Source organism: Sinosporangium siamense, assembly GCF_016863435.1.
GTDB lineage: Bacteria > Actinomycetota > Actinomycetes > Streptosporangiales > Streptosporangiaceae > Sinosporangium > Sinosporangium siamense.
This window is the reverse complement of sequence record NZ_BOOW01000001.1, coordinates 1-57671: the sequence shown is the minus strand read 5'-3', so window position 1 is coordinate 57671 and position 57671 is coordinate 1. Positions and strand designations below refer to the sequence as shown.

At 69.2% G+C, this 57671-nt stretch carries 50 protein-coding genes (1 of these 50 running past the window's edge); 18 read left to right on the top strand and 32 right to left on the bottom strand.

Going from position 1 to position 57671, the window contains the following annotated elements; all coding sequences use genetic code 11:
• Positions 1–820, bottom strand: partial view of an alkaline phosphatase D family protein gene (locus Ssi02_RS00250; RefSeq protein WP_204019650.1) — the 5' portion only. The gene continues 614 nt to the left of window position 1, outside the view; the window shows 820 of its 1434 coding nt (coding positions 1–820); it begins with the start codon at positions 818–820; its stop codon lies off the left edge, out of view.
• A gap of 161 nt (positions 821–981) precedes the next feature.
• Between Ssi02_RS00250 and Ssi02_RS00245 the strand changes: the two genes are divergently transcribed.
• A complete protein-coding gene (locus Ssi02_RS00245) occupies positions 982–1668 on the top strand; it encodes a TetR/AcrR family transcriptional regulator (protein WP_239128467.1) in 687 nt (228 codons plus the stop codon).
• 59 nt (positions 1669–1727) lie between these two features.
• On the opposite strand, the gene Ssi02_RS00240 is transcribed toward Ssi02_RS00245, so the two are convergent.
• The 6 genes from Ssi02_RS00240 to Ssi02_RS00215 form a co-directional block, all read right to left on the bottom strand.
• Positions 1728–2690: a glycoside hydrolase family 16 protein gene (locus Ssi02_RS00240; RefSeq protein WP_204019647.1), complete on the bottom strand. Its 963-nt coding sequence runs from the start codon at positions 2688–2690 to the stop codon at positions 1728–1730.
• 109 nt (positions 2691–2799) lie between these two features.
• On the bottom strand, positions 2800–3690 hold the full coding sequence (locus Ssi02_RS00235) for a carbohydrate ABC transporter permease (protein ID WP_204019644.1): 891 nt from the start codon (positions 3688–3690) through the stop codon (positions 2800–2802).
• On the bottom strand, positions 3690–4586 hold the full coding sequence (locus Ssi02_RS00230; protein ID WP_204019641.1) for a carbohydrate ABC transporter permease: 897 nt from the start codon (positions 4584–4586) through the stop codon (positions 3690–3692). The genes Ssi02_RS00235 and Ssi02_RS00230 overlap by 1 nt, the downstream gene beginning before the upstream one ends.
• Positions 4587–4649: 63 nt before the next feature.
• On the bottom strand, positions 4650–6089 hold the full coding sequence (gene ngcE / locus Ssi02_RS00225; protein ID WP_204019638.1) for an N-acetylglucosamine/diacetylchitobiose ABC transporter substrate-binding protein: 1440 nt from the start codon (positions 6087–6089) through the stop codon (positions 4650–4652).
• A 41-nt stretch (positions 6090–6130) separates the two neighbouring features.
• On the bottom strand, positions 6131–6892 hold the full coding sequence (locus Ssi02_RS00220; protein WP_204019635.1) for a sugar isomerase domain-containing protein: 762 nt from the start codon (positions 6890–6892) through the stop codon (positions 6131–6133).
• A 72-nt stretch (positions 6893–6964) separates the two neighbouring features.
• Positions 6965–7855, bottom strand: coding sequence for a MurR/RpiR family transcriptional regulator (locus Ssi02_RS00215; RefSeq protein WP_239128466.1), 891 nt, complete (start codon positions 7853–7855; stop codon positions 6965–6967).
• Between the two features lie 286 nt (positions 7856–8141).
• Here Ssi02_RS00215 and Ssi02_RS00210 point away from each other — a divergent pair, with 286 nt between their 5' ends.
• A complete protein-coding gene (locus tag Ssi02_RS00210; RefSeq protein ID WP_204019632.1) occupies positions 8142–9158 on the top strand; it encodes an N-acetylglucosamine kinase in 1017 nt (338 codons plus the stop codon).
• Between the two features lie 7 nt (positions 9159–9165).
• On the opposite strand, the gene Ssi02_RS00205 is transcribed toward Ssi02_RS00210, so the two are convergent.
• The 3 genes from Ssi02_RS00205 to Ssi02_RS00195 are packed head-to-tail and all read right to left on the bottom strand — an operon-like array spanning position 9166 to position 12563.
• Positions 9166–9765, bottom strand: a complete 600-nt coding sequence (locus Ssi02_RS00205) for a DUF6879 family protein (RefSeq protein ID WP_204019629.1) — start codon at positions 9763–9765, stop codon at positions 9166–9168.
• Positions 9758–10027, bottom strand: a complete 270-nt coding sequence (locus tag Ssi02_RS00200) for a hypothetical protein (RefSeq protein WP_307825569.1) — start codon at positions 10025–10027, stop codon at positions 9758–9760. Before Ssi02_RS00200 ends, Ssi02_RS00205 begins: the two co-directional genes overlap by 8 nt.
• Positions 10028–10058: 31 nt before the next feature.
• Positions 10059–12563 carry an ATP-binding protein gene (locus Ssi02_RS00195; protein WP_239128465.1) on the bottom strand — a complete coding sequence of 835 codons (2505 nt, stop codon included), beginning with the start codon at positions 12561–12563 and terminating at the stop codon, positions 10059–10061.
• Positions 12564–13260: 697 nt separating this feature from the next.
• On the opposite strand from Ssi02_RS00195, the gene Ssi02_RS00190 reads away from it, so the two are divergent.
• Positions 13261–14412, top strand: a complete 1152-nt coding sequence (locus Ssi02_RS00190; RefSeq protein WP_204019623.1) for a serine hydrolase domain-containing protein — start codon at positions 13261–13263, stop codon at positions 14410–14412.
• A 392-nt stretch (positions 14413–14804) separates the two neighbouring features.
• On the opposite strand, the gene Ssi02_RS00185 is transcribed toward Ssi02_RS00190, so the two are convergent.
• Complete coding sequence (locus tag Ssi02_RS00185; protein WP_204019620.1) at positions 14805–14951, bottom strand: hypothetical protein; 147 nt, start codon at positions 14949–14951, stop codon at positions 14805–14807.
• A gap of 251 nt (positions 14952–15202) precedes the next feature.
• Here Ssi02_RS00185 and Ssi02_RS00180 point away from each other — a divergent pair, with 251 nt between their 5' ends.
• Entirely contained in the window at positions 15203–16822 is a 1620-nt protein-coding gene (locus Ssi02_RS00180; RefSeq protein ID WP_204019617.1) for a serine/threonine-protein kinase, read from the top strand.
• Between the two features lie 46 nt (positions 16823–16868).
• On the opposite strand, the gene Ssi02_RS00175 is transcribed toward Ssi02_RS00180, so the two are convergent.
• Positions 16869–17555 carry a PaaI family thioesterase gene (locus Ssi02_RS00175; protein ID WP_204019614.1) on the bottom strand — a complete coding sequence of 229 codons (687 nt, stop codon included), beginning with the start codon at positions 17553–17555 and terminating at the stop codon, positions 16869–16871.
• A gap of 395 nt (positions 17556–17950) precedes the next feature.
• On the opposite strand from Ssi02_RS00175, the gene Ssi02_RS00170 reads away from it, so the two are divergent.
• Positions 17951–19777, top strand: coding sequence for a CHAP domain-containing protein (locus tag Ssi02_RS00170; RefSeq protein ID WP_204019611.1), 1827 nt, complete (start codon positions 17951–17953; stop codon positions 19775–19777).
• Positions 19778–19943: 166 nt separating this feature from the next.
• Here Ssi02_RS00170 and Ssi02_RS00165 read toward each other — a convergent pair whose 3' ends face one another.
• Together Ssi02_RS00165 and Ssi02_RS00160 are read right to left on the bottom strand one after the other, a co-directional pair.
• Entirely contained in the window at positions 19944–20729 is a 786-nt protein-coding gene (locus Ssi02_RS00165; RefSeq protein WP_239128464.1) for a TetR/AcrR family transcriptional regulator, read from the bottom strand.
• A 278-nt stretch (positions 20730–21007) separates the two neighbouring features.
• Complete coding sequence (locus tag Ssi02_RS00160) at positions 21008–21268, bottom strand: HGxxPAAW family protein (protein ID WP_204019598.1); 261 nt, start codon at positions 21266–21268, stop codon at positions 21008–21010.
• A gap of 197 nt (positions 21269–21465) precedes the next feature.
• Here Ssi02_RS00160 and Ssi02_RS00155 point away from each other — a divergent pair, with 197 nt between their 5' ends.
• Positions 21466–21648, top strand: a complete 183-nt coding sequence (locus tag Ssi02_RS00155) for a hypothetical protein (protein ID WP_204019595.1) — start codon at positions 21466–21468, stop codon at positions 21646–21648.
• Positions 21649–21678: 30 nt separating this feature from the next.
• On the opposite strand, the gene Ssi02_RS00150 is transcribed toward Ssi02_RS00155, so the two are convergent.
• The 3 genes from Ssi02_RS00150 to Ssi02_RS00140 all read right to left on the bottom strand — a co-directional run bounded on the left by Ssi02_RS00150 (position 21679) and on the right by Ssi02_RS00140 (position 24890).
• Complete coding sequence (locus tag Ssi02_RS00150; RefSeq protein ID WP_204019593.1) at positions 21679–22668, bottom strand: acyl-CoA dehydrogenase family protein; 990 nt, start codon at positions 22666–22668, stop codon at positions 21679–21681.
• A 345-nt stretch (positions 22669–23013) separates the two neighbouring features.
• Positions 23014–23751 carry a C40 family peptidase gene (locus tag Ssi02_RS39565; protein WP_307825568.1) on the bottom strand — a complete coding sequence of 246 codons (738 nt, stop codon included), beginning with the start codon at positions 23749–23751 and terminating at the stop codon, positions 23014–23016.
• Between the two features lie 539 nt (positions 23752–24290).
• A complete protein-coding gene (locus tag Ssi02_RS00140; protein WP_239128463.1) occupies positions 24291–24890 on the bottom strand; it encodes a TetR/AcrR family transcriptional regulator in 600 nt (199 codons plus the stop codon).
• A 114-nt stretch (positions 24891–25004) separates the two neighbouring features.
• Here Ssi02_RS00140 and Ssi02_RS00135 point away from each other — a divergent pair, with 114 nt between their 5' ends.
• The 3 genes from Ssi02_RS00135 to Ssi02_RS00125 all read left to right on the top strand — a co-directional run bounded on the left by Ssi02_RS00135 (position 25005) and on the right by Ssi02_RS00125 (position 28661).
• Positions 25005–27266 (top strand): MMPL family transporter, encoded by a 2262-nt coding sequence (locus Ssi02_RS00135; protein WP_204019589.1) that lies wholly within the window; start codon positions 25005–25007, stop codon positions 27264–27266.
• 196 nt (positions 27267–27462) lie between these two features.
• Complete coding sequence (locus tag Ssi02_RS00130) at positions 27463–28284, top strand: HipA family kinase (protein WP_239128462.1); 822 nt, start codon at positions 27463–27465, stop codon at positions 28282–28284.
• Positions 28281–28661, top strand: a complete 381-nt coding sequence (locus tag Ssi02_RS00125) for a DUF3037 domain-containing protein (protein ID WP_204019587.1) — start codon at positions 28281–28283, stop codon at positions 28659–28661. The genes Ssi02_RS00130 and Ssi02_RS00125 overlap by 4 nt, the downstream gene beginning before the upstream one ends.
• A 285-nt stretch (positions 28662–28946) precedes the next feature.
• On the opposite strand, the gene Ssi02_RS00120 is transcribed toward Ssi02_RS00125, so the two are convergent.
• The 4 genes from Ssi02_RS00120 to dxr all read right to left on the bottom strand — a co-directional run bounded on the left by Ssi02_RS00120 (position 28947) and on the right by dxr (position 34244).
• Positions 28947–29789 carry a GNAT family N-acetyltransferase gene (locus Ssi02_RS00120; protein WP_204019685.1) on the bottom strand — a complete coding sequence of 281 codons (843 nt, stop codon included), beginning with the start codon at positions 29787–29789 and terminating at the stop codon, positions 28947–28949.
• Positions 29790–29883: 94 nt separating this feature from the next.
• Positions 29884–31578 (bottom strand): alpha/beta hydrolase, encoded by a 1695-nt coding sequence (locus tag Ssi02_RS00115; protein WP_204019585.1) that lies wholly within the window; start codon positions 31576–31578, stop codon positions 29884–29886.
• Positions 31579–31702: 124 nt separating this feature from the next.
• Positions 31703–32878, bottom strand: a complete 1176-nt coding sequence (gene ispG / locus Ssi02_RS00110) for a flavodoxin-dependent (E)-4-hydroxy-3-methylbut-2-enyl-diphosphate synthase (RefSeq protein ID WP_204019583.1) — start codon at positions 32876–32878, stop codon at positions 31703–31705.
• 196 nt (positions 32879–33074) lie between these two features.
• Complete coding sequence (gene dxr / locus Ssi02_RS00105) at positions 33075–34244, bottom strand: 1-deoxy-D-xylulose-5-phosphate reductoisomerase (protein ID WP_204019580.1); 1170 nt, start codon at positions 34242–34244, stop codon at positions 33075–33077.
• A 359-nt stretch (positions 34245–34603) separates the two neighbouring features.
• Here dxr and Ssi02_RS00100 point away from each other — a divergent pair, with 359 nt between their 5' ends.
• On the top strand, positions 34604–35803 hold the full coding sequence (locus Ssi02_RS00100; RefSeq protein ID WP_204019577.1) for a trypsin-like serine peptidase: 1200 nt from the start codon (positions 34604–34606) through the stop codon (positions 35801–35803).
• Between the two features lie 43 nt (positions 35804–35846).
• Here the strand turns inward: Ssi02_RS00100 and Ssi02_RS00095 are convergent, their stop codons facing one another.
• Positions 35847–37274: an aldehyde dehydrogenase family protein gene (locus tag Ssi02_RS00095; RefSeq protein WP_204019575.1), complete on the bottom strand. Its 1428-nt coding sequence runs from the start codon at positions 37272–37274 to the stop codon at positions 35847–35849.
• A 235-nt stretch (positions 37275–37509) separates the two neighbouring features.
• Between Ssi02_RS00095 and Ssi02_RS00090 the strand changes: the two genes are divergently transcribed.
• Positions 37510–38142, top strand: coding sequence for a TetR/AcrR family transcriptional regulator (locus Ssi02_RS00090; protein WP_204019572.1), 633 nt, complete (start codon positions 37510–37512; stop codon positions 38140–38142).
• On the opposite strand, the gene Ssi02_RS00085 is transcribed toward Ssi02_RS00090, so the two are convergent.
• Complete coding sequence (locus tag Ssi02_RS00085) at positions 38123–39574, bottom strand: PucR family transcriptional regulator (protein WP_204019569.1); 1452 nt, start codon at positions 39572–39574, stop codon at positions 38123–38125. The two genes, Ssi02_RS00090 and Ssi02_RS00085, sit on opposite strands and share 20 nt — an antisense overlap.
• Positions 39575–39673: 99 nt before the next feature.
• Here Ssi02_RS00085 and gabT point away from each other — a divergent pair, with 99 nt between their 5' ends.
• Positions 39674–41023 carry a 4-aminobutyrate--2-oxoglutarate transaminase gene (gabT, locus tag Ssi02_RS00080; protein ID WP_204019567.1) on the top strand — a complete coding sequence of 450 codons (1350 nt, stop codon included), beginning with the start codon at positions 39674–39676 and terminating at the stop codon, positions 41021–41023.
• Positions 41024–41229: 206 nt separating this feature from the next.
• On the top strand, positions 41230–41454 hold the full coding sequence (locus Ssi02_RS00075) for a hypothetical protein (protein ID WP_204019564.1): 225 nt from the start codon (positions 41230–41232) through the stop codon (positions 41452–41454).
• Positions 41455–41512: 58 nt separating this feature from the next.
• Here Ssi02_RS00075 and Ssi02_RS00070 read toward each other — a convergent pair whose 3' ends face one another.
• From Ssi02_RS00070 to Ssi02_RS00045, 6 genes are all read right to left on the bottom strand, one after another.
• The gene (locus tag Ssi02_RS00070) at positions 41513–42739 is read right to left on the bottom strand and encodes a saccharopine dehydrogenase family protein (RefSeq protein ID WP_204019561.1); all 1227 of its coding nucleotides are present in this window, start codon (positions 42737–42739) and stop codon (positions 41513–41515) included.
• Between the two features lie 152 nt (positions 42740–42891).
• Positions 42892–44070: an extracellular solute-binding protein gene (locus Ssi02_RS00065; protein WP_204019558.1), complete on the bottom strand. Its 1179-nt coding sequence runs from the start codon at positions 44068–44070 to the stop codon at positions 42892–42894.
• 95 nt (positions 44071–44165) lie between these two features.
• A complete protein-coding gene (locus Ssi02_RS00060; RefSeq protein WP_204019555.1) occupies positions 44166–44444 on the bottom strand; it encodes a hypothetical protein in 279 nt (92 codons plus the stop codon).
• A gap of 205 nt (positions 44445–44649) precedes the next feature.
• A complete protein-coding gene (locus Ssi02_RS00055; RefSeq protein WP_204019552.1) occupies positions 44650–46158 on the bottom strand; it encodes a CoA-acylating methylmalonate-semialdehyde dehydrogenase in 1509 nt (502 codons plus the stop codon).
• Positions 46155–47453: an aspartate aminotransferase family protein gene (locus Ssi02_RS00050; protein ID WP_204019550.1), complete on the bottom strand. Its 1299-nt coding sequence runs from the start codon at positions 47451–47453 to the stop codon at positions 46155–46157. The genes Ssi02_RS00055 and Ssi02_RS00050 overlap by 4 nt, the downstream gene beginning before the upstream one ends.
• A gap of 67 nt (positions 47454–47520) precedes the next feature.
• Complete coding sequence (locus Ssi02_RS00045; RefSeq protein WP_239128471.1) at positions 47521–48960, bottom strand: MFS transporter; 1440 nt, start codon at positions 48958–48960, stop codon at positions 47521–47523.
• Positions 48961–49128: 168 nt separating this feature from the next.
• Here Ssi02_RS00045 and Ssi02_RS00040 point away from each other — a divergent pair, with 168 nt between their 5' ends.
• From Ssi02_RS00040 to Ssi02_RS00030, 3 genes are all read left to right on the top strand, one after another.
• The gene (locus Ssi02_RS00040; RefSeq protein ID WP_204019545.1) at positions 49129–49908 is read left to right on the top strand and encodes a TetR/AcrR family transcriptional regulator; all 780 of its coding nucleotides are present in this window, start codon (positions 49129–49131) and stop codon (positions 49906–49908) included.
• A gap of 93 nt (positions 49909–50001) precedes the next feature.
• Positions 50002–51612 carry a PucR family transcriptional regulator gene (locus tag Ssi02_RS00035; protein WP_204019542.1) on the top strand — a complete coding sequence of 537 codons (1611 nt, stop codon included), beginning with the start codon at positions 50002–50004 and terminating at the stop codon, positions 51610–51612.
• A 351-nt stretch (positions 51613–51963) separates the two neighbouring features.
• Positions 51964–53430: a phosphodiester glycosidase family protein gene (locus Ssi02_RS00030; RefSeq protein ID WP_204019539.1), complete on the top strand. Its 1467-nt coding sequence runs from the start codon at positions 51964–51966 to the stop codon at positions 53428–53430.
• Between the two features lie 278 nt (positions 53431–53708).
• Here Ssi02_RS00030 and ppgK read toward each other — a convergent pair whose 3' ends face one another.
• Genes ppgK through Ssi02_RS00015 form a run of 3 tightly spaced genes read right to left on the bottom strand, consistent with a single transcriptional unit; the run spans position 53709 to position 55521 of the window.
• Positions 53709–54443: a polyphosphate--glucose phosphotransferase gene (ppgK, locus tag Ssi02_RS00025; protein WP_204019536.1), complete on the bottom strand. Its 735-nt coding sequence runs from the start codon at positions 54441–54443 to the stop codon at positions 53709–53711.
• A 44-nt stretch (positions 54444–54487) separates the two neighbouring features.
• Positions 54488–54949, bottom strand: a complete 462-nt coding sequence (locus Ssi02_RS39195; protein WP_275410551.1) for an NUDIX hydrolase — start codon at positions 54947–54949, stop codon at positions 54488–54490.
• A gap of 2 nt (positions 54950–54951) precedes the next feature.
• Entirely contained in the window at positions 54952–55521 is a 570-nt protein-coding gene (locus Ssi02_RS00015; protein WP_204019534.1) for a helix-turn-helix domain-containing protein, read from the bottom strand.
• Positions 55522–55571: 50 nt separating this feature from the next.
• Between Ssi02_RS00015 and Ssi02_RS00010 the strand changes: the two genes are divergently transcribed.
• Both Ssi02_RS00010 and Ssi02_RS00005 read left to right on the top strand, forming a co-directional pair.
• Positions 55572–56069, top strand: a complete 498-nt coding sequence (locus tag Ssi02_RS00010; RefSeq protein WP_204019531.1) for a GNAT family N-acetyltransferase — start codon at positions 55572–55574, stop codon at positions 56067–56069.
• Positions 56070–56403: 334 nt separating this feature from the next.
• Positions 56404–57375: a threonine ammonia-lyase gene (locus tag Ssi02_RS00005; protein ID WP_204019528.1), complete on the top strand. Its 972-nt coding sequence runs from the start codon at positions 56404–56406 to the stop codon at positions 57373–57375.
• Positions 57376–57671 lie beyond the last annotated feature (296 nt).

Below are 57671 nucleotides of genomic sequence, written 5' to 3'. Positions count from 1 at the left end.
GGTAGATCTGCAGCGCCTCCTCCGCGGGCGCGGCCCGCAGCGGCATGTGCTCGAAGTAGGCCTGATAGGCGTCGGTACGGCGGCGCATGAAGGCGGCCGGGTCCGAACCGTCGCCGGGGAGCCCGCCGCGGTAGTTGTCGCGCACCTCGTGGTCGTCCCAGGTGGGCACCCACGGGGCGGCGGCGTGCGCGGCCTGCAGGTCGGGGTCCATGCGGTAGAGCGCATACCGGTTGCGGTAGGCGTGCAGCGTCTTGCACTCGGCGGCGCCGCCGGTCAGGGGCCGCATATAGCGGCCGGGTCTGGGGTTCGCGGGCTTGCCGTACTCGTAGATGTAGTCGCCCACGTGGAACACCACGTCGGGGCGCTCGGCGGCGAGGTGCCGCAGCGCGGGGTAGAAGCCGTGTTCGTAGCGCTGGCAGGACACCAGGCCGAAGGTGAGCGGGTCGGTCGACATCGGCCCCGGCGCGGTGCGGGTGCGGCCCACCGGGCTGGTCACGGGGCTGTTCGCGGCGGCGAAGGGGCCGGTGACGAGGAAGCGGTAGTAGTAGTCGGTGGCGTTGTGCAGGCCGTCCACCCGCACACGCACGCTGTGGGCGTCGTCCGCGGTGGCCCATTTGGTGCCGTGACGCACGATTCTCGTGAACGCCTCGTCGGCGGCGACCTGCCACTGCACCTCGACGGGCCGCTCCGGCATGCCGCCGGGACGGTCGGGGTCGGAATGGAGCGGTTCAGGGGCCAGCCGAGTCCAGAGGATCACACCGCTGGGCAGCGGTTCGCCCGACGCGACGCCTAAGGTAAAGGGATAGCCGAGTTTCGCCATACAAAGGATCCTTGCGCACACTAACACGCACCGTGACCGATTTACTGGTCTGAGCGGAGATCGTGACGCCGGAATGTGGCAATGTCGTGTGGTTTTAGCCGGGATTCGATGGGCCACCGAAGGCATGAGCAAGCGTTTAGACAAAGGTCCATAATGAGGATGTGACCACGCGAAAGAACTCCGGCGGCGCCGCGCATGCGACCACCGGTCGACAGGCGGCCAAGATGCGCGCCACCTCCGTCGGCTCGGCGTCCGAGCGCCGCGACCACCTCGTCAAGCTCGCCGCCGAGATCTTCGCACGTAAAGGCTTCCAGGCGACGACGGTGCGGGAGATCGCCAATGAGGCGGGCATCCTCTCCGGAAGTCTCTATCACCATTTCGACTCCAAAGAGACGATCGTCGATGAGGTGCTCTCGACCTTCCTCGACGACCTCATCGGCCGCTACCGCGCGGTGATCGAGAAGGGCGGCGAACCCCGCCCGGTCCTCTCGGAGATGGTCCGCATCGGATTCGGCACGCTCGAACCCCACCGGGCCGCCATCACCGTGATGCAGAACGACTGGAGCTACCTGCGGCAGATCAAGAGATTCGACTATCTCGTCAAAGCCGAGGACGAGGTCGCGCGCATGTGGATCGAGCAGATCAAACGCGGCCAGGCCAAGGGGCAGCTCCGCGCGGACATCGACCCCAAGCTCACCTACCGCATGATCCGCGACACCATCTGGGTGGCCGTGCGGTGGTTCCGCCCCGGCGGCCGGCTCAACACCTCGGCGCTGGCCGACCACTACATCACGGTGCTCTTCGACGGCATGGCCGTCCGGGAAAGCGTCGGCCCCGCGCCGGCGTGACCGCCGGGTGGGCGCGAGGTGCACCTCGCGCCCACGCCGGTCCATCCGCGCAGGCGAGGTCAGGGGTTCGGCACCGTGTCGGTGAAGGTGGTGCGCGACGCGCGGTAGGAGTTCACCCGCGCGCTCACGTCGGCGGGAGCCACCACCTCGTTCTTGCTGTGGTAGACCCAGTCGACCTGCTGGAGCCAGGTCCGCTTGCGACCGGGCTCGCCGGGTTTGATGAACCACTGGTTGAAGTTGATGGACATCGGGGTCTCGGGATAGAACTTCCCGGAGTGCTCGGCGACCTGGGCCCCGTCGATGTAATACCTGATGACGCCGCCCGACACGTGGATCACCAGGGTGCGCCAGCCGGCGTGGCTCGCACTGACGGTCGTGGACACGTTGTCGGCGTCCCAGGGCTCAAGCTGATAGGTCTCCCAGCTCGTCAGGTGCATGATGGGACCGGGCGTCGTCCAGCCCCCGTTGGGGAGATACTCGAAGTCGAGCTCGCCGTAGTCCGGGTCGTTGTCCTGGGCGAGCGGGGTGATGGTGAAGAAGGTCTGCACGACCTCGTCCCCGTCGGCCCCCGAGACGGGCGCGTCGGAGAAGCGCACCCGGGCGGCGTAGGTCCCCTCGAAGAACTTCCGCTGGTGCACCATCTCGGCGTGCTCGGTGCCGGCGTTGGTGCCGTCCGTCCGTGACTTGAGCTGCATCACCTTGGAGCCACTCGAGTGGGGGAAGGTGACGTTCCTCTTGGGCCAGGACGCACCTTGCACCCCGGGACCGCCGGGGGTGGTGCGCACCGTCCACTTGCGGGCGGCGATGCGCGGGTCGGAGGAGCTGAAGTAGGAGAAGTCATCGAAGAACACGCCGCCGTTCGCCGTGTGCCCGGCGGGTGCGGCAGGCGCCTCCCCCTCGGGCGACGGTGAGGGGGAGGCCGCCGCGACGGGAGCGGCCACGGCCACGAGGGCGGTGGCGAGCAGGGCGGGGGTGAGCCGGCGGGCCCACCGGCGGGCGGTGGCGCGGGTTTCTGCGGCCATAGTGGATCTCCTTCTCGGATGAGGTGCGGGAAATGCCCCCGAGATTCTGACCAAGTGGGCCGGAGCCCCGTGGATCGGGGCTGCGGCGACGCCGTACGCCGAGGTCAGGTCAGCGCACGGCGCCCGCGGTGAGGCCGGCGGTGATCTGCCGTTGGAAGATCACATACGCGGCGAGGACGGGCAGCATCGAGATGGTGAGCCCGGCGAACAGTCCGCTCCAGTCGTTGGCGTAGCCCTGCCGTACGGCGAGCACGGCCAGCCCCTGTGCCAGGACGTAGGAGTTCTCGTCCGGGTTGAGGGTGAGCGGGAGCAGATACTGGTTCCACAGGCCGAGGAAGTTGAAGATGCCGATGCTGATCAATCCGGGTTTGGCCATGGGCAGCATGACCCGGAAGAAGACGCCGCTGTGTGAGCATCCATCCATGAACGCCGCTTCGGCGACGGCCTGCGGCAGTCCCCGGAAGAACGACGTCAGGAAGAACACCGTGAACGGCAGCGCATAGGAGGTGTAGACGACGATCAGCCCGGCGTGGGTGCCCAGCAGGCCGAGCTGGCGCACGACGAAGAACAGCGGCACGAGGGCGAGGAAGACCGGGAAGGCCATGCCCGCCACGAACAGGTAGTAGACAAGACGGCTGCCGCGGAACTCGTAGCGGGCGAGCACATAGGCGACCATCGACCCCAGCAGCATGGTGAGGATCAACGCCCCACCCACCACGACCACCGAGTTCAAGAAATATCGGCCTATGGAGGCTTCTGTCCAGGCGCGGGCCCAGTTCTCCCAGCGCAGCGCGGTGGGCAGCGACCAGGGGCTGGTCAGGATCTCCGCGTCGCTCTTGAAGGAACTGACGACCGCCCACAGCAGCGGCAGCGTAACCACCGCGCCCCACGCCACGAGGAGCACGTGCACGAGACCGCCCATCCGCGGCACCCGCCGACGGTGAGGAGGCGGCGGCGCGGGCGGTGCCGTACGGATCAGACGCTCTTTGACGATCGTCATCAGACCACCTCGATCCGCTCACGGCGGGAGGTCCGCATCACGAGCACGGCCAGGGTCAGGGTGAGGAAGAACAGCACCACGCCGAGCGCGGACGCGTAGCCGAACTGGCCGTAGGTGAAGGCGTTGCGGTAGAGGCCGAGGCCGAGCACCTCGGTCGCGTTGTCCGGCCCGCCCGGCCCCACGGTCATGATCTGCACAAGCGCGAAGCCGTCGAGCGCGCCGATGCCGAGGTAGATGTAGGCCACCTGGATGTTCTCCCGGACCAGCGGCAACACGATGGTGCGGAACACCGTGAACCGCCCGGCCCCGTCCACATGCGCCGCCTCCAGGATCTCCCGCGGGATCGACTGCATCGCGGCACAGAAGAGCACCACGTAGAACCCGGTGGAGCTCCACACCACGACCGCCATCACCGCCCACAGCGCGAGCGCCGGGTCGGCCAGCCACGACCTGCCGGCGATGCCAAAGGCCTCCAGCACGCCGTTCAGCAGGCCGTTGTTGGGGGTGTAGACGAACTGCCACAACACCCCGATCACGGCCACCGACAGCAGTTGCGGGAAGAAGTAGACCACCCGGTAGGCCCCGGCCCCGCGCACCCCCCGGCCCGAACGGCCGAGGGTGAGCAGGGCGGCCAGCAGCAGCGCCAGGAGGATGGTCACCACCGGGATGACCAGCAGCATCAGCCCGTTGTTGCGCAACCCCGCCCACATCTGCGGGTCGTCCAGCAGCCTGGCGAAGTTGTCGAGGCCCACGAACTCCGCCCGCGCCGACACCCCGCGCCAGTCGGTGAGCGCCAGATAGAACGCCTGGGCGTACGGCGAGAGCACCAGCACGGCGTACATCACCAGGGGAAGGGCCAGGAACCCGGCGACGAACCGCCGCCTTCCATGCCTCATCTCAGCCTCATCTCGCACTCCGAACGGCGAGGCCGGCCGTGCTCCCGGTGCGCGCTGCTGTGCTCATCGACGGTACTTCTTGACGGAGTCGTCCCCCGCCACCTTGTCGGCGGCCTTCTGCACGCGGTCCACCCACTGCTTGGCATCGATGCGGCCCGTCACCAGCTCGCCCGTGGAGTCGTCCACGACCTTGGCCAGCGGGGCGTACCACCCGCGGAAACGCCAGTTGTAGGTGTCGGTTCCCGCGGCCTCGACCATCGTGTTGATGGACGTCAGCCCGCTCGACACGGTCAGCCCGTCGACGGCGCCCTTCACCGCCGGCAGCGCGGCGTTGAGCTCGGCGAACTTCGCCGCCGACTCGCGCGCCAGCAACCACCGGAGATATTCCAGGCCCCCCGCGGGATTGCCGGCCCGCGTGGGCACGAAGAAGGATTCGCTGGCGGAGGCCAGGATGGTGGCGGCGGACATCTTGTCGCCGCCGGTCAGCCTCGGTGTGGCGGCCACGACCATGTCGAAGCCCTCCGGGGTCACACTCGCCTGCTCGCTCTCCAGCCACGACCCGCAGGGGATGAACGCCGCCTTGCCCTGGCACCATGCGGTCTGCGCCTCGGTGTGGGACAGCGCCTCCGAGCCCTTCATGATGTAGCCGCGACCGGCGAGCTCCGCATAGGCCTCCAGCGCCTCGCGGACGGCGTCATGCCGCCAGGCGCCCGGCTCCAGGTGGTCGATCGCCGTCACCATCTCCATGCCACCGGCCTTGGCGGCCATGGTGAGCAGCGGGTCGTTGAGATATTCCGGATATTTGCCCTGGTAGGTCCAGGGGGCGATGCCGGTCTTCTTGATCTCCTCGCAGAGGGTCAACATCTCGGCCCAGGTCGCCGGATAGGTCCACCCGTGCTTGGCGAACAACGACGAGCTGTACCAGACGCCCCACACTGCGTAGACGAAGTTGAGGACGTACGGTTTCCCGTCGAAAACACCGCTGTCCACGACACCCGGCAGCAGGGTGTCCCTGACCCTGACCGCGGGGTCGTGCGCCGACGGCGCGTCCAGCAGCGGGGTCAGATCCGTGAGCTGCCCGTCGGCGATGAGCGCCGCCAGGTCGAGCCGGCCGGCCCCTGTGTTGTCGATGACGTCGGGCGGGTCGCCCGCGACCAGCCGCGGCTGCATGGCCTGGCCGACGTTCTGCAGGCCCGCGTGCTTGATCTGGGCCTGCGGGTGACGCTTCCGATAAAGGCCTCCGGCGAACTTCGCGTACTCGTCGCCGTAGCCCCCCTTGAAGACGACGACCTCCAGCGGCTCGGACGAGACGACGCCAAGCGGGTTGTCCTTGGTGATCCGACCGACCGGCGCCGCGCTCGTCCCGCTCGCGGGAGACCCGGAGCCGGCGGTGGCGCACGCCGCCGTGAACGGAACCAGCGCGGCGAGGGCGGCGGCGCCCCGGAGCAGGTCACGGCGGGAGGGAACGGGCTGCGAGGAGAGGGCGGGGATGTTACTGGGCATGCGGAACACAGCCTTCGAGCAAAAAAGGATGATGTGGGGGGTCAGCCGCCCCGGCGGATGCGGCCGGAGTAGCGCGCTTCGAGCGCGAGGTTGTGCTCGTCGCCACCCGGCACGTTGGCCGACAGGTAGAGCGGCGGCACCTCGCCGAGCGACAGGTAGTGCCGGACGACCTCGGCCACGACGAGCTGCGCGAGCAGCGCCGAGGTGATCGTCGATACGGCGCCGACCGCGCCGCCGCCGGGCAGCGGGAGTACGGCGTCGCCGTAGGGTGCGCCGTTGTCGAGCACGACGTCGGCGAGTTCGTAGAGCTTGCGTCCCGAGGGGTGGCGGGAGGACACGGCGCGGCTGTGGGCGAGCGAGGTGATCGCGATCAGCTCGTGACCGCGCTCCTTGATGAGGGAGGCCAGCTCCACCACGACGCCGTTGACGCCGGAGCTGGAGATGACGACGAACAGGTCGGGTGGGGAGACGGGGGCGAGTTCCAGGATGCGGCGGGCGACCGAGGGGTCGCGCTCCAGGTCGTAACGTTCCAGCTCCGACGGCGGGGCTCCGCCGTACAGGACGATGTCGCGGAGGGTGAGCCGGTTGGTCGGCACCAGTCCGCCCGCGCGGCCGGCGATCTCCATCGCGACCGCCTCGGAGTGGCCTGAGCCGAAGGCCTGGATGACGCCGCCCCGGTCGAGCGCGGCGATGAACCGCGCCGCGGTCTCGCGTACGGCGTCGGCCTGCGTGACCGGCACCCGGCGGACCAGATCGTTGAGCTCGCTGGAGTAGGAATCGGCGCTGACGGTGGGGGTGGTCACTGAACCTCTTTCAGCCGTTCCGCCGCCATGTTGCGGGCGATGCGGGAGCCGTCTGTCTTCGTAGTCGATAGGTCATTGGTCGGCCTTTCCGGGTCCGCGGCCGTTCGTCGGCAGCCGGTGGCTTTCGACGGCTCTTGCGGTCAGGTCGAACGCCTCTTTGGTGCGTTCGTGGGTCTGCTGCGCGACCGCGACGTAGACGACGTCGAGGACGAGTAACTGCGAGTGGATCGCGGCGAACCCGTCGGCGCGGAAGGTGGTCTCCCGGCTCGACGTGGTGAGCACGAGCTCGGCCACCTCGGCCAGCGGCGATCTCGGGTGGGAGGTCACCGCGACCGTGGTCGCGCCGTGGCTGCCCGCCTCGGCGAGGACCTCCACGACCTCGCGGGTCCTGCCGCTGTGCGAGATGCCGATCGCGACGTCCCCCTTGGTCAGGAGGGCCGCGTCGGTCAGCGCGGTGTGGGCGTCGGAGCGGCTCCAGCACGGGATGCGTATGCGCTGAAGCCGGCACTCCATCTCGCTGGCGACCGCCGCGCTGCTCGACACCCCGAACAGCACCACGCGCCCTGCGGTGGTCAGCACCCGCGCCACCTGCTCGACCGTCGCCACGTCGAGTTGGGACGCGGTCTCCTGGATGAGCCGGATATCGCTGGAGGCGACCACGTTGAGCACGCGGTCGAGGTTGTCGCCCGGAAGTATCTCCTGGCCGATGTCGGTGTCCCAGTGCGCGCGCTCGGCCCTGCCGGTCTCGGTCGCCAGGGCGACGCGCAACTCGCTGTAGCCGCCGAACCCGAGGGCACGGCACAGCCTGGTGACGGTGGCGGTGGAGGTGCCGCTGCGTTCGGCCAGGTCGACGATGGTCGACCTGGCCGCCTCCGCCGGATCACCGATGATCAGCTCGGCGACCCTGCGCACGGCCTCGGGCATCTCATCGCTCTCCGCGCGGATACGGAACAGCAGTTCCACGGCGTCACCATCCGGGTTGAGACATCTGTTGGGTTACAAGTGGATGATCGTGGTTTTGAGGGGGTCTTGTCTGGTGATCAATGTCTTGAGATGAGCACGCAGGTTGCATGGGCAGGGTGCCTGGACAGGTGCATGGGCAGGTGGGTGAGCAGGTGCGTGGGCACCTCGCCGTGAACACCGCGAGGTGGACACCACGTCAGGCGAGCACCGTTCCGATAGGGCTTTCGTGGTGAAAATTATGCTCAGCATCTAGCGCAGTCAAGGCTTGGCGAGAATAATTTTTGTCATGAGCTTGGTTCTCGGTGTCGACGCCGGCGGCACCACCTCACGTGCCGTCGCCACCAGCGCCACAGGGGCCGTCCTTGGCACCGGACGCGCCCAAGGAGGCAACCCCGCAGCCCATGGCATCCCCCTGGCCTGCACCAACATCACCGCCGCGATCACCGCCGCGCTCGGCGCGGCCGACCCCCGCGACGTCAGCGCCCTCACCGTCGGGCTCGCCGGATCGAGCCTGCTCGACCAGCCCGACGCCTACGACGCCTTCGCCTCCGCCCTGACACTCATCGGGCTCACCGCCACCCCCCGCGTGCTCGGCGACGTCGTCGTCGCCTTCGCGGCGGGCACGGCGGAGCCCACCGGCACCGTCGTGCTCTCGGGCACGGGTGCCATCTGCGCCTGCATCACCGACCACGAACAGACCGCCGTCGCCGACGGGCTCGGCTGGCAACTCGGCGACGAGGGCTCCGGCTTCTGGATCGGCCGCGCCGCCGCCAAGGCCACCGTCCGCCACCTGGCCAAAGGCAACCGCCCCACCGGATCGCTCGTCGGCCTCGTCACGCGTTATCTGCTCGGCGGCGCCCCCCACCGCGAACGCGGCGCGTCCGAGGTCAGACGGCGCAGCCGCCGCGACCTCGCCGACCTGCTCGTGGTCACCGTCCAGTCCAATCCCCCGATCGCCCTCGCCGAACTCGCCCCCTTCGTCGCCCAGGCCAGTCTCGAAGGCGACCCCATGGCCCAGGCCATCGTCGAGGAGGCCGCCGACCGCCTCGTCGCCACCGCCTCCGAGGTGCGCGACACGGGCGACGAGTCCCCCATCGTGCTGGCCGGGAGCGTGCTCACCAACCCCGGCCCGTTCCAGGACGCCGTCCGCGCCAAACTCTCCGGCCTTTGGACCTGCCCCGTCACCACCGCGCTCGACGGCGCTGCCGCGGCGGCCTGGCTCGCCGCCCGCGAGGCCTACACCCTCACCGAACCCGAGGCGGCCGACCTTCACGCCACCCTCGTCCGCCCCGGCTCCCTGTGACACTCCGTTATACGGGCGGCCCCAGATGGGCCACCTCACGCTCGAAGAAATCGGCGAGGGGCTCCGCCTCCCGCCACAACTCACCGATCTCATGTCGGCACGCCGCCACCACGTCCACATCCTCGATCACACGCGCCCCGAGGGCCGCGCCGTTCCCGTCGTATTGCACGTCGTAGAGCACGACCCCCTCCAGGACCAGCAGTTCAGGCACAGGGCGCACCCGCTCGAACCCGGCCACCCGCTCCGGCGGAACCACCCTCGGGCGGGCGCCACCCTGCTCTTGCATGCGGAGCATGTGGAGCTCCCATTGGAGATAGGGGGTGAGCGGCAACTCGACCACCCGCACCCGGTGCGCCGGCCTGCCGCGCCTCAACTCCTCCGCGTAGTATTCAACGGTCTCCTCACGGGTCTGCTCGGCCAGCTCCAGGGACTTCGCCCAGTCGCCCTCGTCCAAGGCCACCCAACTCGGCTCGTCAGGCTCGACGAAGCTCTGCCGCCGTTCTAGCTTCCACAGGGCTGTGCATGTTTCCAGCCGAGTGTTGAAGTCTGCGATGTAGTCGTCCAAGGCGAGAAACCCACCGGGAAGATCGTGCACTTGATCAAGCATCGGGGATGTCTTTCTTCGCGGCCACGATGACCTGGTGAGGAATGACGACCAATCGCTCACCTGGCGAGATCGCCACTCCATCGGGCAGCCGTGACATATAGGCCTCCGTGAGATCCCACCCGATGACAGCGACATCCCCGTTGTCGAGCTCCCAGATGTCTGGACAACTTGGACTCTTGGTGGTGATTGGGGGGTCATCGAAGTCGGCGGGATGTTTGCCCCACCTCTTTACGAACTCCGCCTGAGGATCGGCCTCCCACATGGCGCCCACTCCTTTCTGCCGTGAAACGGGACTATCGAAGGTGATCGGCGATCCGCTGCCGGATCGCCGACGACTCGGGGTCGTCGAAGCCACCGAGGAGCCCCAGTGCCTCCTCGGCGTACGGCGAAGCCTCCGCACGCGACTCACTCACGGAGAGGGCGCAGGCCAGATTGCCCAGCGCCCTGGCGAGATACCAGCCGCCGCCGAAGTCGCGCAGCACCGCCGCGGCACGCCGGTGGAAGTCCGCCGCGAGCGCATGCCGGTCGAGATCCTGATATGCCTCGCCGGTCGCGTCCCACGAGAGCGCCTCCCTGACCGGGTCGGCGAGGCGGCGATGCAGGGCTGACGCCCTCTGGCAGGAGACCAGCGCCTCGCCCGCGAGCGACAACTCGCGCTGCACCCGCGCGAGCTCCAGGAGGTAGTAGCCCTCCCCCACCTTGTCGCCGAGGTCGCGGGCCGTCTCCAGCGCCTCACCGATCGCGGCCAGCGCGAGATCCGGCCTGCCGAGCGCGCGGTGGATCGTGCTGACGATGCGCATCGCGTTGCTTTGGCAGTCCTTGTCGCCGACTTCGCGGAACACCGCGAGCGCACGGCCGACGAGGGCGGCACCACGTTCCGTCTCCCCCAGCTCCACGCACATCTCGCCGACGTTGCCGAGCAGAATCGCCTCGCGATAGGTGTCGCCGAGTTCGGCGAAGACGGCGGCACCCTGCGTCATGTGGTCCCGCGCCTCTCTGAGCGAGCGTGCGCGAAAACAGGTCAGGCCGATCCCGTTGAGCGACAGCGCCTCACCGAACCGGTCGCCGATGTCCCGGCGCACGGCCAGTGCCGCACGGTGGAACTCGAACGCCTGGTCCAGGCGGTGGGACTCGGTGTAGAAGTGGCCGACGCTCTCAAGCAGCCTCGCCTCGCCCTCACGCGCCCCCGCCCGGCGGGCCGCCGCAACCCCCGCCAGCGCGGTGCTCAGCCAGGAGTCGAACTGCTTGGCCTCGGCGTGCACCGAGTGCAGCACCGCCGCGAGCCGCCACGCCACCCCGTCGAGGCCGGCCTTCACCGCCGCGTGCACTGCCGCCGCGAGGTTGTCCCGCTCCCCTTCGTACCAATCGAAGGCGTCGCCGTATTCCGCGAAGTCAAGCGGGGTCACGCCCTCGGGCAGGGGTGGGAGGCCGACGGCGCCGAGGTGCATTTGGATCTTCGCCTGGGCTGCAGCGGCGCTGTGGAGATACCAGGAGAGCATCCTGCCGGTGACCGCCGCCCGCTCGGCCTCCGGCTCGTCCAGGGTCGCCTGATCGCCCGCGTAGGCCCGCAACAGATCGTGAAACTGATAACGCCCCGGCCCGAGCTGCTCCAATAGATGGGCGCCGACCAGGCCGTCCAGCGTGTTGCGTGCGCGCCCCAGCGTGGTGCCGAGCATGGCCGCGACGACCGCCGAGCCGAAGTCCGGCCCCGGATGCAACCCCAGCAACCGGAACAACCGCGCCGCCTCCGGCGAAAGCGCGCGATACGACCAGGCGAAGACGGTGCGTACGGCGTCGGCCTCCTCGTCGTCCTCCGAGGAAAGGGCATCCCACAGCGAGGACTCGTCCCGCAGGTCGGTGAGCAGATCGCCCAGCGCCATCCACGGCCGGCTCGCGGCCCGCTCGGCTGCGATGCGCAACGCGAGCGGCAACCGCGCGCACAACCGGGCCAGCTCGGCGAGAAGGTCCGGGTGGTCCGCAGCGCGGTAGTCGCGCGTGGCGATCCGCAGCAGCTCGACCGCATCGGGTTCGGGAAGCAGGTCCAGGGTGATGCGGCGCGCCCCGTCGCGGGCGACGAGTCCGGACATCCTGCTGCGGCTGGTCACGAGCGCCAGTGAGCCCGGGGTGCCGGGTAGCAGAGGGCGCACCTGCCCGACCGTCGAGGCGTTGTCCAGGACCACCAGCATGCGGCGGCCGGCCAGGAGCGACCGGTAGAGGGCGGCCTTCGCCTCTACCTCGGCGGGGATCGCGCTTGAGGGCACGTCGAGAGCGCGGAGAAACCGGTGAAGCGCACCGCCTGGGTCCATCGGCGCACCGGGGTCGTAACCTCGCAGGTTGACGTAGAGCTGTCCGTCCGGGAAGAACGCGTCACGCACGCGGTGCGCCCAATGCAGGGCCAGCGAGGTCTTACCGACCCCGGCTGTCCCGGTGATCACCACGACCGCCGGGTCGGAGGTGTCCTGCCCCTCGGCGCTGAGCAGGTGGTCGAGCCGGGCCACGACGTCCTCGCGGTCGACGAACCCGCGGTGCCCGCGTGGTAGCTCCCGGGGGATCACCCTGGAGGCGCGGCTTGCCGTGGCTCCGCCGCCCTCGCCGTAGAAGTGCACGCCGCCGTGCACATTGCCCGCCTGAACCACGTCGCCGGCGGAGCCGGACAGCTCCGCATGGCCGACACTCGGCGGTGGCCCTCCTCGACCTGTGCTGCTTCGGTCAGTGCTGTCTCGATCGGTGCTGTTTGGATCGGTGCTGTTTGGATCGGTGCTGTTTGGATCGGTGCTGTCTCGATCAGTGCTGGTCACGTGCGGCACCTCTTGCCGTCAAGAGTTGTGTCACGGGCCTGTCAGCACAGGGCTGGCACTATCGGCACAGGGTGGGATCCCTATGAGCACAGAGCGGAAGCCCTGTGAGCACAAAGCGGAAGCCCTGTGAGCACAGTGCGGAAACTCGGGCGTCGGGCCAATAGGTGCGACCTCATATAGCCAACGGCAGCATTTTTTATCAAAGGCGGCGCCACACCTCAAGCGACTCCACCGAATGCCGACGATTATTATGAGGAATCGATCTCAGCACACTTCAAGACTTAGGCTAGACCCACGTCCGCCTACAGGTCAACAAGCGAATACCGATGATTTCACCTATTGCTCAGTAGACGTATATGCGATCATCGCTTTTCTGTTACCCCGAACAAGGGTCAATGTGAACTACCCCACCGGCGGGCAACCGTTTGGAAAGGGAGCCGGGCGGCGAGGTAAGCATGGTGATGCCCCGGCACGGGAGCACGGTCGCACAATGGAGGATATGGGCTCCTCAAGGGGGTGCGGGAGGCTCTGGGGACATAGAGCATGATGTCGAGGGGCGGGAGCGCGCCGACCACCCACCCACAGGCCGTGAATATTAGGCATGGCACTAAACTGTTGATTATATGACCGCCCCCACCCCCTTCGCCCGCCGGGTCGCCCCCTCACTCCCCGATCCCGATATGTGAGTTGAGAAATAATGACACTCAATGGTTTCTGCGCCCCCGGCTTCGAGCGTGTGCGCGAGGCCATGGAACGGCATTTCGCCTCCGGAGAAGACCGGGGTGCCGCTTTTGCTGTCTTTCATGAAGGGCGGGCCGTAGTGGACCTGTGGGGCGGTGTGGCCGATCGCCGCACCGGAAGACCGTGGGAAATCGACACCCCTGTGTTCACCTATTCCTGTACGAAAGCCGTCACCGCGGCGGCCGTGTTGCGACTGGCCGAGCGCGGGGAGCTCGATCTCGACGCGCCCGTGGCCGAGGTGTGGCCGGAGTTCGGCGTGCACGGCAAAGAGGGCACGACGACGGTGCACCTGCTCACCCACCAGGCGGGGCTGCCGGTGATCGAGGACGAGGTGCCGGTCGAGGAGTTCGAGGACCTGCCCGCCGTCGCGGCCAGGCTCGCCGGTCAGGCGCCGCTGTGGGAGCCCGGCACGGCGCACGGCTATCACGCGCTCACCTATGGCTTCCTCCTGAACGAGGTGGTGCGGCGCGCGTGTGGGCGTTCGCTGCCTGAGGTGGTGGCAGAGGAGATCGCGGGGCCGCTCGGGCTGGAGCTGTGGCTGGGGGCACCGCCGGAGGTGGCGGAGAAGGCGGCGCGGCTCGCCGCGGGGGATCGCCGGCCGTCCGGGGAGTCGCCGGCGGGGGAGATCAGCACGGCGCCGGCAGATCGGGACAGCCTGATGAGCCGGGCGCTCGGCAATCCGCCGGTTCAAAAGCTCAAGGGCGGGGCGAACCACCCGGTCGTCATGCGGGCCGGATGGCCGTCGATCGGTGTCGTGGCGACGGCGCGCGGGTTGGCCGGGTTCTATCGGGCGCTCTTGGCGGGCGAGGTGGTGTCGCCCGCGACGCTGGAGGACGCGATCCGGACGAGGGTCGAGGGGCAGGATCGGGTGTTGCCCGCCAAGAGCGCGTTCGGCTTGGGGTTCATGCGGCCTTCGTGGGTGTTCCTCATGCCGCCGAAGGGGATCGCGTCGTCGTTCGGGCACACGGGGATGGGAGGTTTCCTCGGCGTGGGCGATGCCGTACACGGGTTGGGCATGGCCTACACGCCGAACCGGATGTCAGACTCGCTTGACGGGGCGATGCGTGGGTATCGACTGGTAGAAGCGGTTTACGACTCCCTGCCGTGAGGGGATTCGAAGGACCGAGGGGATGGGATCTGTCGCCGCATGTGCCCGCCGGGAAGGAGTCACGTGATCAGCGGCGTTGAGCCGCGTTGATTAACTTGTCATATCAAATCCACCGAAACAGGATCACTCTCGGTAAAGGGCTACATGACCGAAATTCCAGTGGGACGTTCCAGGAGGCCCACAAAGTCCACATGCCGCCCAGAGCTCTAGATCCCCACAGCGGCGCACACACGTGTACGGCGGAAGCCCAGCGTGTCCAGCCGCCTCGGAACGGTCCTGTGCGGAACGGCCGCGACGGAGCGCATCACGCACCATCCCGCATGTCGCGGAGGCCGGCGGAAAGGCGGGACACCCCCGATCCGCACCGCTCTCAGCCCCTCGCCCACATCGCATCAACCGCGCAGCTCACACGCGATAAGCGCGCCCCACGCCACCGCGCCCCGCCCCCGCGCTCCCACGGCTTCGCCGTACGGCGGGGCGTGCCGTACGGCGCCCGCGCCCACCGGAGGGCGGCGGTGGAACCAAGCAAGCGTTCGCACAGAGTTTTTCTCCGAACAACTCTCACATATCGCGATCAATCTTGAGATCACCGTGAAACCAACTGAGAACGCTCCGTAACCCCCATATCCCAAAACTCCGACCGATACTGTGAGCAACTACTATTGGCCACCTATTACCATTTCCGTGGCGCCTTGGAATTGCTTACCACGCAAGTGATTCGAACCTTCAAGTCATTGACGGCCTCTCGGGGGGCGTGATGGGTTCCTGGTCGGTTCCGGGATATCACGATGTGAGACAGCTCGGCGAAGGCCCGAGCGGCCGGGTCTTCCTGGCCACGCATATAGGCACGGGCTCTCACGTCGCGATCAAGTATTTGAACGCGACCATGCGCCGCGACCAGGACTTCCTCCTGCGGTTCCGGTCGGAGACCGCGCTGATGGTCGGCCTCGACGACTCCCGGGTCGTCCGGCTCTACGAGTATGTCGAGACGGCCACCCGCGCGGCGCTCGTGATGGAGCTCGTCGACGGGGTGCCGCTGCGCGCCGTGCTCGACCGCCATGGCAGGACAGACGCCGAGGCGGCCATCGCGCAGTTCAAGACCGTGCTGCTGGGCCTGGCCGCCGTGCACGAGGTGGGGCTGGTCCACGGCAACCACCGGCCGGAGAACGTGCTCGTGCAGGCCGACGGGCTCGGCCGGATCGGCGACCTCGGCCTTGCCGCGTTCCCCGGCGCGGACAGGGGCCGCGACGAGCCGTTCCCGCGGTACGGCGAGCCGGCCTACGCCGCCCCCGAACTATGGGCCGGCGAACCCCCGTCCGTCGCGAGCGACTTGTACGCCGCCACCTGCGTGTTCTTCGAATGTCTCACCGGGCGCACGCCGTACGGCACGGCCCGGCCGGACGGGCGGCCCTCGCTGGACGACGTGCCGGCGTCGGTGCGCGGGCTGGTGGGCCGGGGCCTGGCCACCGAGCCGGACGACAGGCCGCAGAGCGCGCGGGAGTTCCTGCAGGAGCTCGGCGCAGCGGCGGTCGCGGCGCACGGCCCCGAATGGGAGAAGCGGGGACGCCGCCGGCTGGCCGAGACGGCGACGGCGATGGCGCTCGACTTCCCCCTGGCCCGGCCGATCACGCGGCGGCGCACGCCGGTGACCCGCCTGGCAGGACGGGTGAGCAGGGTCCGGCCGCGCGGCTACGGCGTGATGGTCGCCGCGATTATGGCGGTCACCGTGACGATCGTGCTGCTCGTGGCCGACCTCGACAAGGTCGAGCGGGACGGTGGCACCTTCCTGGCCCCGTCGCCGCGCCAGCAGGAGCAGGCGGAGCCGGAGCCGATGAAGGCGGCCGCGCCCACCGCGGGGCCGGCGACGAGCCGGGCCGCGCCGTACCAGCGGGTGCCCTCCCCCTTGGTGACGCAGGCGCCGGGGCAGGCCGCGCCCGCGCCGTCGCCGGCCCGGGTCACCAGTGCCCGGATCACGTCGTGGGACGGTTCGGACGGCAGCATGCTGATCAGGACCGAGTCCATGGGTCCTGTGCGGCTGAGTGTGATGTTCACCCGGCGGGACGGCACCGGCGCGGTGCGGACGCTGCACACCGACACCGTCACGCTGTCGGGGAAGACCGACTATTCGGTGGATGTGGCCTACAAGTTCGCGCGCATCGCGTGCGGTACTTATGCGCACCTCGGCGTCGTGCTGATGACGGACCGGGCGGCGCTGAACGGTCCCCAGGTGACGGAAATCCGGGCCGAGGGGAGGAAATGCCCGCCGCGCACCCCCGCCCCGGAGCCCGAACCATCGGAGGAACCCGAGGAGCCGGAGGAGTCCGGCGACCCCGAAGAGCCTGAGGAGCCGGCCACCGAGCACAACTCCGCCCCGCACGGGGAGCACCGGGGCATCGAGTCCGTGGAGTGATCGGGGGCGAGTCCGTCGTGGACGGCGGCCTGCCGACCGGCGCGGGCTATTGACCGGCGGCCGGCGCCGTCGCCTCCTCGACGTCGGCGATGGTGAGCCCCACCCAGGCCGACGGGGTGATGAACAGGCCGGTCGCCTCGACCAGCGGCGTGCCGTCCGGCAGGGCGATCCGGCCCTCCACCCAGCTCTTACGCCCCTCGGAGTGCGTGTATTCGGCGGTGCCCACCAACGGCTCGCCGTACGGCACGGGCCTGCGATAGCGGATGGTCAACGTTCCGGTCATCGCGGGGAAGTGCCCCGCCGCCACGGCCTCCCCGAGCAGCTGGTCGAGCACCATGGACGTCACCCCGCCGTGCACGAACCCCGGCGGGCCCGCGTGGACGGGGCGGAACTGGACGTCGGCCCGCACGGTGCGCTCCGGGGTGACCTCGACGACGAGCGGCAGCGCGTGGGGGTTCGCCACGCCGCCGACGGCGTTGCCGGGGTCGATGAGGGTGTTCTGGTCCTCGGTCAGCTGGAACGAGCGCGGGCGGTCGCGCATCGTCGCGCGCAGGCGCTCGCTCAGCACGGCGATCTCGCCGGCCACGGCGGTGATCTCATCTCCCGGCACGTCGGTCAGCGCGACGGCGTCGATCAGGTCGCGGGCCTGTTGCGCGAGTGCGGCGAGAGCGGCCAGCCGGGCGTCTCCCTCGGCTCGTGACAGCGCATCGGCAAGGTCGAGATCAAGGGTCATGCGCACAACTCTAGAACACGTTCTACAGAACGGCGTTCGGGGGCCCCGACACGCCCGGGCGGGCCGGATTTTTCCACCGGTCCCCAGCAGGGCCGAAAACCATCGAAATCCCGGCAAATAGCGGGCTTCCAGGGCTGTTGTGAGGTTAGAGTGGTGCGCCGAGCAGTCTTCTGCTGCTTGGAACTTCCTTGGTTCTGCCTTGACCTGCACCCTTGGAACGGTAATCTCGCTGATCACGGAAGCAACAGACCCGTGGCGCCGCCACACACGCCCCAGCCGTTTCAAGCACGGGTGGACGCGAGTGCACGCGCCATCGTTCGACCTGCCCCCCGGAAGCCCGGTCGCGACGGCGGCGCGATCCTCCCCCAGGGCTGCCAGGGGTTACCGAAACCTCCATGACGCCTGAGACCAACAAGTTCATCAAGCTGCTGGAAAGCGAACTCGGCTACGCGGAGAAGAGCAACGGCTACACCAAGTTCGGCAAGTGGTACAACAGCGTCGACTCCCGGGTCGACTACACCAACCAGCCTTGGTGTGACATGTACATCTCTTGGGCCGCCAAGAAGCTCGGCTACGAGGACTGGATCGGCCAGTTCGCGTGGACTCCGTCGCATGCCCAGTGGTTCAAGAAGCAGGGCGCCTGGGGCACCACGCCCAAACCCGGCGCACTCGTCTTCTACGACTGGAGCGGCTCCCGCAAGATCGGCAAGATCGATCACGTCGGCGTCGTCGTGCGGGTCGAGGGCAAGCGGATCCACACCATCGAGGGCAACATCGACGGTGGCGTCGCCAAGCGCAAGGTGCGCGACCAACGCAAGGTCGTCGGCTACGGCTACCCCGAAGAGGTCAAGGCCCGCCTAGAACAACTCGACCTCTCCGTGGTCGAGTCGGCCCTAGGCCCGGTCGCCGACGGCCGCGACACGGGCACGACCGTGGCGGGCATCCCCATGCCTCCCGCCACCCCGGAGACGGCCCCCGTCCCAGAAACGCCCGTGCTCGCACTCGACGGGCAGGGCAGCCCCGTCACCGACGGGGACGGCACCACCCTCTCCCCCCAGACCGGCGACCTGCTCGACACCGCCGGGCCGCCGAGCTCCGTCCTCGCCCAGACCCGCCCCGGCACCGCCCCCGCGGCCGGGGGAGGCGCCGGGGAAAGCACCGCCGCGAAGCCCGCGAGCGGACAGGACGCCGGCACCGCCAAACCCCTCACGACGACCTCCCCCGGCAAGCACAGGAAACCCGAGGCGTACAACCCCCGGGAACCGGCCGGTACGGCGGAGGCCGACAGCCACGACACCACCCCCGTGGCCGCCGACCACGAGTTCCCCGCCCCCGCCGACCTCGCCGGCCAGGCCCTCGTCGGCTCCCTCGTGCTCGCCGCCGTCGCCGTGTTCGCCCATGCGAAGACCCGGCTGCGCCTGGCTCATGCCGTACGCGTGCCGCAGGCCCGTCCGGCCACGCTGCGCGCGCAGAACACCCGGGCCGGCCGGGACCGCGCCCGCCGTCCCGTGCGCGCCGCCGACGCGCCCGCCGTGTCCGCCCCGGCGCCGCTGTGCGAGCCGACGCTCACCGGGACCCGGCACGCCGACTTCTCGGTGCCGCCCACCACCACGGCCGCTCCGCTGGTGAACGCCGCGCCCGTCGGCGCGGCCGACAAGGCCGCCGAGTCGGTCACCCTCGACCTCGCCTCCACCGGCCGCACCGCCGAAGGAGCCGCCGCGGCGCCCGCGGCCACCTCCGCCCCGGCGTCGTTCACGTGGTTCACGCCGAAGGTGCAGCCCACCGGGGCACAGCCCGACGCAACGCCGCAACCGACGACGCCGCAGGAGTCGCTGCTGCCCTACCGGGGGCGACGTCGCCGCCGGGAACGCCTCGCCGAAGACTACGGGTCGTTCAGGGCCGAGGCTCCGCTGCGCGGACGCCGCCACCGCCTTTCGCACACGGCCCCGCCCGACACGCGTCCCACCGCTACGTCGCGAGGCCGCCGCCAGTCGGCCGTCTCGCAGCAGTCGATGCCGCTTGCGGCCCCCGTCCACCTCCAGGACGATCTCACGCCCCACGGCTTCAGCACCGACGCCCCGCTGCGCGGACGCCGTCACCGCAACACTCCTACCACCGCGGTCTTCGACGCTCCGGCCACCACGGAACCAGGCGCAGCATCGCGAACGGAGTCGCGAACGGAGTCACGGCGCGGCAACGGCCGCCATCGGCGCACGCCCTGACATCTCCTGGAGCCCCAGGAGGCCGCAGAATCCAGCTCGACGATCACCAAGCCGGACACCCCGGCGGACGGTCTGCGAGCCGGCGAGCGGTGTCCTGGGGCCCGCGTGACCGCCGTGTGACACGGCGGTCACCACCGGCGTCCCTCCCTGAAGCCCCCCGCGGGCCTCAGGAAGCGGCGCCGCGGAGGAACAACTCGACGACGGCGGGCACGACACCCGGCACGACGGCCGGGGGGTTCGGCGGGCCCTGGGCCGGTGGGAGCGCCGTGTCCGGCGGCAGGGGCTCGGCGACGGCGGCGAGTTCCAGGAAGGCCGAGGCGAGGAAGGCGGGGTCGGCCGGCCGGAGTTCGCCTCGGTCGACGGCGGCGGCCATGAGATCGGTCACCGGGGCGATCAGCGCGTGTACATAGCGTTGCGACACCTGTGTCCGGATGTCGTCGCCGACGTAGCGGGTGCTGTCGAAGATGCGCATGCCCATCGCCGAGCGGTAGGCGTCGGCGGCGTGCCCGGCGACGATGGCCGAGAGCTGGGCGCCCAGGCCACCGGGGGTGTCGAGGGCCTCGCGCAGCACGGTGTGCAGTTCCTCGATGTAGCGCAGGGACACCTCGGCGAAGAGGGACTCCTTCCCGTCGGGGAAGTGGTGATAGAGGCTCGCCTTGCGGATGCCGACGGCTCCGGCGATCTCGCTGAGGGAGATGCCGGGGTAGCCACGCTCAAGAAGCTGCGTGGCGAATTCGTCGAGCAATTTGTGCCTCGTGTCGCTCTGCCGAGGTGACAATTCAGACTCCCGTCCTCGCGCTGTGATTCCCGGCCTGCCGCACGCCCGGTGCACCGACCTCCGGCGGAACACCTGCCACGACGGCCCCCGGTCGCGGTTGGAGAAGTCGAAGACGGGGGTGAGAGTGTGCGTCGCGGACAGGGGAAAGGTCAGCGGGTTGGCGTCGGCGACCACCGCCGCCCGACCGCCGAACCGGTCTCGGGCAACCGGTACGCGCGGTGAAGGAAGACGGCGGGAAGAAGATCAGCGTAACAGTGCCGTCCGCCGATCACGTGACCCACCGTGGTGCTGCCGCCGCCGGCCCCGGCTCGGGCGGTGGCCACAGGGCGGCTCATGCCGTACGGCGCGGCCGGTCGGCGTGACGCCTGTCTATTGACAGGTAGGTTTAGATCGCACAAAACAGCCCCGCCAGGAGTGAGCCGGACGGGGCTGTTCGATGCCGGGCGCGTGGGTCAGTGCATCCGCTTGGCCATGGGGTGGGCCTCCGCCAAGGGGACCCGCGGCTTGTCCACGATCACGTCGGACATGATGTCGAAGAGCAGCGCGAGCACGCCGCCGATGGCACAGATGCCTACACCCGCCCAGACAAGCACCCAGTTCGGCCCTATGGTAAGCGCGACTCCGCTGAGAGTGCTGCCCACGAGGATCGTGATCACAGCGAGCCACGACTTGGGGGAGCCCCCGTGGCTGCCGCCGCCTGCATTCCCTGACATGACCTCGTCCCATTCTTTGTAACAGGTAAGGGGACTAGCTTCTCAGATCGGGGGTTAGCCCCGTTCCCCACCTCTGCCCTTTACCATGCGACCGGTATCTTGGGGGGAGCGATACCGGCCGTGCACCCTGCCACTACTATGGGGTGTAGAGCATCGAGAGTTCGGCAAAAGCCCCGGTCGGCCGAGAGGATGTCCGGATGTTCCACAAGAAGCCCCTCGAAGAGCGGATCGCCGAGCGCCAAGCCAAGCTGCCTCCACTCCAGGAGGGCAAGCACTTCGAACACGGTCCGGCGAAGTTCGTCTTCATCTTCATCATCGTGTTCGTGGTCGTCGGGCACTTCGTCGGCCTGCTGGCGATGATGGCCCTGGGCGTGCACTGACCATCACTCCCGGCACCCCTTCACGCCGCGTCACAGGCGCCGCCGCAACTCCGGAGAGCCCAGCACGGCGGCCCGAAGCCGGGCGCGGTGCAACTCGGTGCCTCCGTAGGCCGACGACAACGCCCACACCCTGGTGAGCCACAGCCGGAGATCGAGTTCGCGCGAATAGCCGCTCGCGCCGTGCACGCGCAGCGCCGTGCGCGCTGCGCGTTCGGCCGCCTCCCCCGCCGCGGCCTTGGCCGCGCTGACGTCGCGGTCGGCGGTCGGCGCGGCGGTGTCGAGGGCGACCGCCGCGCGGTGCACCGTCGGCGCCGCGATCTCGATCGCCATGGCGACGCCGGCGAGCGCGCGCTCGGCGTCCTGCCGCGAGCCGAGGGGCCCGTCGGTGTGCGTGCGGGTGCCGGCGTAGATCCCCGTCGCGTCGAGCAGATGCCGCGCCAGCCCGATGAGCTGAGCCGAGACCGCGACCGTGACACGTCCGGCCGCCGTCCCCGCCGGGCTGCCCCGCGTGCGGAGGGCCCCGTCGAGCCTCACCGCGAACAACCTCCGCACCGGGTCGATCGCCGGCTGAGGCATCAGCCGTACCTCGTCCGGTCTCAGCACGTGCAGTGCGCCCGCGTGCTGCACGACGAGCAAGTCGGCGAGATCGGCGTCGGGCAGATAGGTCTGATCGCCCAGCCGCGCGCTCACGCGTAGCGACCCGTCGGCCAGGGCTGCCGCCCGGTCGCCGCCGAGCACACCCGCCGCGGCGACCGCGGTCTCGACGACCGGCCCGGGGAGCGCCGCCCGGCCCGTCTCCTCCAGGGCGGGCACGGCGTCGATAAGCCGCAGCCCGAGCCCGCCCTGCTCCGTGGCGACGAGCATCCCGAAAAAACCAAGCTTGGCGAGATGCGCCCACCCCGGTAGCCGCTCCCCGCCCTCCCCCGCCGCGCGTACGGCGGAAGCCGGGCACCTGGCCTCAAGCACCTCGCGCACCGAGGCGGCGAAGGCGAGTTGATGGTCGCTGAGCAGGAAGGTCACCCCCTGCCTCCCGCTCCCGGCGCACCGGGCATCCGTGGCACGGGGGTGCGCTCCCATGCGCGACGGCCGCGGGGGCTGGTGTGCCGTCCCGCCGGCGAGGGCGTGTGTTCGAGATCCATACCGGCTCCTTTATCTGAGATAACCGGATGGCCGGGCTGGATCGTTCCGATTTTGCGGCGATAAATCGGTGGCGATGATGGAGTTCAGGTGAATCCTCATGGCGTCCATGTCGTGTCCAACGAACGGCATGGCCGTCCTGTCCGCCGACGCGGAGGTGAGAGTTTCCTTGACCCCGCACAGTAGAACACGCCCCCCATTCCCCTTATCCCCTTTTGTCCCCATTTGTCAGTCCCAACGCGGGAAGGACAAGCCCTCCTTCCTTCCCCACGCGTCGAACTCCTTGTAAGCCGTGGCAATCTCCCTATCCCAGCTGTCGCCTCGGGGACCCGCCCAATCGGGATATCGCGGCCAGCCGTAGTCTCTGGGCCGCTCCGGCGGCCGAGAGCGGGACCGCCCCTCGCCGGCGGGCCGGTCGTGGACGGCCGGACGCGGCGAGGGCGCAGGCTCGGGTGCAGGTGCAGGTGCAGGTGCGGGTGCGGACACGGGCGCGGGTGCCGCGGGCGGCTCACCGCCCCAGGCGAACCGCATGAACCCCACGATGTCCTTGCGCCGCATGTATGAAGCGACACGCACCACCGCTCCGGGGCGCGGGGCGTTGATCATCTCACCGTTGCCGACGACGATGCCGACGTGTGAGGGGCCGCGCGGCTGCCAGCGGAAGAAGACCAGATCGCCCGGCTGTTCCTCACCGGCGTGCACACGGCTGCCGGCGCGCCACTGCAGATAGGTGACCCGCGGAATGGCGACCCCGGCGGCCTGGTGGGCCCGCATCGTCAACCCCGAGCAGTCGAAGGCCGACGGACCGGTGCCGCCCCAGCGGTACGGCTTGCCGAGCTGGGCGTAGGCGAAGGCGACGACCTGGGCCGAGGGCTCCGCCGCGACACCCCCACCGGCCGCCTGACCGTGCGCCACACCCGCGAGCATGCCGCTCACCGGCAGGACGAGCATCATGACGGCTGTCATGCCGGCCTCCCAGCGATTTCCCCCAGGAGGTGATGGTGCGGTGTGTGACTGCTTTGTAGGGGATGGCGCTGCATGGGATGGCTCTGTGTGCGACCGCGCGGTATATGACAGTGCGGCATTTGACCGCCTTGTCGTTGATTGCGCTTTTTGTGACTGCGTTGTGCGCTGCCGAGAAAGTTCATGTCCAGTGGCATACCCGGCAGACATCACGAAAGTTCCCAAAGGTCACATATCTTCCGTCATCTGCGTATGGCTTAATTCGACGTCATCTCATATCCCACGATTCCTGCACTTTTCCCAGCATGTCCCTGAGTGACGGTGAACCGATCCCGCACGACAGCCCAGGCCCCGCCCACGTCTTATGTAAGACGACAGCCCTCGCCGCGCTCTTCGCGAGGTTCCCGGCGCTGCGGCTCGCCGTACCGCCCGGCAAGGTGCCCCTGCGCAACCGACACCATGGTCCACGGCGTGCGGGAACTCCCGGTGACCTGGTGGCCGGCGCTCGGCGGGGAGCCCCCGGCCCTTCGCGGGCCGGGGGTTCAGCGGACGGCGGCGCCCACCATCGCGGCGGTGGCCGCGCGCAGGATCGTGCGCACCTCCTCCTCGGGCCGGTCCATGGTCTTGACGACCGCCAGTTGCACGGCGCCGAGCACCGCCCAGGTGAGGGTGCGGCCGGCGGGTGATGGATCCGGGCCGGCGAGGCGGTTGAAGATCTCATCGCCGAAGGTGCGGATCGCCTCGCCGAGGGTGCCGGGCGAGGCGTCGTCGGCGCCGCTCACGTCGTCGATCATCAGACGCATGACGGCACGATGGCGCACGACGAACGCGACGTACGCCTCCAGGAAGGCGTCGCGGTCGCCGCCGAAGTCGGTGCCGAGCAGCACAAGCAGGTCCTCGGCGGCAGGGGCGATGATCTCGGCGGCCAGGCGGTCCTTGGGGTGGAAATGGTAGGCGACCGCGGTCTTGGTGAGGCCGACTGCGGCACCGATGTCGGCGAGTGACGTGCCGGCATAACCCCGTTCGGCAAAAAGGGCTCGGGCTGCGGCGAGGATCCGGCTACGGGTGTCATTGCCCGGCCCCGTATCACCGAGGGCAGGATTGCCGACCGCGGACTTGCCCAACTCGGTTGTGGCCATCATCTCATTTCCTGTTTTAGGGGAGATTTCCGGATTCGTCGCCGCCTACTCTGCGAGCATACGTTCTGCACGGTCGTACAGAACGGGCGTTCTCTTCGTGGAGTGTGGAGTCCTCACATGGCTACCTTGCTGGGCAGACTAGGCGGGTGGTGCGCACGACACGGAGTGATCGTGCTGGCGCTGTGGATGTTAGCCGCCGCCGCGCTGACGGCGGGCACGGTCGTCCTCGGCCGCCCGACGAGCAACGACGTGAGCATCCCCGGCACTGACGCCCAGCGGGCCCACGAACTGATGCGCGAAGGTTTCGGCCCCGGAATGGACCCCGGCGGCACGGTGCAACTTGTGTTGTACGACAAAGACGGCCCGCTGACCGATGAGCCGAACAAAAGCGCAATCGAGAAGACCCTGACCGACCTCCGCCGCGTGCCGCACGTGGTGGAGGCGCAGACGCCGTTCCGCATGGGAGGCATCGCGGCGAACCTCCGCATCGGTGTGATCACCGTGCGGATGGAGGGCCACGACCCCGCCAAACTCACAGAGAACACCAAACGCCTGACCGACGCCGCCGGACCCGTCCGCGCCGCCGGCGTCGAGGTCGTGCCCGCCGACTCCTCGACCCCGGCGGACAAGGAGATCAAGACCGGCCCCAGCGAGATCATCGGCGTGATCTGCGCCATGCTGGTGCTGCTGTTCGCGTTCGGCACCGTGGTCGCCGCGCTCATCCCGATCTTCGCCGCGCTGATCAGCATCGGCGTGGGCCTCGGCGTGATCGGCCTGCTCGGTCACCTGGTCGACGTGCCGAAGCAGGCGCCCGTCATGGCGACGATGATCGGCCTCGGCGTCGGCATCGACTACGCGCTCTTCCTGCTGTCGCGCTATAGACGGCTGCTCGCCGCCGGGGTGCCTGTGCACGAGGCGGTGCGCACGACGGTGACCGGCTCCGGCGGCGCGGTGGTGTTCGCGGGCGGCACCGTCATCATCGCGCTCAGCGCGCTGCTGCTCGCGGGTTTCCCGCTGATGCGCACCCTCGGGTGGATCACCGGCATTTCCGTCGTCTGCGCGGTGCTCACCTCGATCACGCTTGTCCCCGCCCTGCTCGGGCTGCTCGGGCACCGGGTCAACGCGCTGCGCCTGCCGTTCATCGGCAGGAAGGCCCGCGGCGCGCACACCCCCGCCTCGGGCTGGGCCCGCCTCGGCCTGTGGGTGGCGAAGCGGCCGTGGACCGTCCTGATCGGAAGCGTAGCCATCCTGGCCGCGCTCGCCGCGCCCGCGCTCGGGCTGAAGCTCGGCGCCCTCGACGACGGGTACGGCGAAGCCGACTCGGACGCGCGACGCTCATACGAGCTGATGGCCATCGGCTTCGGGCCGGGCATCAACGGACCGCTGATCGTGATCGCCGAGCTCGACCAGAAGATCGAGGACTCAGACCCGCCGCCCGCGATCGCCCAGGTGCTGGCCCAGCGCGTCGAACACACCGAGGGCATCGCCCACGTCGCCGAGCCCCTGATCAACGAGAACGGCAGATCGGTGATGATCCACGCCGTCTCCGACTACTCGCCGAGCGATCCGAAGGCGCTCGACGTGGTCCGTGCCGTACGCGGCATCGACGTGCCGGGGGCCAACGTGCACGTGGGCGGCGAGGTCGCCGGCATGGCCGACGCCTCGGAGCGCATCGCCGAACGCACGCCGCTCGTGATCGGCGTGGTGGTGGTGCTCAGCGCGTTGCTGCTGCTGCTCGCCTTCCGCGCGCCGCTCGTGGCCGTCAAGGCGGCGCTGATGAACCTCGTCTCGCTCGGGGCGGCCTTCGGCGCCCTGGCCCTGGTCTTCTCCTTCGGCCTCGGCAGCGGCCTGGTCGGCATGGACGCCCCGGCGAGCGTCAACGCGGGGTTCGTGAACCTCTACTTCTTCTCGGTGCCCATCGATAGCTATGTGCCGCTGATGCTGTTCGCGGTGTTGTTCGGGCTGTCGATGGACTACGAGGTCTTCCTGCTGACCGCCGTGCGGCAGGCCTACCTCCGGACAGGCGACAACCGGCAGGCCGTGGCCGAGGGGCTCGGCTCCACCGGGCGCGTCATCACCTCCGCCGCGCTCATCATGGTCGCGGTGTTCGTTGCCTTCATCGCCTATCCGGATCCGCTCGTCAAGGTCTTCGGCGTCGGTCTGGCGGTGGCCATCGCGGTGGACGCCACCATCATCCGCGGCTTCCTGGTGCCGTCCACGATGGTGCTGCTCGGACGCTGGAACTGGTGGTGCCCGAAGTGGCTGGACCGGATACTTCCGCCGCTCTCCATCGCCGAGCACGGCGACGACGAGCCGGAGGGCCACGGAGACGGCAGGGAACTCGTCGGGGCGGGCGGTCAGGGCAAGAACGCCGTGTAGGCGTCGAGCACCCGCAACACCTCATCGGCGGGTGCGCTGGGAAGTAGCACGACCTCTCCGCAATTGGGACAGCTCCTCAATTGGGAATTGAGACGGCGACCGCCAGGTGGGACAAGCATTGCCAGGAACGCCGCCCAAGAGTAGCCGCCGGAAATGCGGGGGCGTTCATCGGTCCGGAGCAGATAGCCTGCGTTGCGTGTTGGATCAGATCACGGCGACCAGATATGTGACGCCGCTTCGTGAGGGCGGCTCGTTGCCCGGCGTGATGGAGGCCGACGACCTCGGCACCTATGTGGTGAAGTTCCGGGGGGCCGGGCAGGGGAGGCCCGTGCTCGTCGCCGAGATCATCTGTGCCGAGCTGGCGAGGGCCCTCGGCTTCCGCACCCCCGAACTTAAGATCATCGATCTGGACGCGCAGTTCGCCGACCGGGAGCCCGACGAGGAGATCCAAGACCTGCTGCGGGCCAGCGTCGGCGACAACCTCGCCGTCGACTTCCTGCCCGGCGCGCTCGGCTTCGAGGCCGCCGTCTGGAAGCCCGACCGCGACTTCGCCTCCCGCGTGTTCTGGTTCGACGCGCTGATCCACAACATCGACCGGAGCTGGCGCAACCCCAATCTGCTCACCTGGCACGGCGACACCTGGCTCATCGACCACGGGGCCGCCCTGTGGTTCCACTACAACTGGCGCACCGCCGACCCGCTGCGGCCCTTCGGCGGCGGGGCCGACCACGTGCTCGCGCCCTACGCCACCCGCCTCGCCGAGGCCGACGCCGCGCTTTCGGCCGCGGTCGACCGCGACATGCTGGAGGCCGCCACCGGCCGGGTGCCCGACGCGTGGCTGGCCGACGTGCCCGGTTTCGACAGCCCCGCCGATCTGCGCCAAGCTTATGTCGATCATCTGCTGGCCAGGGTGCGCGGCCCGCGCACCTGGCTGCCCGTCCCCGGGACGGCGGGCGACGGCAGCACGACAGACGACGGCCACCGATCCGTCGGCGCTTTCTGGAAGGAAGGGCGTTGACCCGAGTCGCCTACGAGTACGCCGTCATCCGCGTCGTTCCGCGGGTGGAGCGCGGCGAGCTCATCAACGCCGGCGTGATCGTCTACTGCCAGCCCCGCGACTTCCTGTGCGCCAAGGTCACCCTCGACGCCCCACGCGTGCACGCCCTCGATCCCCACGCCGACCTCACCGGCCTGAGCGAGGCCCTCTCCGCCTACGAGCTCGCCTGCGCCGGCACCACCGGCCCCGTCGCCGGCCAGTCCCCCGGCAGCCGCTTCCGCTGGCTCACCGCCCCCCGCAGCACCATCGTGCAAACCGGCCCGGTCCACCCCGGCCTCACCACCGACCCCGCCGGCGAACTCAACCGCCTCTTCACCCTCCTCGTGGCCCCACTCTAGGCAGCCCCGCCCCTAGGTCGGCTCCGCCCCAAGAGTCCACAACGCCTCCACCGGCAACACCTTCAACCGAGGCCCAAAACTCAACCCCTCACTCCCGCACGACAAGACCACTCCCCCCGCGCTCGTAACTGATCTGCCGAGCAACTCGTGCCCGATCTGCCGAAAGTTGCATGACCGATCTGCCGAAGATCACGTGCCCGATCTGCCGAAGGTTGCGTGGCCGACCTGCCGAAGATCAGGTGGCGGGTCTGCCGCGGGATCGTTCCCTGGGGGTTTGGGGGCGGGTCAGAAAAGTACCGACATGAAAGTGTCGACCTCGGTGAAGCCGACCTTCTGGTAAACGGCGCGGGCGGGAGCGTTGTAATCGTTGACGTAGAGGGTGACGATCGGGGCGAAGCAGGCGAGGGCCTGTTCGACGACGGCGGCCATGCCGGCGGCGGCGTGGCCGCGGCCGCGAAGGTCGGGGTGCACCCAGACGCCTTGGATCTGGCATGCCTGCGGGGTGACGGCGCCGATCTCGGCCTTGAAGACCACCGTGCCGTCGTCGATGCGGGCGTAGGAGCGGCCGATGCGGATGAGCTCGGCCACGCGGGTGCGATAGAGGGCGCCGCCGTCACCGGTGTCGGGGGATATGCCGACCTCCTCGGTGAACATCGCGACGCAGGCCGGTAGCAGGACGGGGAACTCCTCGGGCCGCACGCGCCGCACGAGCGGATCGGCCGGGAGCTCGGACTTCTCCCGGGTGACCATGACCGGTTGCGCCCAGCGGGTGGCGCGGGCCGCCCCCCAGTAGGGCTCAAGGCGCTCCCACATGCGCGCCACGGCGGCGGCGGGGCCGACGATGGACGAGCATCGTCTGCCCTGCCGCCGCGCACGCTCGCTGAAGGCGTTGACGGCCTCGGGGCCGGCGTTGACCGGGACCAGGTTGGCACCGGCATAGCACAGGGAGGTGAGGGCACCGCGCGGACCGAAACCCCACATCTGGCCGCCGAGCCTTCCCGGGCTTAGGCCGACCGCCCGAACCCTGGACGCGACGAAGACGTTGGCGACGGGATCAGCGTCGAGGATTGCCAGCACCTCTTCGCGATCGCTGTCGTCGAGAACGCGCGACGCCGATGTGCGCAGCATCACGGCCCCAGCCTACGCGACCACTCCGAAAATGCCAGGAACCACCGTAGAACCCCGCACGTTCCCCGCACGTCCGCGGGTTGAACATTGAGCGTTATCCGTGCAGCAGATCGACCAATCGCACGTGGTCAGGGCCGGTGGCGGCAGACATGCGGGCGGCCGGGCGCGGCGCGGCGAGCCCGGCGCATTTAATGTCGCCTCCCTCGCCGCCGACACGAGCGGGAAGGGTGCCATCGCGGAGGTAGGCCGCGACATGACGGTCGACACAGCCGTTGCCCGCCAGAGACACCCCGTGGTTGCCGCCCCCGACGACCAGGAGCCTGGCCGAGGGGAAGATCGTGCGCATGCGCAGGGCGCCCGGATAGGGGGTGGCGGCGTCCCGCCTGGCCTGGATCATGAGGATTGGCGGCAGCGTGCCGGCCGCGCGCAGCGTCACCGGGGTGGTGCTCGGCACCGGCCAGAAGGCGCACGGCGCGTTGTACCAGGCGTTTGGCCAGGTCAGAAATGGTGCGACCCGGTGTGAGGCGGTCATGTCGGCCCGCCAGGTGTTCCAGTCGCGCGGCCAGGGCGCGTCGCGGCACTGGACGGCGAGGTAGACGGCGTAGCCGTTTTCGTCGGCGGCGTCCTTTTTGCCGTGGCGGCGGTGGGCAGCGACCAGCCCCTTGGTGTCGCCTTTGCGGGCGTAGGCCGCGAAGGCCCCGGCGAACGTCGGCCAGACGGCGTCGGTGTAACCCGCGACGGTGAAGATGTCGTCAAGCTCGCTCGGGCCGACCACTCCCTCGGCGGGCCGGGCGCGCAGCCGGATGCGCATGGCGTCCCACTCGGCGCGCACGGCGTCCTCGGTGCGACCGAGGTTGTAGACCCCGTCGTTCTGCGCCACCCAGGTCAGGAAGTCGCGATGCCTGCGGTGGAAGGCGTGGTTCTGGGCGAGATTCGCCGAATACCACACCGAGTCGGGGTCGACCACGCTGTCGAGGATGAGCCGCTTGACCCGCTCGGGGAAGAGCGTCGCGTAAGCCGCGCCGAGGTAGGAGCCGTAGGAATAGCCGAGGTAGCTGATCTGCTCCGTGCCGAGGGCCCGGCGTATGACCTCGAGATCGCGCGCGGTGTTCTCCGTGGTCATGTGGGGCAGCATCCACGCCTGGCGCTCGGCGCAGCCGCGGGCGTAGGTCTTGGCCCGGTTGAGCAGGGCGGTCTCCTCGGCCCTGGTGCGCGGCACGTTGTCGAGCGCCGGGGGCGTGTAATAACGCGCCGGGTCGGCGCAGCTCAGCGCGGGCTCGCTCTTGCCGACGCCCCGCGGGTCGAACCCGATCACGTCGAACCTGGCCGCGACGTCGTGAGGCAGGGCGGAGGCCACGAAGCGCGCGAGGTCGCGCCCCGACGCGCCGGGGCCGCCCGGGTTGACGAGCAGCACCCCGAGGTGCGGCTCCCGCTGCCGCGGCACACCCGAGCCGTCCCGCCGGGACACGGCCGAGCGGCCCGCGGGCCTGACCGAGGCGGCCTTGACCCGGTTGACGGCCACGCCGATGTGCCTGCCGAAAGGCTTGGCGTGGTCGAGCGGCACCCGCACGGTCGCGCACTCCACCCCGCCCGCCGGGGCGAGCGCCGCCCCGCCGCTCTTCTTCGCTTCATCGCAGGGCCCCCAGCTCAAGCCGGTGTTGGCGTCGGCGACGCCCACGTCGGGCACAGGCGCGCCCGGTGGCGCCCCGGCCCTGGCCGGAGCACCGTTGCCCCCCACGCACACGGTCAGCACCGCCGCGCCTGCGATCAGCCCGACAACCCGCTTCACCGGCAACTCCCTCTGCTCGTAGGTCAGAGGCGATGTTCCCGCATGTGATCGATCGACTACGCAGAGTATAGGACTTTGCCTGTCAGCATGTAATCGATTGATTGCTCAATGTAATAAGCAGAGGTCAGCCGCCTACGACGACCTCGGGGCCGGTCATCTCGTCGAGCTCGTCGAGGTCGACCTCGACGCCCATGGCCTCCGCCAGGCGGAGGGCCTCCTCGATGAGCGTCTCCACGATCTGGGACTCGGGCACGGTCTTGATGACCTCGCCCTTGACGAAGATCTGGCCCTTGCCGTTACCCGACGCCACGCCGAGGTCGGCCTCGCGCGCCTCGCCCGGCCCGTTGACGACGCAGCCCATGACCGCGACCCGCAGCGGGACCTTGAGCCCGGCGAGCCCCGCCTGCACCTGCTCGGCGAGCGTGTAGACGTCGACCTGCGCCCGGCCGCAGGACGGGCAGGAGACGATCTCCAGCCCCCGCTCACGCAGATTGAGCGACTCAAGGATGCCGATGCCGACCTTGATCTCCTCGACCGGCGGGGCCGACAGGGAGACCCGGATCGTGTCGCCGATGCCCTCGGCGAGCAGCGCGCCGAAGGCGACCGCGGACTTGATGGTGCCCTGGAAGGCGGGGCCGGCCTCGGTGACGCCGAGGTGGAGGGGATAGTCGCACTGGGCCGCGAGCTGCCGGTATGCCTGCACCATCACGACCGGGTCGTTGTGCTTGACCGAGATCTTGATGTCCCTGAAGTCGTGCTCCTCGAACAGCGAGCACTCCCACAGGGCCGACTCGACCAGCGCCTCGGGCGTGGCTTTGCCGTACTTCGCGAGCAGGCGCGGGTCGAGCGAGCCGGCGTTGACGCCGATGCGGATGGGGACGCCCGCCGCGGCGGCGGCCTTGGCGATCTCACCGACCTTGTCGTCGAACTTCTTGATGTTGCCGGGGTTGACGCGGACCGCGGCGCAGCCGGCGTCGATGGCGGCGAAGACGTATTTCGGCTGGAAGTGGATGTCGGCGATGACCGGGATCTGGGACTTCCTGGCGATGATCGGAAGCGCTTCCGCGTCGTCCTGCGAGGGGACCGCGACGCGCACGATCTGGCAGCCGGACGCGGTGAGCTCGGCGATCTGCTGAAGTGTGGCGTTGATGTCGGCCGTAACGGTGGTGGTCATCGACTGGACGGAGATCGGCGCGTCGCCGCCGACCGGCACGGAACCCACCATGATCTGCCGGGACACCCGGCGCTCAGCGATCGGCTTGATCCGCACAGAAGGAATACCCAGCGCTACAGGGGTCATTTCTCAGCCTCAGCCTTTAAGGTCGGCGACAAGAAGCGTCTTTCATCCGCTTGACGTACCCGGATCGATGAGATCGCCTTCATGGCCTCGCCTGACCGGTGTCATGCGGCGGGGGGATGTCGAACACTGAGCTAAGTCTAGGCATTACCCCGCCCAACTCGGGCAAGTCAGTCGTAACACCCACATGCATCCCGATTTATCCCGCAGTGATCTCCTCGGCCCTCGCACGCGCCCATTGGTCGGCCGCGAGAACTTCGTCCACCGACTCCGCCGGGCATACCTCGTGCTCCTCGACGACCTTGGCCACCGTGTCCACGATGCCGAGGAACGGCAGCCGCCCGGCGAGGAAGGCGTCCACGCACACCTCGTTCGCGGCGTTGTAGACCGCGGGCGCCGTCCCCCCGCAGCTCCCCACGTGGCGGGCGAGCGCGACCGCCGGGAACGCCTCGTCGTCCAGGGGTTCGAAAGTCCACGTGTGGGCGCGCGTCCAGTCGACCGCACGCGCCGCCCCCGGCACCCGCTCCGGCCACCCGAGCGCGAGCGCGATCGGCAGGCACATGTCGGGCGGGCTCGCCTGCGCGATCACCGAGCCGTCCACGAACTCCACCATGGAGTGCACGACGGACTGCGGGTGCACCACCACCTCGATCCGGTCGAACCCGAGGTCGAACAGCAGGTGCGCCTCGATGATCTCCAGGCCCTTGTTGACGAGCGTCGCGGAGTTGACGGTGATCACCGGCCCCATGGACCACGTGGGGTGCGCGAGCGCCATCTCGGGCGTGACCCCGGACAACTCGCTCCTGCGCAGGCCGCGGAAGGGCCCGCCGCTCGCGGTGACGACCAGGCGGTGTACGGCATGAGCCCGCGGACCGTCCGGCCCCGCCGCCCAGAGGCACTGCGCCAGCGCCGAGTGCTCGGAGTCGACGGGCAGCAGCTGCCCCGGCCCGGCGAGTCTCTTGACCAGCGGCCCCCCGATGATCAGCGACTCCTTGTTGGCGAGCGCCAGCACCCGCCCGGCCGAGAGCGCGGCCAGCGTCGAGGTCAGCCCGAGCGCGCCCGTCACGCCGTTGAGCACTACGTCGCAGGGCCGGGCGGCCAGCTCGGCCACCCCCTCGGCCCCCGCGAGCACCTCGGCGGCCGAGCCGCAGGCGGTCAGGGCGTCCTTCAGCGCGGGCACGGCGGCCGGATCGGCCACCGCCACCGTCTCCACCCGGAAGTCGGCCGCCTGCCTGGCCAGGGTGTCCACCCGTCCGCCGCCGGCGGCGAGTCCGCGCACGGTGAACCGGGACGGGTTGCGCGCGATCACGTCAAGGGCTTGGGTGCCGATGGACCCGGTGGATCCGAGCAGGATGACCGAGCGGCTCATATCTGACTGCACCCCATCATTCTGCCCGGCTGCCGACGTCTGCGGGCCCCATCCACGCCTCGCCTGTCGTCTCACCGGACTCCCGCCGAGGATCCAGCACAACGGCGAAAATAGGTAAATGTTCTACAGAACTAAGGACATGCTTACCTAAAACACATTTACCAAAATTCCATAGATAGACGCATTATCAGCTTCCTTCAGAGCGAACGGGATTCACAGGCGAGTGCATGAATCCCACACACCCCTCACACCACCAAATCACCCGAACGACCCCGAAGTTGTCCCGCCACCGACCCGACCCACTCCTATTTACCGAAAGTAGCCGCGAGACCACATGCAGTAGTCCACACTCGGGAGCCATGACCTCAAGCCTCCCCCCGCTTGCGGCTGTTCCGCTCGTCGCCGGTCTCATGGGTGCCCCCCTGAGCGGCGCGACGGTCACGGCCCCGCCGGCGCCGGCCGACCGGGTCTCCACCCAGCACACACCCCGGCACCAGACGGCTCTCCACCGGCCCGCCGATCGGCCCTCCCCCGACCGGCCCCGCTCAGGCCGGCGGAACGACGGCCGCGTCTCCACCGTCCCCGCCGGGACCGGCGCCGGGAGCGGCGCCCTGGCCGACGTCGTGGAGCACGTCGCCACGATCGGCGACGCGGAGGAGCGCCGCGTGCTCGACTATTGGACACCCGCGCGCATGGCCGCAGCGGTGCCCGCCTCCCTGCTCGGCCGCGACCTGGCCGGCACCCTCAACGGCACAGTCCACGGCACTGTCGCCGGCGCGGCACGCCCCCTGACAGGCGGCACCGGCACACCGCCCGAGCGCGAGCCCCAGCGCAGAGGCACCGCCGCCTCCCCCGCGGCGGCGCGCGCGGCGACCTCCACCGCGGGGGCCCGCTGGACCGCGGGCGGGGCGGTCACCCGCACCACGGGCCGGGTCTTCCTGACCGTGAACCGCGTCGACTTCGTGTGCTCGGCGAGCGTGATCAGGAGCGCCAACCGGGACGTCGTGGTGACGGCGGGACACTGCGTCAAGGACGGCAGGGGGGCGTGGGCGGAGAACTGGACCTTCGTCCCGGGCTACCGAGCGGGGCACAAGCCGTACGGCTCGTTCACCGCACGGCGCATGTTCGTGGCCGGGCCGTGGTCGCGGCGCGGCGACGACAGCTACGACGTGGGCATGGTGGCGCTCAACACCGCCCGCGGCAGGCACGTGGCGGACGCGGCCGGCACACAGGAGATCGCGTTCAACAGCGCGAGGGGCGCCGTGACCTTCGGCTTCGGCTATCCGGCCGACCCGCCCTACAACGGCGAGAGCCTCGTCTACTGCGCGGGCCGGGTGAGCGCCGACCCGCACGGGCAGACCAGGGACCAGGGGCTGCGCTGCGACATGACCGCCGGGTCGAGCGGCGGGCCGTGGCTGAGCCACTTCGACTCGGCCTCGGGGCGCGGCACGGTCACCTCGGTGAGCAGCTTCAAATACAGCGACGACCGCCGGACGATGTACGGCCCCTACTTCGGCGAGTCGGCCAAGATGCTCTTCACCACGGCCGAGCGCGCCTGAGCGCGCCCGTCCCGCAGCACGGGGGGGTCACAGCACGGCGGGGTCAGAGGGTGAGCCCCGTGAGCACCATGACCTTCTCGTAGGTGAAGTCGTCCATGGCCGACCGCACCCCTTCGCGGCCCACGCCCGAGTCCTTCACGCCGCCGTAGGGCATCTGGTCGGCGCGGTAGGAGGGCACGTCGCCGATGATCACGCCACCGGTCTCAAGCTCCCGGTTGGCCCGGAAGGCCACGTCCAGCGAGCGAGTGAAGACGCCGGCCTGGAGGCCGTACACCGAGTCGTTGACCTGGGCGAACGCGTCGTCCACACCGTCGGCCTCGCTGACGACCATCACCGGGCCGAAGATCTCCTCGCAGACGACCTTGGCCCCGGCGGGCACGTCGGCGAGGACGGTGGGCGCCAGGGAGGCGCCGTCGCGGGTGCCGCCGGCGAGCACACGCGCACCGCCCGCCACGGCCTCGCCGATCCACGCCTCCACCCGCTCGGCGGCCTCGGCCGAGACCAGCGGGCCGACCTGGGTCCTCTCGTCGGCGGGGTCGCCGACGACGAGCCCCTCGACCGCCTTGAGCAGCCGGTCGACGAACTCCTCGCGCACCGAACGCTCGACGATCACGCGCTGGACGGCGATGCAGCTCTGGCCGGCCTGATAGTTGGAGAACAGCGCCACCCGGGAGGCCGCCCAGTCGAGGTCGGCATCGGCGAGCACGACGGCGGCGGCGTTGCCGCCTAGCTCCAGCGTGACGTGCTTGCGCGGCACGCTGTCCATGATCGCGTAGCCCACGGGGCCCGACCCGGTGAAGGACACCACGGGCAGCCTCGGGTCCGCGACCAGGCCCGCGGCGCGGTCGTTGGGCACCGGCAGGACCGAGAACATCCCGGCGGGCAGCGCGGTCTCGGCGAGGATCTCCCCGAGCACGAGCGAGGACAGCGGGGTCGCGGGCGCGGGCTTGACGACGATCGGCGCGCCGACGGCGATGGCCGGGGCCACCTTGTGGGCGACGAGGTTCAGCGGGAAGTTGAACGGCGTGATCGCCAGCACGGGACCGCGCGGCACGCGGGTCACATAGGCGAGGCGGCCGTTGGCCGCGGGCTCGGTGTCGAGCCGCTGCACGTCGCCGCCGAACCTGCGGGTCTCCTCGGCGGCGAGGCGGAAGGTGGAGACCGCCCGGCCGACCTCTCCGCGCGCCCAGAAGATCGGCTTGCCGTTCTCCGCGGTGATCAGGTGGGCAATCTCGTCGGCCCGCTCGGCGAGGCGGCGGGACACATGGGCCAGCGCCTCGGCCCGCACGTGGATCGGCAGGGCCGCGGCCTCACGCCGTACGGCATGAGCCGCCTCGACGGCCTCCTCGACCTGAGCGGGGGTGGGCACTGAGCAAACGCCGACGACACGATCGTCGTGGGAGTTGGTCACGGTGAGCTCGCCGTCGCCGGTGGCGGGGCGCCCGGCGAGCCAGAAGGGGCGCACGTCCATGTCTTCGACGCTATGCCACTTCGGGAGCCGTGGCCTTACTCCACCCTGAACAACAGCTTGGCGTGACCTCACCGTTACGCATAAAAGTTATTGTTGAGAAACTCTGTAGCAGAACTAGCTCTATATCCGGATGTTTCTTGATGCATGACGGTTTGAACGATCTCCTGCACGGTTAAGTCACGATTGGCGGGTCACCGGGCGCGGGCGACCCTGGAGTAGAAGGGCTCAGCCAGCCATGACCTCGTCGGCCCCCCTCGGGCTGCAGGGCGCCTACTTAGTCGGCGAAAGGGCGTCCCATGACGAGCTCCGCGCCCGTCTCCTGGAAGTGGCCGGCAACCTGCTGCTCACCCAGGGCCCCGACAGCCTGTCCATGCGCCGCATCGCCACAGAGGCCGGATGTTCGACCACCGTCATCTATACGATGTTCGGCAGCAAGGAGGGCTTGGCAGAAGCCCTTTACCTTGAGGGGTTCGAGCGTTTCCGCCGCCGCATGGAAGCGGTGCCCGCGCGTAAGGACCCCCTCGATTATCTGAACGCCCTCGGCCCCGCCTATCGCGAGGCGTGCCTGGCCGAACCCGGCTACTACAGCCTGATGTTCGAACGGGCCATCCCGGGCTTCGAGCCCAGCGAACGCGCCCGCACCCTCGCCAGGGCGGCGCTCAACATCCTCGACCGCGTGATCGCCGACTGCATCTCCGCCGGCCACATCATGCCCACCCAGCCCAGGCGGATCGCGGACGCCGTGTGGGCCGCCGCTCAAGGTGCCATCAGCTTGGAACGTGCCGGGCACCTGCGCGACGGCGACACCTACGACGCCGTCACCACGGCCACCATCAACAACTTCCTCATCAAGAAGAGGGAACGCTGAGCGCGATCCACAACTCGGCCCGGGTCGCGGGGTCGTCCAGGTCTCGCCCGAGCAGTTCGGCGACGCGCCGCATGCGATAGCGCAGGGTGTGCCGGTGCACTCCGAGCCGCTGCGCCGCGGCGTCCCAATGTCCGTTCTCGGCGAGATAGGCGCGCAGTGAGGTGATGAGGTCGGCCCGCGATCCGTAGTCCGCGAGCGGCGCCAGCAACGCGGAGGCGAATCCGGAGGCGGCCTCGGGATCGAGCAGCGACAACACCCCCTGCCCGGCGAGCTCGGCGAACCGCACCACACGCGCCGGGCCGCGCCGGGCGGCGGCGAGGGCCCGCCGCGCCTGGTCGAGCCCCGCCGCCGAGGAGGCCGCGTCCGAGGCGCACCCCACGCCGACGGGGCCGAGCCGCCCCAGCGTCTCGGCGACGCGCTCGCCCTCCTGCCAGGGCACAAGCACGACGACCTGGTCACCGTACTCCGCGGCGAAAACGGAGGGCTCGACGGCGTCGAGCACCGCCGCCGTGTCCCCCGCCGCCGCGACGACCGCGATCTGGCCGGTCGGCGGGCACTCCCCCAGCCGCTCCAGCACCCCGGCGGCCGCCTCCGGCCGCCCGGCGAGCAGCAGGTCGAGTACGGCGGTGCGCACGCGGCGCTCGGCCGCGAGGTGGCGCTGCCCCTGCTCAAGCGCGAGAGTGAGCAGGGAGGCCGCCGCGTTGACGATCGTGTGCGCCACGGGGGTGAACGGGCTTGACCTCCCGACGGCGAAGAGCCCCCTGATCCGCCGCGCCCCGCCGAGCGGGTGCACCACGACGTGCTCGGCCGGGGTGGACAGGGCGAGGCTCGCCGGAGCGCCGGGGGCGCGCAGCCGCGCCAGCTCGTCCGCGAGCGCCTCGGCGCGCGCTCCCGCGGTCGCGTGCACGATCTGCCCGCCCTCGTCGAGCAGCGCGGCCCAGCCGGCGATCTCCCGGGCGAGGCGGTCGACGACCGCACGGGTGCCCTCGGGGCGCAGGGCCGCGCGGGTGAGCCGGCCCTGGGCGGCGAACGCCCGGCTGATCTCGTCGTATTGCTCGGCCGCGAGCAGCTCGCTGACCACCTTGCCGACCGCGATGAACGCGGTCTGCCTCGGCACCTCGACCAGGGGGAAATCCGCGGCCGAGGCGGCCTCGACGAGTGCGCCCGGCACCTCGTCGTGACCGATCCCGACGCCGAAGCCGAGACCGGCCGCGCCGCCCTCGGCGAGGCGGGCGACGTAGGGTGCGGCGGCGTCGGCGGTCATGCGCATGCCGGTGGTGAGGACCAGTTCACCGCCTTCGAGGAAAGGCGTGGGGTCCTCCAGTTCGCTGACGGCGACCCATCGGACCTGCCGGTCGAGATAACGTTCGCCGGCCAGGACGCGGAGCCCGAGCGACGCGCGTCGCACCACGGTCTGCAACGTCGGCGCCATGTATGAGCCCCCGGTTGTACATTTCGGCCAATAAGCCTCAGCATAATGCGCCATGGCGACATATCGGCAGGTCGGAAGGCACCACGTATGGTCGGCAGCATGACTAACTCGCAGGGCGGCCCGTCGCTGCCGCAGGAGCGCCGGTTGGTGACCGCGATCCCCGGGCCGAAGTCCACGGAGCTGCTGGCCCGCAAGCAGGCCGCGGTCCCGCCGGGCATCGGCACCACGCTGCCGGTCTTCGTGACCCAGGCGGGCGGCGGGGTCCTGGTCGACGCCGACGGCAACTCGCTGATCGACTTCGGCGCCGGCATCGCCGTGACCAACGTGGGCAACGCCGCGCCCCGGGTGGTCGAGCGGGTGAGCAGGCAGGTGGCCGACTTCACGCACACGTGTTTCATGGTCACGCCGTACGAGTCGTATGTCGCGGTCTGCGAGCAGCTCAACGCGCTGACCCCGGGTGACCACGAGAAGCGCACCTTTCTCGTCAACAGCGGCGCCGAGGCCGTGGAGAACGCCGTCAAGGTGGCCCGGCACGCCACCGGCCGCCAGGCCGTCGTGGTGTTCGACCACGGCTACCACGGCAGGACGCTGCTCACCATGACGCTGACGGCCAAGAACATGCCGTACAAGCACGGGTTCGGCCCCTTCGCCCCGGAGGTCTACCGGGTGCCGCTGGCCTACCCGTTCCGGTGGCCGTCCGGCCCGGAGAACTGCGCCGCCGAGGCCGCCGCTCAGGCCATCGACGCGATCAACAAGCAGATCGGCGCCGAGAACGTCGCCGCCGTGGTCATCGAGCCGATCGCGGGTGAGGGCGGGTTCATCGAACCGGCCAAGGGGTTCATGCCGAGGATCGCGGAGTTCTGCCGCGAGAACGGCATCGTGTTCATCGCCGACGAGGTGCAGACCGGCTTCGCCCGCACCGGCGACCTGTTCGCCTGTGAGGACGAGGGCATCGTGCCCGACATCATCTGCACGGCCAAGGGCATCGCGGGCGGTCTCCCGCTGGCCGCCGTCACCGGCCGGGCCGAGATCCTCGACAAGGTGCACGTCGGCGGTCTCGGTGGCACCTACGGCGGCAACCCGCTCGCCTGCGAGGCGGCTCTAGCGGTGCTGGAGACGATCGAGTCCGACGGGCTCGTCGAGCGTGCCCGCCACATCGGCGGCATCATGCTCCCGCGCCTGCGCGCCATGGCCGAGCGCAACGAGGCCATCGGCGACGTACGCGGCCGGGGCGCCATGATCGCGATCGAGCTGGTACGGCCGGGCACGACCGAGCCCGACCCGGCGGCTGCCGCCGCGGTGGCCAAGCGTTGCCACGCCGAGGGGCTGCTGGTGCTCACAGCGGGCACATACGGCAATGTCCTGCGTTTCCTTCCGCCGCTGGTCATTCCCGACCATCTCCTGGAGGAAGGTCTCACAATTCTGGAGAAGGCACTCGCCACCGTCTAAAACCCTGCGCGATTGGGGCACCCGGCTTGATGCTGGGTGCCCCATTTGCGGTTATGAGGGAAACAGAACGGCGGTGATTTAACCCGGGCTTGACGTCGCGCTAGACGATCTCAAGAGAGCTCAGGGTTATAACGGTTCCGGTACAAGACAGGCCGATCACCGAAAGGCGCGTGATGATCCTTGATCGGTCCGAAACGGCATGAGTCATGTTGACCTTCGATCCTGGGCACCTGACCTCCGCACAACGCGACGGCGACGCCTGCGTCGTGTGCCATAAGAAGTGGCCGCGTCCCCGCGTCCGGGTCGGCCGGCTCCCGAGCAGCGCCTATGTGCTCGCCTGCCACGAGTGCGCGGAGACCCTCGACCTCGTCGCGCCCGTGCGCCAGGGCCGCACCCGCGCCGGCCAGGCGATCGCCCGCCTCGCCGAATGACCCGCCCGGCCCCAGCCGCGCCTTACGACCCGCCGGGCCGCGTGGAGCGCCCGATCGCTCAGACCGCGATCGGCTCGGCGGCGGTGTCCTCACGCACGCCCCACGGGGATCCGTAGTCCTTCAGCAGGTTCAGGAACGGCACCGCGTCGAACGCCTCCGGGCCGAGCACCCCGGCTCCCGCCCACTGCCCGCCCGCCAGCAGCTCCAGCGCCACCACCGGGTGCACCGCGGTCTGCCACACCACCGCCTGCGAGCCGTACTCGTCCATGGTCCACGCGTTGTCCACCACGTGATACAGGTAGACCTCGCGCGGAGCGCCGTCCTTGCCCGTGCCCTTCACCCACGTGCCCGCGCAGGTCTTGCCCCGCATGCGCTCCCCGAGCCCGGCCGGGTCGGGCAACCGCGCCGCCACCAGGTCGCGCGGCGACACCTCGATGCCGCCGACCTTTACCTTGTCGGTGGTGTCCAGACCCAGCTTGTGCAGGGTCTTCAGCACGCCGATGAACTCCTCCCCCAGCCCATATTTGAAGGTGACCCGCTTCACGTCGAGGAAACGCGGCACGAGCAGCACCTCCTCGTGCTCGACGTTCACACATTCGACGGGCCCGATGCCCTCGGGGAAGTGGAACACCTCGGCCCCGCTGAACGGCTCGGTCGTGTGCCAGTCGCCGTTCTCCCAGATCACAGGCGGGTTGAGGCACTCTTCGATCGTCGTCCAGATGGAGAACGTCGGCGCGAAGTCATAGCCGTCCACGACCAGGTTGGACCCGTCGCGCACGCCGATCTCCTCGATCTCGCGGAAGAGGTGGTCGGCCGCATAGCGGGCGAACACATCCGCGAGCCCCGGCTCGACCCCCATCCCGACCAGCGCCAGCCGCCCCGAGTCGCGCCACCTGTCGTCGAGCGCGAACTGCTCGTCGCCGAGTTTGACCCCGGTCAGTTCGTACGGACGGACGGGGTGGGGCTTGGACAGCGACATGGCCATGTCCAGGTAGTGCGCTCCCGCGCTGAGGGCGGCGCGGAAGAGCGGCATCGTGAACCGCGGGTCCACCGCGTTGAACAGCACGTCGCAGCGGTGCTCACGGAGTGCCGCCGCGACCGCGGCCTCGTCTGCGGCGTCCAGTGCGATGGCGCTGAACCGGGGGTCGGCGACCCTGGCGACCGCCGCGGCGGCCCGGCTCTGTTCAGAGTCCGCGACCACGATGTGTTCGTAGAAATCTCGCCGGGCGGCGATGGGCACGACAGCGGAGCCGACCCCGCCGGCTCCTACCAGAAGGATTCTCATGACAAGCAAAATATCAACTGACTGGTCGACCAGTCGATAGTGATGTCAGCACGAATCACCGCAACAAGCACGAAATCCACCGCCGGTAGCCCGGCCGAGCACGGAAAACCCCTACAGCGAACGGTCCACTTGACGGACCGCCCCCGCGTGGGTCAGGAGCCGTCCTTCGGCTTCACGAGGTCGCGCCACGCGCGTGTCCAGGCCTCGTAGTCCGCGCACTTGCCGTCGTGCGCCTTGCAGTCCTTGGCCGGCATCACCGCGAAATGCACATCGCGCAGCGCTTCCCCCGCCGGGTGGATCGCGCACATGCGCCGTGCCTTGCCGTCACAGGCCCGCGCGTTGGCCGGGGCCATCCCGGTCCAGGCCGCCGCCTGCTCCTGCACCTTCGCCGAGTTCATGTGCGACAACCACCGGTAGCCGCAGGTGGGACTCGTGGCCGACGTCGTCATCATCCACATGTCGGCCGAGGCGGTCGTCGGCAACCTCTTCGCCGCACGCACCGACCCGCCGGTCTTCGTCAGCAACTCGCGGTGATAGGGGAACATCTGACCGAGCACGGCCCGCTTGTCGCCCCCGGCGACGAACGACTCGATCGCGTCGACCGTGTCCTTCCAGTAGACCTGGCCGTCGTTCCTCATGGCCTTGACCACCTGCTCGAGCTGCCGCTCACTCAGCTGGAAGGGGTCGGCGATCCCGAGCTCGTCCCGCATCGCCAGCGCCCCGATCGCGATGCTCATGGGCGAGTCCTTGAGCGCGACCCGCCCACCTGTGAACAGCTGACGCCACGACGTGGGCCTGTCGCCCCGCCCCATCAGCTCGAAGGCACTCCACAGGAACGGCACGCCGTACACCTTGTCGCCGCGAGTGGCCGCCTTGAGGTGGCGCAGGTGCTTCGGCAGGTCGTCGTAGCCCTCCACCTGCGAGGTGTCCAGCGCCTTCGCCCGCTCCTTCTCGATCAGCCACCCCGCGACCTCGGGCGGAGCCGACACCACGTCGAAGGTGCCCTCGCGCAGATGGCGCTCCATCTCCTCCGCCGTCTGCACCGACTCCTGCCGCGCGATGCGGCATCCGGACTCCCGCTCGAACGGCGAGACCCAGTTGAGCCGGGGATCGGTGCCGCCCCACTCCATGTAGCCGCGGAAGGTGAGGATGCGCAACGTGCCCTGACTGGGCGGCGTGGCCGACGGTGCCGCCGTGGGGGCCGGGGACGGCGACTGCCGCGCCGCGCGCACCGACGTGGGCGATCCCGTGCCGCTCCCACAGGCGGTGAGCAGCACCCCCGCCGCTCCCACGACCGCGATCAGCCGAGTACGGCGAAGCCCGCCACCCACCAGACATCCCCCTCCGCGCCGAGAAGCCGTTCCTGCCACCTGCCCGGAGCCTACCGGCCTTGAGGCTCCTCACCCACCTGCCGCACGCTTTCCCCTCAGGTCACCGCGCAGGGCGGGACCTCTCCCACGACCGCCACGTCCGTCGCGCACGCGGGCAACGACACGGCGCAGACCGGGATGCCCGTCGTCTCGTCACCTGCGGCGGCAGATGTTCCGCATGTGCTCCCCGACGTGCCGGCCCCCGTTTGCCCGGCGCCCACCGGTGCGGTCGAATCCCCCTTCGGGCCGGGGGACACCGCGTGTGCGGGCGCGGCCACAAGAAAGGCCGCGGCGAACACGCCGCTCACTATGCCGCGTTCAATGGTCGAAGGCATGCTCTCGTGCTCTCTTTCCCGACGTGCGAAACGCCGTGTCTCCGAGATCCCGGCCTATCGGGCCCCGCGCCCGTAGTCCTCTCCGGTGAGCACTAAAGGGCGGCACAAGAGAGCCGCATTTCTTGCCCCTCAGGCACCTCACGCCATGCGCCTGCCTACGGCAAAGCCCCGCGAGGTCGTCTCGCGGGGCTCATGCCGTACAAAGTTATTTGTTCTCCGGGAAACCGAGGCTCACGCCCCCGTGGCTCGGGTCGAGCCAGCGTGAGGTGACGACCTTGCCGCGCGTGTAGAAATGCACGCCCTCCACACCGTGGACGTGCGTGTCGCCGAAGAGCGACGCCTTCCACCCGCCGAAGCTGTAGAACGCCATGGGCACCGGGATCGGCACGTTGACGCCGACCATGCCCACCTCGACCTCGTTCTGGAAACGCCGGGCCGCGCCACCGTCGTTGGTGAAGATAGCCGTGCCGTTGCCGTATTCGCCGGTGTTGATGAGCTCAAGCCCCTCGTCGAAGGAGCTCACCCGCACGACCGACAGGACCGGGCCGAAGATCTCCTCCCGGTGCACACGCGACCCGGCGGGCACGTGGTCGAGCACCGTCGGCCCAAGCCAGAAGCCCGGCGTGTCGGCCGCGGCCCCGCCGCCGAGGATGGGGGTGGTGCGCCCGTCGACCACCAGTTTGGCGCCTTCCTCCACCCCGAGGTCGAGGTAGGACGCGACCTTGTCCCGGTGTTCGCCCGTCACCAGCGGGCCCATCTCCGAGGCGGCGTCGTCGCCGGGGCCAACGGTGAGCCGCTCGACCCGGGCCACGATCTTGTCCACGAGCTCGTCGCCCACGGGGTCGACAGCGAGCACGACCGAGATCGCCATGCAGCGCTCACCTGCCGAACCGAAGCCGGCGGAGACCGCGGCGTCGGCGACGAGGTCGAGGTCGGCGTCGGGCAGCACCAGCATGTGGTTCTTGGCCCCGCCGAGCGCCTGCACACGCTTGCCGTGCGCGGTGCCGGTCTCGTAGACGTAGCGGGCGATCGGGGTCGAGCCGACGAACGACACGGCGCGCACGTCGGGGTGCTCCAGCAGCCGGTCCACCGCGACCTTGTCGCCCTGCAGGACGTTGAACACGCCGTCGGGCAGCCCGGCCTCCTTCCAGAGGGAGGCCATCAGCAGCGAAGCCGAGGGGTCCTTCTCAGAAGGCTTGAGAATGAAGGTGTTGCCGCAGGCGATGGCCACCGGGAACATCCACATCGGCACCATGGCCGGGAAGTTGAACGGCGTGATGCCGGCGACGACGCCGAGCGGCTGCCGGATCGAGTAGGAGTCGACCCGGGTCGAGACGTTCTCGGAGAAGCCGCCCTTCAGCAGGTGGGGGATCCCGCAGGCGAACTCGACGACCTCAAGCCCGCGCGCGACCTCACCGAGCGCGTCGGAGTGCACTTTGCCGTGCTCGGCGCTGATGAGGGCCGCCAGTTCGTCGCGGTGGCTGTCCATCAGCTCGCGGAAGCGGAACAGCACCCGCGCCCGCTTCACGAGGGAGGCGTCCCGCCAGGCCGGGTAAGCGGCCTTCGCCGCCGCGACCGCCGCGTCGACCTGAGCGACCTCGGCCAGCTCGACGGTGCCGGCGACCTGCCCGGTGGCCGGGTCAAAGATCTGCGATGTACGGCTGTCGCCGGCGGAGACGGGCGCGCCGCCGATCCAGTGTGCGATGTGCTTCACGACGCCACCTCGGCGTTGATGGTCTCAAGGGCGGCGACGATGATGCCGAGGCCCTCGGCGGCCTCGTCCATGGTCAGGGTGAGGGGAGGAGCCATGCGGAGGGCGTTGCCGTACAGCCCGCCCTTGCCGGCGAGCAGGCCGGCCTTCTTGGTCTCCTCCATGAAACGCGCGGCGAGCGCGGGCGCCGGGGCGCCGGTCGCCGGGTCCACGAGCTCGACGGCGAACATGAGGCCCTTGCCGCGCACGTCGCCGACGATCGGGAGGCGCTTGCCCGCCTCGCGCAGCCCGGCGATGATGTGCGCGCCGGTGCGGGCGGCGTTGGCCTGCAGGTCGTGGTCGAGCACGTAGTCGAGGGTGGCTTTGGCGGCTGCCATGGAGATGGGGTTGCCGCCGAAGGTGGCGAGGCCGGTCGCGTGGAGGCTGTCCATCAGGTCGCCCCGCGCCACGATGCCGCCGACGGCGAAGCCGTTGCCGAGGCCCTTGGCGAAGGTCATCATGTCGGGCGTGACGCCGTGGTTCTGGATGCCGAAGAAGGCGCTGCCCGTCCGGCCCCAGCCTGTCTGGACCTCGTCGGAGATGAACAGGATGCCCTGCTCGTCGAGAACCTCCTTGTAGGCGGCGAACAGACCGTCGGGTGCCATGGTGAACCCGCCGACGCCCTGGACCGGCTCGGCGATGAGCGCCGCGACGTCGCCGCCGACGGTGGTGGCGAGCACGTGCCGCAGGTCCGCCACGCAGGCGGCGATGTAGTCCGCGTCGTTCATCGCGCGGAACTGCGGGAGGTGGCGGTCGGCGCCGTGCAGGAAGTGCACGTTGAGCGGCGAGTAGGAGTTGTTCTTCCACGACCGGTTGGAGGTCACACCGATCGCGCCGAACGACCGGCCGTGGTAGCTCTGCCGCATCGCCAGCACCTGGTCGGTCTTGCGGGCGTAGGTCGCGAGGAGCAGCGCGGTCTCGTTGGCCTCGGTGCCCGAGTTGGTGAAGAAGACCTTGGCGTCCTTGATGCCGGACAGCTTGGCGATCTTCTCGGCCAGCTCGACCTGCCCGCGGAGCAGGTAGACCGTAGAGGTGTGCACCACGCCTGTGGCGAGCTGGCGCTCCACGGCCTCCCGCACCTCGGGCACGTCGTAGCCGATCATGTTGGTCAGAATGCCGGCGAAGAAGTCCAGGTAAGTCTTGCCTGAGGCGTCCACCACCCGGTTGCCCTTGCCGCTCACGATCTCGATGGGCTCGTCGTAATAAACGGCCACCCAGTTGGGGATCACTGCCCGGTGGCGGGCGAGGAGGTCAGACATATCTCCAGTATCCCGGCAACACGGCTCTGCTCCCAGCGGCACATTGTCGGCGCGATTTCATATCTCCTTACACTTTGTCAGCCTTCGCGAAGTGGCTGTCCTCGTCGTTCGCGCCGGTGGGCGGCGTCGCGGGGGCGGCAGCCGTACGCGGCAGGATGAAGAAGCCGACCACCACCGCGGCGAGGACGAACCCGGCGCCCACCCACGAGCCGAAGGACATCGCCGACACGAACGCCTCCTTGCCCGCCGCGATCAGCCCGGGGTCGCCGGAGGCGATGGCGCCGGCGATGGACTCGCGGGCCGCGGGCGGGGCGTCCGCCGCCATGTCCGCGGTATACATCCCGGCGAGGGCGCTGCCGAGCAGGGCCACACTCAGCGCCGCGCCGACCTGCTGAAGCGTGTCGTTGACCGCCGAGCCGACGCCCGCGTGCTTCTTCGGCACAGCGCTCATGAGCGCCGTGTAGACCGACGGGCCCGCCAGGCCCATGCCGACGCCCATGATCAACAGCGCGGCCAGCATCATCCAGTAGCCGTCGTCGACGGGCAGGAAGGCCATGACGACGAAGGCGAGGACGGAGATCGCCATGCCGCCGATGATGAGGGGACGGTTGGCGATCTTCTGGCCGAGCGTGGCGCCGAGGATGTTGAAGACGGTGGTCGCCGCCGCGTAGGGGAGGAAGGCGAGGCCCGCCTCGATCGGGCTCATGCCCTGCACGAACTGGAGATATTGCGTCAGCAGGAGCAGGACGGCCCCGCTGCCGAAGGTCATCAGCAGGATCGTGAACGAGGCGCCGCTGAACTCCTTGTTCTTGAACAGGTCCATCGGCAGCATCGGGTGGGCCACCCGGGACTCCCACACGACGAACCCGCCGAGGGCGAGCACCGCGATCGCGAACGCCACCAGGGTCTGTGCGGCCGACCAACCCGCGTGCGGACCGGAGATGACACCGAAGACCAGCGCGGTCATGCCGACGATCGACAGGACGACGCCGACCGGGTCGACGGGCCTGAACTCGCCCTTGGACTCGGGCATGAGCAGGACCGCGGCGACGATGGCGATCAGGGCGATCGGGATGTTGATCGCGAAGGCCGAGGCCCAGGAGAAGTATTCCAGCAGGGTGCCGCCGAGGGTCGGGCCGAGGATCATGCCGACCATGGCGACGGTGCTCCACACGGCGATGGCCTTGCGGCGCTCGGGCCCGTCGAAGACGTTGATCAGGATCGACAGGGTGCTCGGCATCAGGATCGACCCGCCGACGCCCATCAGCGCCCGCGCGCCGACGAGGTGCCACGGCTCGGTGCCCAGCATGGCGACCCCCGACGCTCCGCCCAGGATGATCAGGCCGATGATCAGGAAGCGGCGCCTGCCGTAGCGGTCGGAGAGGCTGCCCGCGGTGATGAGCAGACCGGCGAAGACCAGGATGTAGGCGTCAATGATCCACTGGATGTCCGAGGGGGTGGCCCCGAGCTCGGACATCAGCGAGGGGATGGCCAGGTTGAGGATCATATTGTCCACAACCAGGACCAACAACGCGAGGCAGAGGGCGCCGAGGATCCACCAGCGCCGGGGGTGCGGCTCTACTCGTACAGCGTTCGATGTCACTCGCACACTGTACGACACAACTCGAACAGTGTGCGACATGAATTACCCTTAGGCGAAAGACGAGGAGGCACTGTGACCGAGACACCCAAGGTCACCACGGTGTGGTTCAAGGACACCGCGAAGGGCTCACGCCCCAAGCGCACCGGCGACCTTAGCCGCGAGCAGATCGTGCGCGCGGCGGTCGAGATCCTCGACAACGAGGGCATCGACGCCCTGAGCATGCGCCGGCTCGGCGCCAAGCTGGGCGCAGGCGCGACCTCGATCTATTGGCACGTCGCGACCAAGTCCGACCTGCTCGACCTCGCGACCGACGAGATCCTCGGCGAGATCGAGATTCCCGAGGAGGGAGACTGGCAGCTCCGCGCCGGGATCGTCGCCTACAACCTGCGCACGACGCTCATGCGGCACCGCTGGGCGCCCGGCCTGATGACCACACGCCCCAACATCGGCCCACACGCGATGGACCTCACCGAGCAGGTCTTGTCGATCTTCCTGGGGGCCGGATTCTCCCCGGTCGACGCCTCCATGGCGAACAGCACGATCACCGGTTATGTGCTCGGTCTCACCGTGGGCGACGCCGCCTGGGACGAGGTGATGGCCGCTTCGAACACCGCCGAGCAGGACTGGCTGGACAAGATGGTGCCGTTCCTTCAGCAGATGATGGCCGACAGGCCGACGCTGAAGGCGGTCTACCTCGGCACGCGCGGCAGCATGGACTCGCGGATGGCGGCCGCTGTGCGCTTCGAATTCGGACTCCAGTGCATCTTGGACGGCCTCGCCGCGCGTCTGGATCGGCCGTGCGCAGGTCAGGCGATCATCTGTGTGACGCACAAGGACAAGGCACAGGGCTGACAGCGGGCGATGTAAATCTCTGCCCAGAGCAATTCGGACATTGTGTGATATGTGATACCTCGCGGATACAGGGGGATCGTATAGTCTCGATCCGTGTTACCCACCATCGCCGACGTGCTCGCCCTGGACACCGTCCGCAGGGGAAATCCCCACGTCGTCACGGGTGCCGACCGGCTTGACACCCGGGTGCGCTGGGTCCACGTGGGTGAGGTCGAGGGCATCGCCCACCTGCTCCGCGGCGGCGAACTCGTCCTCACCACCGGTGTCGCCCTGCCCGACGACCCCGCCAAACTCGCCGGCTACATCGCCGAGCTCGCCGCCGTCGGCGCCGCCGGCCTCATCGTCGAGCTCGGCCGCAAATTCGTCGGCAGCCCTCCGGCAGCCGTCGTCGACGCCGCCGAGGCGCACGGCCTCCCGCTGATCACCCTGTCGCGCGAGACCCCGTTCGTGCAGATCACCGAGTCCGTGCACGCCCGCATCATCGACAACCAGCTTGAGGAGCTCCGCGCCTCCGAGCAGCTCCACGAGGTGTTCACCGAGTTGTCGGTCGAAGGCGCCTCCCCCGCCGAGGTGCTGAGCCAGGTCGCCCGCCTGTCCGGCCGCCCCGTGCTGCTGGAGAACCTCGCCCACCAGGTGCTCGCCTGCGAGACCGCCGGCCGCGACCCCGGCCCGCTGCTCGGCAGCTGGGAGAGCCGCTCACGCGCGGTCAAACCCACCGAACGCACCGCCTACGACGCCGCCTCCGGCTGGCTCGTCACCGTCGTCGGCGCCCGCGGGCAGGACTGGGGCAGGCTGATCATGCTCTTCCTGGAGCCGCCCACGCCCCGCGACATCGTGCTCGCCGAACGCGCCGCCACCACCCTGGCCCTCGGCCGCCTGCTCGAACGCCATCAGGAATCCCTCGAACGGCAGGCCCACGGCACGATCATCGCCGGCATCCTCACCCACTCCTACGCCGACCCCGACGAGGCGACCGCCCGAGCGCGGGCCCTCGGCGTACCCCTCACCGGGCGCAAGCTGATCAGCGTCGTGCTCCGGCTCACCGAGGACCGCGACACGGCGCTCGACACCCAGGCCCGGCTCGGCGAACTCGCCGAGGCGACGGCGGCGGCCTGCCGCGAGGCGGGCATGCCCGCGCTGGTCGGCGCCCTCGACGACAGCCACATCGGCGTGCTGCTCCCCCTCTCACCCCGCGGCTCCGCCGAAACCGCCCTCACCACCCTCGCCGACCGCCTGCGCGCCGTCTTCCCCACCACGTTCGTGCTCGCGGCGGGCTCGGTCGTCGACTCGGTCAAAGATGTACGGCGAAGCTTCCTCGAAGCCGAACAGGTCGCCGACGTGGCCGTGCGCCAGCCCGACGGCAGGCCTTACTACCGGCTACCCGATCTGCGGCTGCGCGGCCTGCTTCACCTGCTGCGGGACGACGCGCGGCTCCAGACCTTCGCCGAGCGCGAACTCAGCCCCCTGCTCGCGCACGACGCCCAGCGGGGTGGGGACCTCACCGGAATCCTGCGCGTCTATCTCGACGCCGGGCGCAACAAAGCGGTCGCCGCACAGCGGGCTCATCTGTCAAGACCGGCGTTCTACGACAGACTTCGCCGTCTTGAACGCATCCTGGAGACCGACCTCGACGACGTCGAATCCTGCGTCTCACTGCACGTTGCCCTGCTCGCCATGGAGTCCTTCCGCCGCGACACGCGTTAACACATGGCTTGACCAGGCGAAATGCCATTTCATCGGGTAAGGCGGGCTGTCTGCTCTGCCGTGCGGCGGGCATTTTGCGGGCCTGTTCGCGCTGCTTTTGGGGTGAGTGCGGGCCGGGATCCGCTCACTGTCCGTTACAGCGGGCTTTCCAGAAATAGCGCCATCAACAGCAGTTGATTACGAAATGATCACATTTTTCGGCATTTTGAGGGGTGGACATCTTTGTACGGACCGGCAATCCGTGTGAATTAGGCCGCTTTCTCGTTCCTTTTCGCGTGTTTCGCTCCCAACGAAGGGTTGATCTCGGCACGATAGTGCCTCAAAGATCTGCCACTTCCGAGGAGAACACTGATGTCGCGCCGAGTTGTCGCCGGCCTATCCGCAGCCGTACTCACCTTCACGGCTGTCCCTGCGGTCGCCGCGTCCTCCGCGAGCGTCAGACTCCCCACCTCAAGCTTCCCCCTCGGCATCGGCGGCGCCGCCAGCCGCACCGGCACCGCCGTCGCCCCCGGCGTCACCCTCTTCACGGTGCGGAACGGCAAAGCCACCCAGGGCTGGACCGTGACCCTCATCCAGAACGGCGGCCGGGACTACGGCATGCGCGCCACCGCCGAGGCCAAGGCCCAGGAGGTCGCCGACGCCGGCTTCGACGCCCGCGTCGAGCCCATCGAGCGGCCCGCCGTCGCCGACTACCCGGCTGAGACGATCTACGCGGTCCGAGTCGGCCGGTGGACCCTCAAACAGCGCGCCAAGGCCGACAAGGTCGTCAAGGAACTGAAGGAAGCCGGCCTCGCGGCCAAGGCCGACTACATCGGCGACGACGGCGCCGAGACCACCGGCCCCTGGGACATCCGCGTCCTGACCGTCGACCCCAAGACCTTCCGCGGCGGCTACCGCGCCAGCCTCGGCACCAGCGTCGCCAAGCGCGAAACCACCTCCGCCATGTCCAAGCAGGTCGGCGCCATCGCCGGCATCAACGGCGGTTTCTTCAACATCCACACCTCACCCGCCCTGCGCGGCGAACCGGTCGGCATCTCCGTCGTCGGCGGCCGCCTGCTCAGCGAAGCCGTACCCGGGCGCAGCGCTCTCGTCATCCAGGGCAGGAAGGCCAAGATCACTGAGGTCAAGTCGGGCATGAGCGTCTCGTCCGACAACGGCAACACTTCTCCGGTCCATGGCGTCAACCGAGCCGCGAAGTTCGACGAACTGGTGCTCTACACCGCGGAGTGGGGCGCCAAGACCCCCGAGAACAACGGCACCGACGCCGTCCTCGACGCCGCCGGCCAGGTTGTGGCGGTCCGCGCGTCCGGCGGTGCCGTACCCAAGGGGGGCCGCGTCCTCCACGGCAGCGGCGCCGGTGCCGGCTGGATGCAGGAGAACCTCGTCCAAGGATCGAAGGTCACCTTCCCCACCAAGGTCATCGACCTCCGCACCAACCGCACCATCCCCCTCAACCCCGACACCCACGTCGTCGGCGGCGGCGTCGGCCTCGTGCGCAACGGCAAGGTCCACGTGACCGCCAAGGCCGACGGGCACGCCTCCGTCAACATGATCCTCCGCCGCCACCCGCGCAGCCTCGTCGGCGTCACCAAGTCCGGCGGCCTCATCCTCGCCGTCGTCGACGGCCGCAACCCGGGTGTGAGCGTCGGCGCGTCCTTCACCGAGGCCGCCAAACTGATGAAGTGGCTGGGCGCCCGCCAGGCGATCAACTTCGACGGCGGCGGCTCCAGCGCACTCGTCGTCAAGCACAAGGTCGTCAACCGCCCCTCGGACGGAGCCGAACGCCCCGTCGGGGACGCGCTTTTCATCACCAACTAGCGGCAGCGGGTCACTAGGGGGGCGCCTTCTTGGAGATCAAACACGGCCGAGGGGGGCCGCGGCGGCTCCTCGAAGCGGAGGCGCCTTGCCACCGCCAGGCTCGGCGGGCCTGGCCCGGCTCTCGGGCCTGGCCCGGCTCTCGGGCCTGGCCTGTTCCGGCCTGGTCTGTTTCGCCCTCGCTTGGCCTAGCCCCCTGACCTGGCCCCGCCCCGGCGTGGCCTGGCCCGGTCTGGCCTGGCCCGGTCTGGCCTGGCCCGCCCCAGCTTACGAATCGGACTCTAGCTCACGGCGGCCACGCAGGCCGCGCCGATGATGCCAGCCTCGTTTTGCAGCGAGGCCGGCACCAGCGGTGTACGCAGCTTGAGATGCGGCAGGAACTTCTCCGCTTTCCTGCTCACCCCTCCCCCAATGACGATCAGGTTGGGCGATAGCAGCATCTCCACATGCTCGAGATATTCCTCTACCCGCTCCGCCCACTTGTCCCAGCTCAGATCATGGTCCGTACGGCTTTGCGCCGAGGCCCGGGCCTCGGCCTCCTTGCCCCTGATCTGCAGATGGCCGAACTCGGTGTTCGGCACCAGGTGCCCGTCGACAAACAGAGCGCTCCCGATCCCCGTCCCGAACGTCAGCACGAGCACCACGCCGTGCAGATCCCGCCCGGCGCCGAACGACACCTCGGCGAGCCCCGCGGCGTCGGCATCGTTGAGCACGGTCACCTTCTGGCCGGTCACCCCGGCGAACAACGCGGCGGCATCGGTGCCGATCCAACTCTTATCCATGTTCGCCGCAGTCCGCACGATCCCATCGAGCACCACGCCCGGAAAGGTCACCCCGATCGGCCCCGTCCAGGCGAACTCCTCAACAATTTCCCGGACGACCTCGGCCACTCTCCCCGGCTCGGACGGATCCGGAGTGGGGATCCGCAACCGATCCTTGATCAACTTTCCTGCAACCGTATCGACGGGGGCACCCTTGATGCCCGATCCGCCGATATCGATGCCCATTGCTGCCATAGGTGGCACCTTCCCAGGATCAGGGGATTTCATCCAAGTCTGCGTCACTTCAGCCTAGTGAGAGCTCCTAAATAGGCATCGATGGGGTGCACCCGCCCCTTGAGCGGGGTAACGCAATCCCACCAAGTAATCGCGGAAATCTCCTCATTCGGGGTGAAACTCGTATGTGGACTGAGCACCGTAGCGGTGTAAAGCCCCCCATACTCCACCCGGCACTCCACGCCAAGCATAAATCGCGCATAACCGACCAAAACAAGCGGAGCGACATGAAGTCCCGATTCCTCCTCTAACTCCCGCACCGCCGCCTGTTGCAGACTCTCCCCCGGATCGACCATGCCGCCGGGCAACTCCCAGTGGCCCCGCAGCCGATTGAAGACCAGCAACAGCCGCCCCTCACACCACACCGCCACCAGCGCAAACGGCGTAGGCCCATCTGTGAGGGAAACCTCGTTGCCCACCGGATAAAAAGCGGTCAGCGCATTGCCCGCATCATCCTCAACAAGCACGATTACCGTCGCGGCCTACGCGGACGCATAATCAACGCCGCCACATGATAGGAACACGGCACCTCACCCGGATTCGCATAGCCATGCACCACATCAGCGCTGAAGTAGACCGAATCCCCCGGCCCAAGATCTATAACCTCGTCCCCCACCGAGAGCCGCAAAACTCCCGCGTCCACCACAACAAACTCATGCGACCCCGGCGCATAAGCCGGATAAACCCCGGCGTCACACCCCGGCGGCAACGTCGTGTGCACCCACTCGAAATTCACCCCCGGCACCACCGGCGTCAACACCGTCCGCCGCCAGCCACCGGGCTCCTGCACCACATCCTGCGCCGCCGCCCGCCGCACGATGACACGATCCCGATCCGACTCCTCCACCAACCTCGCCAGCGGAACCCCCAAACCTTCGGCCACACGCGCCAACACCACAACCGTGGGAGCCTTCCGCCCCCGCTCAACCGAGGACAACATGCTCACACTCACCTGAGCAGCACTCGCCACCTCAGTCAACGTCAACCCACGCTCAACCCGCAACCTCTGCACCCTGCGTCCCAGCTCCACCAAATCCATGTTCTCTATAATAAAACCAACTTTCACTATAGAGAAAACAGAGCTCGCGCATGACCGCCCACATCCGCCCCGCCACCCCCCAAGACCTACCGGCCATCGCCGACATCTACGCCCACTACGTCACCCACACCGTCACCACCTTCGACGACACCCCACTCCCCCTCACCACATGGCGCCAACGCCTGGACGACCTATCCGCCCTGCAACTCCCATTCCTCACGGCCCACCACGCCAACGAGGTCATCGGCTACGCCCTGGCCACCCCCTGGCGCCCCAAACCGGCCTACTGCCACACCGTCGAGGACTCCATCTACCTGGCCCCCGAATGGACCGGCAAAGGCCTCGGCCGCCCCCTCCTGGAAGCCCTCATCACCGCCGCCGGCGAGGCGAACGCCAAACAAATGATCGCCGTCATAGCCGACACCGGCACCCCCACCTCGACCGCCCTCCACCTAGCCTGCGGCTTCACCCACGCCGGCCTCCTCACCAACGTCGGCCACAAACACAACCGCTGGATCGACACCCTCCTGCTCCAACGCTCGTTGTAGGTCCATTCCCCACAGGGTGTTGGTCCAACCAGGGGCGGTTCGGGGCCGATTCAGACAGAGGCCGATCCGGACAGGAGCCGATCCAGGCAGCAGGACGGCTCAGTCAGACAGGAGCGGCTGTTCAGACAGAGGCCGATCCAGGGCCGATTCGGAGTGACGTGCGGTCCAGACGGGAAGGCGGTCGAGAGGGCCGATCGAGACAGAAGAGCAGTTCAGACAGATCGCACCGCATCCCCCTCCGCCAGTGCCGACTCACCTCCCCGCACGGGCACCGGTCGCCGATGTTCACCCAGGGGATCGAGGGACAACGCCGCCGACACTACTCTGCTGTGCCATGCAGGGAACACGCCTCGATACCACTCGGATCCGGGCAGCCCGCCAGGTAATCGACCCGATTTTCCTCGACACCCCGCTGTACTCTTGCGAGGCGCTGGCGCCCCGCCTCGGATGCAAGGTGAGCATCAAGCTCGAAACGGCCAACCCGGTCCGCAGCTTCAAGGGCCGCGGCACCGAACTGGTCGCAAGCCTGCTCGCCGCCAACGGCTCGCAAGCCGCAGTGTGCGCCAGCGCCGGCAACCTCGGCCAAGCCCTCGCCTGGTCCGCCCGCGACCGGGGACTCGACATCACCGTCGTTGCATCCCGCTCCGCCCCCGCGACCAAACTCGACCGCATCCGCGCACTAGGCGCCAAGCTCGAACTGGTAGACGGCGACTTCGACACGGCCCGCGAGCGCGCAGTGGCCATCGCACAGCACAACGGCATCCGGCTGGTCGAAGACAGCCTGGACATCGAGACCTGCGAAGGCGCGGCAACCCTCGGCCTGGAACTGGTGGACCGCACACCCTCGTTCGACACCGTACTCATCCCCCTCGGCGGCGGCGCCCTGGCCACCGGGGTCGGGCCCGTGCTGAAGGCCCTGGCACCCGAAGTCGAGGTAATCTGCGTCCAACCAGCGGGCGCCCCGGCGATGACACTCTCGTGGCGCCAACGACGCGTAGTCACCACCGACTCGACCAACACCATCGCCGACGGCGTAGCCGGCCGATGCCCCATCCCAGCCGTCCTGGACGACCTCCTCCTAGTCGCCGACGACGCCCTACTGGTCCAGGAGGCATCGATCATCACCGGCATGCGAATGCTCCTCGACCATGCCGGCCTCGTCGTCGAACCCTCGGCCGCACTGGGCATCGCGGCAATCCTCGAAAACCGCGACCGCTTCGCCAGCCGCCACGTGGTCACCATCGTGTGCGGCAGCAACGTCAACGTAGACGCCTACCACCGCTGGATCGGCGCAACTCCCATCTAGGAGCCTCAACAGGTACCCGTTCCCCGAGTCGACGCAGTACGCAGTACCCGATCACCAAGAGGCGACGGATAGAGCGATCCATCACTCTCCACCCGAGTCACCACAGACAACCCCACAGCTAAAAAGGGGCCACCCACTAGGCGCCCTTCCCCAAATAGACCAACCATTCCCCCACCTCAATCGGGCCCCTCAACCCCGAACGCGAACCCCGAGAAAATCAGCCACACCCAACCGACACCCGCTGTCCGCAACCGACTACAGAACCCCGAAAACACAAAAAGGCCGCCCAGCAGGCC

What these genes read in the sequence shown, in the direction of transcription:
- Ssi02_RS00240 (WP_204019647.1), bottom strand. Translation starts at nt 2,690, where the DNA reads ATGGCCGCAGAAACCCGCGCCACCGCCCGCCGGTGGGCCCGCCGGCTC.
- Ssi02_RS00235 (WP_204019644.1), bottom strand. Translation starts at nt 3,690, where the DNA reads ATGACGATCGTCAAAGAGCGTCTGATCCGTACGGCACCGCCCGCGCCG.
- Ssi02_RS00230 (WP_204019641.1), bottom strand. Translation starts at nt 4,586, where the DNA reads ATGAGGCATGGAAGGCGGCGGTTCGTCGCCGGGTTCCTGGCCCTTCCC.
- ngcE (WP_204019638.1), bottom strand. Translation starts at nt 6,089, where the DNA reads ATGCCCAGTAACATCCCCGCCCTCTCCTCGCAGCCCGTTCCCTCCCGC.
- Ssi02_RS00210 (WP_204019632.1), top strand. Translation starts at nt 8,142, where the DNA reads ATGAGCTTGGTTCTCGGTGTCGACGCCGGCGGCACCACCTCACGTGCC.
- Ssi02_RS00205 (WP_204019629.1), bottom strand. Translation starts at nt 9,765, where the DNA reads ATGCTTGATCAAGTGCACGATCTTCCCGGTGGGTTTCTCGCCTTGGAC.
- Ssi02_RS00200 (WP_307825569.1), bottom strand. Translation starts at nt 10,027, where the DNA reads ATGTGGGAGGCCGATCCTCAGGCGGAGTTCGTAAAGAGGTGGGGCAAA.
- Ssi02_RS00190 (WP_204019623.1), top strand. Translation starts at nt 13,261, where the DNA reads ATGACACTCAATGGTTTCTGCGCCCCCGGCTTCGAGCGTGTGCGCGAG.
- Ssi02_RS00175 (WP_204019614.1), bottom strand. Translation starts at nt 17,555, where the DNA reads ATGACCCTTGATCTCGACCTTGCCGATGCGCTGTCACGAGCCGAGGGA.
- Ssi02_RS00170 (WP_204019611.1), top strand. Translation starts at nt 17,951, where the DNA reads ATGACGCCTGAGACCAACAAGTTCATCAAGCTGCTGGAAAGCGAACTC.
- Ssi02_RS00160 (WP_204019598.1), bottom strand. Translation starts at nt 21,268, where the DNA reads ATGTCAGGGAATGCAGGCGGCGGCAGCCACGGGGGCTCCCCCAAGTCG.
- Ssi02_RS00155 (WP_204019595.1), top strand. Translation starts at nt 21,466, where the DNA reads ATGTTCCACAAGAAGCCCCTCGAAGAGCGGATCGCCGAGCGCCAAGCC.
- Ssi02_RS39565 (WP_307825568.1), bottom strand. Translation starts at nt 23,751, where the DNA reads ATGACAGCCGTCATGATGCTCGTCCTGCCGGTGAGCGGCATGCTCGCG.
- Ssi02_RS00140 (WP_239128463.1), bottom strand. Translation starts at nt 24,890, where the DNA reads ATGATGGCCACAACCGAGTTGGGCAAGTCCGCGGTCGGCAATCCTGCC.
- Ssi02_RS00135 (WP_204019589.1), top strand. Translation starts at nt 25,005, where the DNA reads ATGGCTACCTTGCTGGGCAGACTAGGCGGGTGGTGCGCACGACACGGA.
- Ssi02_RS00120 (WP_204019685.1), bottom strand. Translation starts at nt 29,789, where the DNA reads ATGCTGCGCACATCGGCGTCGCGCGTTCTCGACGACAGCGATCGCGAA.
- ispG (WP_204019583.1), bottom strand. Translation starts at nt 32,878, where the DNA reads ATGACCCCTGTAGCGCTGGGTATTCCTTCTGTGCGGATCAAGCCGATC.
- dxr (WP_204019580.1), bottom strand. Translation starts at nt 34,244, where the DNA reads ATGAGCCGCTCGGTCATCCTGCTCGGATCCACCGGGTCCATCGGCACC.
- Ssi02_RS00100 (WP_204019577.1), top strand. Translation starts at nt 34,604, where the DNA reads ATGACCTCAAGCCTCCCCCCGCTTGCGGCTGTTCCGCTCGTCGCCGGT.
- Ssi02_RS00095 (WP_204019575.1), bottom strand. Translation starts at nt 37,274, where the DNA reads ATGGACGTGCGCCCCTTCTGGCTCGCCGGGCGCCCCGCCACCGGCGAC.
- Ssi02_RS00090 (WP_204019572.1), top strand. Translation starts at nt 37,510, where the DNA reads ATGACCTCGTCGGCCCCCCTCGGGCTGCAGGGCGCCTACTTAGTCGGC.
- Ssi02_RS00085 (WP_204019569.1), bottom strand. Translation starts at nt 39,574, where the DNA reads ATGGCGCCGACGTTGCAGACCGTGGTGCGACGCGCGTCGCTCGGGCTC.
- gabT (WP_204019567.1), top strand. Translation starts at nt 39,674, where the DNA reads ATGACTAACTCGCAGGGCGGCCCGTCGCTGCCGCAGGAGCGCCGGTTG.
- Ssi02_RS00075 (WP_204019564.1), top strand. Translation starts at nt 41,230, where the DNA reads ATGTTGACCTTCGATCCTGGGCACCTGACCTCCGCACAACGCGACGGC.
- Ssi02_RS00070 (WP_204019561.1), bottom strand. Translation starts at nt 42,739, where the DNA reads ATGAGAATCCTTCTGGTAGGAGCCGGCGGGGTCGGCTCCGCTGTCGTG.
- Ssi02_RS00060 (WP_204019555.1), bottom strand. Translation starts at nt 44,444, where the DNA reads ATGCCTTCGACCATTGAACGCGGCATAGTGAGCGGCGTGTTCGCCGCG.
- Ssi02_RS00050 (WP_204019550.1), bottom strand. Translation starts at nt 47,453, where the DNA reads ATGTCTGACCTCCTCGCCCGCCACCGGGCAGTGATCCCCAACTGGGTG.
- Ssi02_RS00045 (WP_239128471.1), bottom strand. Translation starts at nt 48,960, where the DNA reads ATGATCCTCAACCTGGCCATCCCCTCGCTGATGTCCGAGCTCGGGGCC.
- Ssi02_RS00030 (WP_204019539.1), top strand. Translation starts at nt 51,964, where the DNA reads ATGTCGCGCCGAGTTGTCGCCGGCCTATCCGCAGCCGTACTCACCTTC.
- ppgK (WP_204019536.1), bottom strand. Translation starts at nt 54,443, where the DNA reads ATGGCAGCAATGGGCATCGATATCGGCGGATCGGGCATCAAGGGTGCC.
- Ssi02_RS00015 (WP_204019534.1), bottom strand. Translation starts at nt 55,521, where the DNA reads ATGGATTTGGTGGAGCTGGGACGCAGGGTGCAGAGGTTGCGGGTTGAG.
- Ssi02_RS00010 (WP_204019531.1), top strand. Translation starts at nt 55,572, where the DNA reads ATGACCGCCCACATCCGCCCCGCCACCCCCCAAGACCTACCGGCCATC.
- Ssi02_RS00005 (WP_204019528.1), top strand. Translation starts at nt 56,404, where the DNA reads ATGCAGGGAACACGCCTCGATACCACTCGGATCCGGGCAGCCCGCCAG.